Annotated in this window: 57 protein-coding genes and 3 tRNA genes (1 of these 60 only partly in view); 36 read left to right on the forward strand and 24 right to left on the reverse strand. The window is 67.1% G+C overall.

The genetic code is table 11. From position 1 onward, the window contains the following. Nucleotides 1–206: 206 nt before the first annotated feature. Entirely contained in the window at nt 207–731 is a 525-nt protein-coding gene (locus AB0N75_RS17310) for a hypothetical protein (RefSeq protein WP_364652186.1), read from the reverse strand. Between the two features lie 276 nt (nt 732–1,007). Between AB0N75_RS17310 and AB0N75_RS17315 the strand changes: the two genes are divergently transcribed. Together AB0N75_RS17315 and AB0N75_RS17320 are read left to right on the forward strand one after the other, a co-directional pair. Beyond that, entirely contained in the window at nt 1,008–1,238 is a 231-nt protein-coding gene (locus AB0N75_RS17315) for a hypothetical protein (protein ID WP_364652187.1), read from the forward strand. A gap of 116 nt (nt 1,239–1,354) precedes the next feature. Then, a complete protein-coding gene (locus tag AB0N75_RS17320; RefSeq protein WP_364652188.1) occupies nt 1,355–1,753 on the forward strand; it encodes a hypothetical protein in 399 nt (132 codons plus the stop codon). A gap of 77 nt (nt 1,754–1,830) precedes the next feature. Here AB0N75_RS17320 and AB0N75_RS17325 read toward each other — a convergent pair whose 3' ends face one another. Continuing rightward, nucleotides 1,831–2,082 carry a DUF6458 family protein gene (locus tag AB0N75_RS17325; protein ID WP_364652189.1) on the reverse strand — a complete coding sequence of 84 codons (252 nt, stop codon included), beginning with the start codon at nt 2,080–2,082 and terminating at the stop codon, nt 1,831–1,833. Nucleotides 2,083–2,259: 177 nt separating this feature from the next. On the opposite strand from AB0N75_RS17325, the gene AB0N75_RS17330 reads away from it, so the two are divergent. Genes AB0N75_RS17330 through AB0N75_RS17345 form a run of 4 tightly spaced genes read left to right on the forward strand, consistent with a single transcriptional unit; the run spans nt 2,260 to nt 5,374 of the window. Beyond that, nucleotides 2,260–3,150 (forward strand): hypothetical protein, encoded by an 891-nt coding sequence (locus AB0N75_RS17330; RefSeq protein WP_364652190.1) that lies wholly within the window; start codon nt 2,260–2,262, stop codon nt 3,148–3,150. Further along, entirely contained in the window at nt 3,137–3,898 is a 762-nt protein-coding gene (locus AB0N75_RS17335) for a 5-oxoprolinase subunit PxpA (RefSeq protein ID WP_364652191.1), read from the forward strand. The genes AB0N75_RS17330 and AB0N75_RS17335 overlap by 14 nt, the downstream gene beginning before the upstream one ends. A 1-nt stretch (nt 3,899) precedes the next feature. Beyond that, nucleotides 3,900–4,517: an allophanate hydrolase subunit 1 gene (locus AB0N75_RS17340; protein ID WP_364652192.1), complete on the forward strand. Its 618-nt coding sequence runs from the start codon at nt 3,900–3,902 to the stop codon at nt 4,515–4,517. Nucleotides 4,518–4,519: 2 nt separating this feature from the next. Beyond that, nucleotides 4,520–5,374 carry a biotin-dependent carboxyltransferase family protein gene (locus AB0N75_RS17345; protein ID WP_364652193.1) on the forward strand — a complete coding sequence of 285 codons (855 nt, stop codon included), beginning with the start codon at nt 4,520–4,522 and terminating at the stop codon, nt 5,372–5,374. Nucleotides 5,375–5,542: 168 nt separating this feature from the next. Here the strand turns inward: AB0N75_RS17345 and AB0N75_RS17350 are convergent, their stop codons facing one another. After that, nucleotides 5,543–6,748 (reverse strand): DUF445 family protein, encoded by a 1,206-nt coding sequence (locus tag AB0N75_RS17350; RefSeq protein WP_364652246.1) that lies wholly within the window; start codon nt 6,746–6,748, stop codon nt 5,543–5,545. Between the two features lie 276 nt (nt 6,749–7,024). On the opposite strand from AB0N75_RS17350, the gene AB0N75_RS17355 reads away from it, so the two are divergent. The 4 genes from AB0N75_RS17355 to AB0N75_RS17370 all read left to right on the forward strand — a co-directional run bounded on the left by AB0N75_RS17355 (nt 7,025) and on the right by AB0N75_RS17370 (nt 11,449). Next, entirely contained in the window at nt 7,025–7,891 is an 867-nt protein-coding gene (locus tag AB0N75_RS17355; RefSeq protein WP_364652194.1) for a glycerophosphodiester phosphodiesterase family protein, read from the forward strand. A 55-nt stretch (nt 7,892–7,946) separates the two neighbouring features. Next, nucleotides 7,947–10,235: a glycoside hydrolase family 15 protein gene (locus AB0N75_RS17360; RefSeq protein WP_364652195.1), complete on the forward strand. Its 2,289-nt coding sequence runs from the start codon at nt 7,947–7,949 to the stop codon at nt 10,233–10,235. Nucleotides 10,236–10,328: 93 nt separating this feature from the next. Further along, nucleotides 10,329–11,141 carry an AzlC family ABC transporter permease gene (locus AB0N75_RS17365; protein WP_364652196.1) on the forward strand — a complete coding sequence of 271 codons (813 nt, stop codon included), beginning with the start codon at nt 10,329–10,331 and terminating at the stop codon, nt 11,139–11,141. After that, nucleotides 11,138–11,449: an AzlD domain-containing protein gene (locus AB0N75_RS17370; protein ID WP_364652197.1), complete on the forward strand. Its 312-nt coding sequence runs from the start codon at nt 11,138–11,140 to the stop codon at nt 11,447–11,449. The genes AB0N75_RS17365 and AB0N75_RS17370 overlap by 4 nt, the downstream gene beginning before the upstream one ends. Before the next feature lie 115 nt (nt 11,450–11,564). Here the strand turns inward: AB0N75_RS17370 and AB0N75_RS17375 are convergent, their stop codons facing one another. Beyond that, nucleotides 11,565–12,473, reverse strand: a complete 909-nt coding sequence (locus AB0N75_RS17375; RefSeq protein ID WP_364652247.1) for a zinc-binding dehydrogenase — start codon at nt 12,471–12,473, stop codon at nt 11,565–11,567. 167 nt (nt 12,474–12,640) lie between these two features. Between AB0N75_RS17375 and AB0N75_RS17380 the strand changes: the two genes are divergently transcribed. Genes AB0N75_RS17380 through AB0N75_RS17390 form a run of 3 tightly spaced genes read left to right on the forward strand, consistent with a single transcriptional unit; the run spans nt 12,641 to nt 14,535 of the window. Continuing rightward, nucleotides 12,641–12,970 carry a thiamine-binding protein gene (locus AB0N75_RS17380; RefSeq protein WP_364652198.1) on the forward strand — a complete coding sequence of 110 codons (330 nt, stop codon included), beginning with the start codon at nt 12,641–12,643 and terminating at the stop codon, nt 12,968–12,970. Next, nucleotides 12,967–13,674 (forward strand): O-methyltransferase, encoded by a 708-nt coding sequence (locus tag AB0N75_RS17385; protein WP_364652199.1) that lies wholly within the window; start codon nt 12,967–12,969, stop codon nt 13,672–13,674. Before AB0N75_RS17380 ends, AB0N75_RS17385 begins: the two co-directional genes overlap by 4 nt. Before the next feature lie 3 nt (nt 13,675–13,677). Continuing rightward, on the forward strand, nt 13,678–14,535 hold the full coding sequence (locus AB0N75_RS17390; protein ID WP_364652200.1) for a fused MFS/spermidine synthase: 858 nt from the start codon (nt 13,678–13,680) through the stop codon (nt 14,533–14,535). 284 nt (nt 14,536–14,819) lie between these two features. Here the strand turns inward: AB0N75_RS17390 and AB0N75_RS17395 are convergent, their stop codons facing one another. Then, the gene (locus AB0N75_RS17395; protein WP_364652201.1) at nt 14,820–15,752 is read right to left on the reverse strand and encodes a LysR family transcriptional regulator; all 933 of its coding nucleotides are present in this window, start codon (nt 15,750–15,752) and stop codon (nt 14,820–14,822) included. Nucleotides 15,753–15,911: 159 nt separating this feature from the next. Between AB0N75_RS17395 and AB0N75_RS17400 the strand changes: the two genes are divergently transcribed. Continuing rightward, complete coding sequence (locus AB0N75_RS17400; RefSeq protein ID WP_364652202.1) at nt 15,912–17,303, forward strand: MFS transporter; 1,392 nt, start codon at nt 15,912–15,914, stop codon at nt 17,301–17,303. A gap of 111 nt (nt 17,304–17,414) precedes the next feature. Here AB0N75_RS17400 and AB0N75_RS17405 read toward each other — a convergent pair whose 3' ends face one another. Further along, nucleotides 17,415–18,884 carry an NCS2 family permease gene (locus tag AB0N75_RS17405; protein WP_364652203.1) on the reverse strand — a complete coding sequence of 490 codons (1,470 nt, stop codon included), beginning with the start codon at nt 18,882–18,884 and terminating at the stop codon, nt 17,415–17,417. A 105-nt stretch (nt 18,885–18,989) separates the two neighbouring features. Next, on the reverse strand, nt 18,990–19,640 hold the full coding sequence (locus AB0N75_RS17410) for an FAD-binding protein (protein WP_364652204.1): 651 nt from the start codon (nt 19,638–19,640) through the stop codon (nt 18,990–18,992). 196 nt (nt 19,641–19,836) lie between these two features. Here AB0N75_RS17410 and AB0N75_RS17415 point away from each other — a divergent pair, with 196 nt between their 5' ends. Further along, nucleotides 19,837–20,859: a universal stress protein gene (locus tag AB0N75_RS17415; protein WP_364652205.1), complete on the forward strand. Its 1,023-nt coding sequence runs from the start codon at nt 19,837–19,839 to the stop codon at nt 20,857–20,859. Between the two features lie 73 nt (nt 20,860–20,932). Here AB0N75_RS17415 and AB0N75_RS17420 read toward each other — a convergent pair whose 3' ends face one another. Next, on the reverse strand, nt 20,933–22,510 hold the full coding sequence (locus AB0N75_RS17420) for an NlpC/P60 family protein (protein WP_364652206.1): 1,578 nt from the start codon (nt 22,508–22,510) through the stop codon (nt 20,933–20,935). Nucleotides 22,511–22,956: 446 nt separating this feature from the next. Next, nucleotides 22,957–23,328, reverse strand: coding sequence for a metallopeptidase family protein (locus AB0N75_RS17425; protein WP_364652207.1), 372 nt, complete (start codon nt 23,326–23,328; stop codon nt 22,957–22,959). A 144-nt stretch (nt 23,329–23,472) separates the two neighbouring features. Between AB0N75_RS17425 and AB0N75_RS17430 the strand changes: the two genes are divergently transcribed. The 3 genes from AB0N75_RS17430 to AB0N75_RS17440 all read left to right on the forward strand — a co-directional run bounded on the left by AB0N75_RS17430 (nt 23,473) and on the right by AB0N75_RS17440 (nt 23,836). Then, a tRNA-Glu gene (locus tag AB0N75_RS17430) sits at nt 23,473–23,545 on the forward strand. 84 nt (nt 23,546–23,629) lie between these two features. After that, nucleotides 23,630–23,703 (forward strand) — tRNA-Asp (locus AB0N75_RS17435). 57 nt (nt 23,704–23,760) lie between these two features. Further along, nucleotides 23,761–23,836: transfer RNA gene (locus tag AB0N75_RS17440), tRNA-Phe, on the forward strand. A 153-nt stretch (nt 23,837–23,989) separates the two neighbouring features. On the opposite strand, the gene AB0N75_RS17445 is transcribed toward AB0N75_RS17440, so the two are convergent. Beyond that, the gene (locus tag AB0N75_RS17445) at nt 23,990–24,199 is read right to left on the reverse strand and encodes a hypothetical protein (protein ID WP_364652208.1); all 210 of its coding nucleotides are present in this window, start codon (nt 24,197–24,199) and stop codon (nt 23,990–23,992) included. Nucleotides 24,200–24,330: 131 nt separating this feature from the next. On the opposite strand from AB0N75_RS17445, the gene AB0N75_RS17450 reads away from it, so the two are divergent. The 8 genes from AB0N75_RS17450 to AB0N75_RS17485 all read left to right on the forward strand — a co-directional run bounded on the left by AB0N75_RS17450 (nt 24,331) and on the right by AB0N75_RS17485 (nt 29,230). Continuing rightward, nucleotides 24,331–25,101 carry an MBL fold metallo-hydrolase gene (locus AB0N75_RS17450; protein ID WP_364652209.1) on the forward strand — a complete coding sequence of 257 codons (771 nt, stop codon included), beginning with the start codon at nt 24,331–24,333 and terminating at the stop codon, nt 25,099–25,101. 105 nt (nt 25,102–25,206) lie between these two features. Further along, a complete protein-coding gene (locus AB0N75_RS17455) occupies nt 25,207–25,980 on the forward strand; it encodes an alpha/beta hydrolase (RefSeq protein ID WP_364652210.1) in 774 nt (257 codons plus the stop codon). Between the two features lie 437 nt (nt 25,981–26,417). Beyond that, entirely contained in the window at nt 26,418–26,714 is a 297-nt protein-coding gene (locus AB0N75_RS17460) for a hypothetical protein (protein ID WP_364652211.1), read from the forward strand. Nucleotides 26,715–26,922: 208 nt separating this feature from the next. After that, complete coding sequence (locus tag AB0N75_RS17465) at nt 26,923–27,327, forward strand: Asp23/Gls24 family envelope stress response protein (RefSeq protein ID WP_364652248.1); 405 nt, start codon at nt 26,923–26,925, stop codon at nt 27,325–27,327. Nucleotides 27,328–27,358: 31 nt separating this feature from the next. Then, a complete protein-coding gene (locus AB0N75_RS17470) occupies nt 27,359–27,550 on the forward strand; it encodes a DUF2273 domain-containing protein (protein ID WP_136785653.1) in 192 nt (63 codons plus the stop codon). Next, nucleotides 27,547–28,011, forward strand: a complete 465-nt coding sequence (locus tag AB0N75_RS17475; protein ID WP_364652212.1) for a hypothetical protein — start codon at nt 27,547–27,549, stop codon at nt 28,009–28,011. Before AB0N75_RS17470 ends, AB0N75_RS17475 begins: the two co-directional genes overlap by 4 nt. Beyond that, a complete protein-coding gene (locus tag AB0N75_RS17480) occupies nt 28,008–28,622 on the forward strand; it encodes a hypothetical protein (RefSeq protein WP_364652213.1) in 615 nt (204 codons plus the stop codon). The genes AB0N75_RS17475 and AB0N75_RS17480 overlap by 4 nt, the downstream gene beginning before the upstream one ends. After that, complete coding sequence (locus tag AB0N75_RS17485; protein ID WP_364652214.1) at nt 28,619–29,230, forward strand: hypothetical protein; 612 nt, start codon at nt 28,619–28,621, stop codon at nt 29,228–29,230. The genes AB0N75_RS17480 and AB0N75_RS17485 overlap by 4 nt, the downstream gene beginning before the upstream one ends. A gap of 30 nt (nt 29,231–29,260) precedes the next feature. Here the strand turns inward: AB0N75_RS17485 and AB0N75_RS17490 are convergent, their stop codons facing one another. Then, a complete protein-coding gene (locus tag AB0N75_RS17490; protein ID WP_364652215.1) occupies nt 29,261–31,096 on the reverse strand; it encodes a glycoside hydrolase family 13 protein in 1,836 nt (611 codons plus the stop codon). A 253-nt stretch (nt 31,097–31,349) separates the two neighbouring features. On the opposite strand from AB0N75_RS17490, the gene AB0N75_RS17495 reads away from it, so the two are divergent. The 4 genes from AB0N75_RS17495 to AB0N75_RS17510 all read left to right on the forward strand — a co-directional run bounded on the left by AB0N75_RS17495 (nt 31,350) and on the right by AB0N75_RS17510 (nt 35,729). Beyond that, entirely contained in the window at nt 31,350–32,699 is a 1,350-nt protein-coding gene (locus AB0N75_RS17495) for an ABC transporter substrate-binding protein (protein WP_364652216.1), read from the forward strand. 93 nt (nt 32,700–32,792) lie between these two features. Then, nucleotides 32,793–33,758, forward strand: coding sequence for a sugar ABC transporter permease (locus AB0N75_RS17500; RefSeq protein ID WP_364652217.1), 966 nt, complete (start codon nt 32,793–32,795; stop codon nt 33,756–33,758). Next, a complete protein-coding gene (locus AB0N75_RS17505; RefSeq protein WP_364652218.1) occupies nt 33,755–34,711 on the forward strand; it encodes a carbohydrate ABC transporter permease in 957 nt (318 codons plus the stop codon). Before AB0N75_RS17500 ends, AB0N75_RS17505 begins: the two co-directional genes overlap by 4 nt. 7 nt (nt 34,712–34,718) lie before the next feature. Beyond that, on the forward strand, nt 34,719–35,729 hold the full coding sequence (locus tag AB0N75_RS17510) for a LacI family DNA-binding transcriptional regulator (RefSeq protein ID WP_364652219.1): 1,011 nt from the start codon (nt 34,719–34,721) through the stop codon (nt 35,727–35,729). Nucleotides 35,730–35,813: 84 nt separating this feature from the next. Here AB0N75_RS17510 and AB0N75_RS17515 read toward each other — a convergent pair whose 3' ends face one another. Both AB0N75_RS17515 and AB0N75_RS17520 read right to left on the reverse strand, forming a co-directional pair. Next, a complete protein-coding gene (locus AB0N75_RS17515; RefSeq protein WP_364652220.1) occupies nt 35,814–36,638 on the reverse strand; it encodes a hypothetical protein in 825 nt (274 codons plus the stop codon). A 1-nt stretch (nt 36,639) separates the two neighbouring features. Further along, nucleotides 36,640–37,443 carry an exodeoxyribonuclease III gene (locus tag AB0N75_RS17520; RefSeq protein ID WP_364652221.1) on the reverse strand — a complete coding sequence of 268 codons (804 nt, stop codon included), beginning with the start codon at nt 37,441–37,443 and terminating at the stop codon, nt 36,640–36,642. Between the two features lie 180 nt (nt 37,444–37,623). On the opposite strand from AB0N75_RS17520, the gene AB0N75_RS17525 reads away from it, so the two are divergent. Then, nucleotides 37,624–38,226 (forward strand): uracil-DNA glycosylase, encoded by a 603-nt coding sequence (locus AB0N75_RS17525; protein WP_364652222.1) that lies wholly within the window; start codon nt 37,624–37,626, stop codon nt 38,224–38,226. A 3-nt stretch (nt 38,227–38,229) separates the two neighbouring features. Here AB0N75_RS17525 and nadE read toward each other — a convergent pair whose 3' ends face one another. The 8 genes from nadE to AB0N75_RS17565 form a co-directional block, all read right to left on the reverse strand. After that, nucleotides 38,230–39,054, reverse strand: coding sequence for an ammonia-dependent NAD(+) synthetase (gene nadE, locus AB0N75_RS17530; RefSeq protein WP_364652223.1), 825 nt, complete (start codon nt 39,052–39,054; stop codon nt 38,230–38,232). Between the two features lie 332 nt (nt 39,055–39,386). Beyond that, complete coding sequence (locus tag AB0N75_RS17535; RefSeq protein ID WP_364652224.1) at nt 39,387–40,382, reverse strand: sugar phosphate isomerase/epimerase family protein; 996 nt, start codon at nt 40,380–40,382, stop codon at nt 39,387–39,389. Continuing rightward, on the reverse strand, nt 40,372–41,571 hold the full coding sequence (locus AB0N75_RS17540; RefSeq protein ID WP_364652225.1) for a Gfo/Idh/MocA family oxidoreductase: 1,200 nt from the start codon (nt 41,569–41,571) through the stop codon (nt 40,372–40,374). Before AB0N75_RS17540 ends, AB0N75_RS17535 begins: the two co-directional genes overlap by 11 nt. 86 nt (nt 41,572–41,657) lie before the next feature. After that, nucleotides 41,658–42,506, reverse strand: a complete 849-nt coding sequence (locus AB0N75_RS17545; RefSeq protein WP_364652226.1) for a sugar phosphate isomerase/epimerase family protein — start codon at nt 42,504–42,506, stop codon at nt 41,658–41,660. A 120-nt stretch (nt 42,507–42,626) separates the two neighbouring features. Next, nucleotides 42,627–43,853, reverse strand: coding sequence for a substrate-binding domain-containing protein (locus AB0N75_RS17550; protein ID WP_364652227.1), 1,227 nt, complete (start codon nt 43,851–43,853; stop codon nt 42,627–42,629). Nucleotide 43,854: 1 nt separating this feature from the next. Continuing rightward, nucleotides 43,855–44,964, reverse strand: coding sequence for an ABC transporter permease (locus AB0N75_RS17555; protein WP_364652228.1), 1,110 nt, complete (start codon nt 44,962–44,964; stop codon nt 43,855–43,857). Next, nucleotides 44,961–46,010: an ABC transporter permease gene (locus AB0N75_RS17560; RefSeq protein ID WP_364652229.1), complete on the reverse strand. Its 1,050-nt coding sequence runs from the start codon at nt 46,008–46,010 to the stop codon at nt 44,961–44,963. Before AB0N75_RS17560 ends, AB0N75_RS17555 begins: the two co-directional genes overlap by 4 nt. After that, nucleotides 46,007–47,632, reverse strand: coding sequence for a sugar ABC transporter ATP-binding protein (locus tag AB0N75_RS17565; protein ID WP_364652230.1), 1,626 nt, complete (start codon nt 47,630–47,632; stop codon nt 46,007–46,009). Before AB0N75_RS17565 ends, AB0N75_RS17560 begins: the two co-directional genes overlap by 4 nt. Before the next feature lie 120 nt (nt 47,633–47,752). On the opposite strand from AB0N75_RS17565, the gene AB0N75_RS17570 reads away from it, so the two are divergent. After that, on the forward strand, nt 47,753–48,949 hold the full coding sequence (locus AB0N75_RS17570) for an ROK family transcriptional regulator (RefSeq protein WP_364652249.1): 1,197 nt from the start codon (nt 47,753–47,755) through the stop codon (nt 48,947–48,949). Nucleotides 48,950–49,067: 118 nt separating this feature from the next. Next, the gene (locus AB0N75_RS17575) at nt 49,068–49,514 is read left to right on the forward strand and encodes a hypothetical protein (protein WP_364652231.1); all 447 of its coding nucleotides are present in this window, start codon (nt 49,068–49,070) and stop codon (nt 49,512–49,514) included. Here the strand turns inward: AB0N75_RS17575 and AB0N75_RS17580 are convergent. Further along, nucleotides 49,511–50,200: an alpha/beta hydrolase gene (locus AB0N75_RS17580; protein ID WP_364652232.1), complete on the reverse strand. Its 690-nt coding sequence runs from the start codon at nt 50,198–50,200 to the stop codon at nt 49,511–49,513. The two genes, AB0N75_RS17575 and AB0N75_RS17580, sit on opposite strands and share 4 nt — an antisense overlap. Before the next feature lie 166 nt (nt 50,201–50,366). On the opposite strand from AB0N75_RS17580, the gene pyrE reads away from it, so the two are divergent. Both pyrE and AB0N75_RS17590 read left to right on the forward strand, forming a co-directional pair. After that, a complete protein-coding gene (gene pyrE, locus AB0N75_RS17585) occupies nt 50,367–50,945 on the forward strand; it encodes an orotate phosphoribosyltransferase (RefSeq protein WP_364652233.1) in 579 nt (192 codons plus the stop codon). 25 nt (nt 50,946–50,970) lie between these two features. Next, a complete protein-coding gene (locus tag AB0N75_RS17590) occupies nt 50,971–51,981 on the forward strand; it encodes a thioesterase domain-containing protein (RefSeq protein ID WP_364652234.1) in 1,011 nt (336 codons plus the stop codon). A 35-nt stretch (nt 51,982–52,016) separates the two neighbouring features. Here the strand turns inward: AB0N75_RS17590 and AB0N75_RS17595 are convergent, their stop codons facing one another. Continuing rightward, nucleotides 52,017–52,823, reverse strand: coding sequence for an HAD-IIA family hydrolase (locus tag AB0N75_RS17595; RefSeq protein WP_364652235.1), 807 nt, complete (start codon nt 52,821–52,823; stop codon nt 52,017–52,019). A 283-nt stretch (nt 52,824–53,106) separates the two neighbouring features. Here AB0N75_RS17595 and AB0N75_RS17600 point away from each other — a divergent pair, with 283 nt between their 5' ends. Continuing rightward, nucleotides 53,107–53,775: a TrmH family RNA methyltransferase gene (locus AB0N75_RS17600; RefSeq protein ID WP_364652250.1), complete on the forward strand. Its 669-nt coding sequence runs from the start codon at nt 53,107–53,109 to the stop codon at nt 53,773–53,775. Nucleotides 53,776–54,078: 303 nt separating this feature from the next. On the opposite strand, the gene AB0N75_RS17605 is transcribed toward AB0N75_RS17600, so the two are convergent. Beyond that, nucleotides 54,079–54,957, reverse strand: the 3' portion of a protein-coding gene (locus AB0N75_RS17605; protein ID WP_364652236.1) for an NUDIX hydrolase. The gene runs 126 nt beyond the window's last position; 879 of the gene's 1,005 nt are visible here — the last part of the coding sequence; its start codon lies off the right edge, out of view — the gene reads right to left on this strand; it ends in the stop codon at nt 54,079–54,081.

The following is a 54,957-nucleotide window of genomic DNA, read 5'->3' on the forward strand; positions in this document are numbered from 1 at the left end:
CTGCGACGTCATCTTCGCCATGCTCCGAGACGGAACCATCTACGAAGCGAAAACACCCGCCGCCGCTTGACGAAAACCATAGGGGCACCCCCCCCGGGCCGTCGCCCTCCCGGGCCGACTATTCAGCAGGCGCCCTTCTCAAGCGTGAGGAGGGCGCCTGCTGAATAGTGGATGCTAGGAGCTGTCCAGGGCCGGGCGGCGTCTGCTCAGCCGCGCCGCCGCGTCCAGCCGACCGCGTGCAGGGTGAGAACACCGGCGATAGTCGCCAGCCCGGCGAGCAGCACATTGGGGGCCACGGTTGACAACAGGAAATACCACGGCGGCCCGAAGGGGCTGCTCGGCACAGCCTCAGCTTCCATCTCGATCAGATACGGCGCGACCGACGCCCACGTGCCAAAGGCGGTGAGCCCGAGGCCAAGCACCCAAAGCGCCACCAGGAAGGGGTTGATCGTTCGGTGCGCGGGAGTGCCTTCCGGCCGGACCTGTGGTGCCGCGTCCGGCGGAATGACCTCGGCGATGCCGGTCGACTGCGCGACGCTGTCGCCGACAAGCTCCGTTGCCGGCGCACGGAAGGCAGGTTGGGTTTGTTCGGCGACGCGGGCCGCAGGCGTGGCACCCGCTGCCGGGCCGGGGGCGGTCAGGCCGACGCTTCGCGCAGCCTCAGGGGCGTCACCGCCGCGCTGGTAGATCGTGTCGTACCGCTGGTCGAACTGTGATGGTGATGCGGACATGGTCCCCCTTGTCGCCGTCCTTTCTGTGAATCTACCGGATGCCGGGCAACGCTGTTAGGCTGTGCGCCATGGGAATTCTGATTTTCGAGTAACTAGGTCCTGGACCGGTCAAAACCGACAACCGAAACAAGGCTTGCTGAGGCTCTACCTCGCGAGTGGTTCCCTGAATCCACCCCGCTTTCCGGATCCGATCCGGCTCTTTTGGCGTCTTCGCCGTGAGCACTGATCCGGCGGAAAAGTCTCCAGCAGGCTCGACGAGATTACCGAAGGAGAGCCATGACTGATATCGATCCGCGGGCACCGAAGCCCGCAGAACTTAGTGCACCGAACATCCACCTATCCCCGGCTGCCGCAGCCAAGCTGACCGCCGAGCAGCAGGCCAGGTTGGCGTCCCCGCGGGGAGCGAAAGCCGGCGATTTGCCTGGCTGGCACAGCATCGGCAATAGCCACAAGCCGAAGCATGCCAGCGGCCGGCAAGGTCCGCCGGAGAAGAAAGTGCGCTGGTAGGAACTGCACAGTGCCCACGCAGTGCCCCGGCGGACAGGTTCCGCCGGGGCACTGCACTTGATGAGGCGTCAGCACGCAGACTGCCCTACGGCCGAAGCTTGCAAGGAGGAGGCAGCGTGAGACCCGATGTGCGCCGCATGCTGGTCATCCAGGCAGGCAACGTCCTGCTGCTGGCCATTGCGGGCGTGACCATAGTGATGGCCGTGGACGCGCTGACCGCGCAGCCCACCGGGCCGCCGGACGAGCCGGACGCTGGCGGCGCGCTTGCCACGATCTCCCTGGGCGGCGCGCTCGCCGTCGTGGTGCTGGCGATTTTTGCGTACCGGTGGACTGCTCGGGGCGAACGCTATGCGCCGTTGTTCGGCGTGCTCGGCTGGGCCGTGCTCTGGCTACCGCTCAGCCTGAGCCTGGGCGCGGCGAGCGGCACGCCGGCCTTGGCTTACCTCGCCACGCTGGTTTGCGGGGCGGGCATTGTGCTGTCGCTGGTGGCGTTGGGGAGCAAGAAGCCGCGCTGAAACTTCACGGAGCCGAACCGTCAACCCGGAGTGAACCCCATCCGGCGGCAGCAACGGCTTGGCGCTAGAGGCCGGGCCTACAGGCTGCCGCGGGTTTCGTCGCGACGGATGGTTTCGCCGGTGTTGGGGTCCTGCACCTGGCGGGTCTCACTCACGCGGTGGTCGTTGCGCGGGATGGCCATGACGATCGAGATGATCAGGCCCAGTGCGCCGACCCCCATCAGGATCCATCCGATCAGGGTCAGGTCGACGAAATCCACAACGTCAGCAACAGCGAAAGCAAGGATCGCGCCGATGGCGATCAACGCAATTGAAGATCCAATTCTCATAGCCAGTAACTCCTTGAACATTGGGCGGCCGGCGAGCAATTGCTGCTGCCGACCGTCGGTGAGGAAGTACGTGGTGCAATTGTCAGCATACTTGTTGTTTCCGTAATCGTCCCGGAAGCTGTGATTTAGGCTTAAGGCCGGAACACCATAGCGGTGCTGAGAGTTCCAGGAGGTTTTGTGGCCAAAGGACGGAAGATCAATCCAGCCATGCGGGTGGCTACAGATGCGGCGTTCGATAAGCAGGGCAATCTGAAGCCCGGCACAACAACAGCCTTCATGAAGGCTTTGGACGTCCAGCGGCCGCTGGTGCTGGCAAATTTGGATCGGCTGCGGCGCAAGTATCCGGACGCCACGCCGGCAGACCTGGCGGCGACGCTGGAAAAGCACTATCTGGCAACCGTGAGCTCCGGCGGAGCAGCGGTGGGGGCCACCGCCGTCGTTCCCGGTATCACCGCGGTCGCCTCGCTGGGCCTTTCCGCGGTGGCAACTGTCGGCTTTCTGGAATCCACGGCGCTCTTTGCCCAATCCATCGCAGAACTGCACGGCATTGACACTGAAAACCCGGAGCGCTCGCAGGCGATGGTGATGGCCATCCTGATGGGCGAAGAGGGCCGCTCGCTGATCAAGGAGTTTGCCGGCCAGGCCGGCGGCCGCGGCGGGAATCCAGCCCGCGCCTGGGGAAGCGCCGTGGGCAGCACCATGTCCACCGGCATGGTCAGTTCCCTGGTGGACAGCCTGAAGAAGCGTTTCTTGGCCAAAGTGGTGGCCAAGCAGGGTGCGGCCATGCTGGGCCGGGTCATTCCCTTCGGCATTGGTGCGGCGGTGGGCGGCGTCGGCAACCATGTGATGGGCCGGCGTGTTGTTGCCGCAACCCGCACGGCCTTCGGCGAGCCGCCACTGGTCCTGCCGATGTCCCTGGTGGAGGACCTGGTGGAGAACCGGTACCGGCTGGGGACGCTGCCGGCCGCGCCCGGACGGTTGACCGCCAAGATGCTGGAGAAGCTGCCCGTGATCAAGCGCAAGGGCCAGAAAGCCATCACGGAGTCCGCGGACCATGACGACGAGTGACCGGCCCGCCATCGACCTGAACAGCGACCTCGGCGAATCGGTCGACGGTCGGCTGATGGGCGACGACACTGCGATGTTTCCGCTGATCACCAGCGCCAACATCGCCTGCGGCTACCATGCCGGCGACGAGGAGACCATGCTGGCCAGCTGCCGCCGCGCCGCCGAGAACAGGGTGGCGGTGGGCGCGCATGTTTCGTATCAGGACCGGGCCGGGTTTGGCCGGCGGCCCATGGACGTTCCGCCGGCCGGCTTGATGGCCGACGTGACGACCCAACTGGCTGCCCTCGACCGGATTGCCCGGAGCGCCGGAACGCCCATTGCCTACGTGAAGCCGCACGGCGCGCTCTACAACCGGATAGTCCACGACCGCACCCAGGCGGCGGCGGTGGTGGAGGCCGTCGGCGCTTTCGATCCGCAGCTTCCCATTCTGGGCCTGCCCGGATCCGCGGTGCTCGAGCTGGCCGCCGGCGCCGGGCTGCCGGTATTCCGGGAGGCGTTTGTGGACCGCGGCTACCGCGGCGACGGCACGTTGATTCCTCGCGGCGAGCCGGGTGACCTGCTGGAGGACCTGGAGCAGATAGCCGACCGCGCGGTGGAATTCGCGCGGCGGGGTGCGGCCGATTCGCTCTGCGTGCACGGCGATACCCCCGGAGCAGTGGCGATGGCACGGCTGGTCCGGCAGCGGCTGGCCGCGGCGGGAATCAGCCTCCGTCCGTTCACCGATGCCGCCCGGGCCTCTGGGCGGTAGCGTGCGGGTCCTGCCTTTCGGCGACGCTGCACTGCTGGCCGAATTCACCACCCTCGACGACGTCATGGCGCACTACAGCGCGCTCTCGGCCTCTCTGCCGCCTGGGGTCACTGAACTGGTTCCTGCTGCCCGCACCATTCTGGTGACGTTCGACGCCCCGGCGAGCAGCGCCGTTGTCCGCCAATGGCTGGAAGACACGGCACCGCACGACGCCGAAGCAGGCACCGCGGAGCACCCCGGGGATCTCGTCACGCTCGAGGTGGACTACTCCGGCCAGGACCTGCCGGAGGTAGCGCGGCTGCTGGGTGTGAGCGAGACCGAGGTGGTCCGGCAGCATCAGCACTGCGAATGGACTGCCGCGTTCACCGGCTTCGCACCCGGCTTCGCCTACCTGGTGGCGCCGGAGAATCCGCTGCAGGTGCCACGACTGGCCGAACCGCGGACCAGGGTGCCCGCCGGATCCGTGGGCCTGGCCGGGGAGTTCAGCGGCGTCTACCCGTCGGAGTCGCCGGGCGGCTGGCAGCTGATCGGCAGGACCGATGCACGGCTCTGGGACCCTGCGCGGGAGCAGCCGGCACTGATCACGCCGGGAGCACGCGTCCGCTTCAGGGCGGTGTAGTCATGCTGACGGTGCTCAAGACGGGGCCGGAACTGCTGGTGCAGGACCTCGGCCGGCCCGGCAATGCCTCCGTCGGGCTCGGCCCGTCCGGGGCGCTGGACGTCCGGGCTCTGCGCGCTGCCAACCGGTTGGTGGGCAATCCGGAGTCCGCAGCGGGCCTGGAGCTGCTGTTGGGCGGGGCGGCTCTGCAGTTCAACGACGACGCGGTGGTTGCGCTGACCGGCGCCTTCGGCGAGGTGTCGGCCGCGGGAAGCGGGAGCATGGACCGCTACCGCCCGTTCCGGATCACGGCGGGCCAGCGGCTGGAGATCGGCGTGGCCACGTCCGGACTGCGCTATTACCTGGCAGTGGCCGGCGGCATCGTGGCCGAGCAGCTGATGGGGTCGGCGGCCACCGATCTGCTGTCCGGGATGGGCCCGGCGCGGTTGCAGGACGGGGACGTGCTGCGGGTCGGTGCCGGCACCCCGGCGCCCGAGTCGCCATGGATGCCGGTACCGCTTCCGCCCGCCGGCACCGTGGCGGTGCGGTTGCAGCCCGGACCGCGGCTGGACTGGTTCGCCGCGGACACCCGGCAACGATTGGCGCTGGGCGACTGGTCGGTGAGTGCTGACAGCAACCGGGTGGGGTTGCGGCTGCTGGGGCGGCCCTTGCAGCGGGTGGTCGAATGCGAACTGCCCAGCGAGGGCATGGTCACCGGCGCGGTGCAGGTTCCGCCGTCGGGGTTGCCCACCGTGTTCCTGGCCGACCATCCGGTGACCGGCGGCTATCCGGTGCCGGCCGTGGTGGCGCCGGCGGACCTGCCGCTGCTTGCCCAAGCCCGGCCCGGCCAGCGCATCCGTTTCCACTGGGCCGGCTGAGCAGCAAGGGCAGCCCTTTGCGAGGCGCTCCCGTTTGGACCGTTCGCTCCCGTTGGATCGTCTGCTCCCGTTCGAGAGGGAGCAGACCGCTCAAATGGGAGCGCTCCCCGTTGTGCGGCGGGCCCGGCCACCGGGCCCGGCCCGCCGTGCACTTGCAGCGGGCAGCGGCTAGCCGAAGACGGCGGTGGCCACGGAGAAGATGGTCAGCCCGGCCAGCGAACCGACCACGGTGCCGTTGATCCGGATGAACTGCAGGTCCCGGCCCACTTGGAGTTCGATCTTGCGCGACGTCTCCTGGGCGTCCCAGCGCTCGACCGTCTCGGTAATGACGCTGGCGATCTGTGAACGGTAGGTCCGGACCAGGTACCCGGCCGCTTCCTCGATCCAGCCGTCGATTTTGGCCGCCAGTTCGGCGTCGGTCGCCAACCGGTGGCCGAAGTCCGCCACCGCCCGCTTGAACGCCAGGCTCAACTCGCTCTGCGGATCGTCCACTGCCTCCAGCAACGAGGTTTTCAGCGTCTCCCAGGTGCGGGTAGCCAGTGCCCGCAGTTCGGGATCGCCCAGCGCATTGTGCTTGATCGCCTCGACCCGCGCCATCATTTCCGGGTCGTGCTGCAGGTCCTGCGCCAGGGAGTTGAGGTAGGTGTCCAACTGCCGGCGCATCGGATGCTCCGGGTCGGCCTGCACGGCGAGGATGAACTTGTACAGCTCCAGGTGGACCTTGTCGCCGACCAACGAATCTACGAACTGCGGCACCCAGGTCGGCGAGCGGTCGGAGACCAGCCGTGCCACGGTCTCCTGGTTGTCCAGCACCCAGTCGGCGGCGCGGTCCAGCAGCAGATCCACCAGCTTCAGGTGGTGGCCGTCGCGCAGCACATGCTCGGCCAGCCGACCCAGCGGCGGACCCCATGGCGGGTCCAGCAGGTGCCGGCGGGCCAGCGACTCGATGAGTTCCTGGACGTCCTCGTCGTTGAGCACCTGCAGGGCCCCGCGGATGGCCGTGGCTCCCTCGCGGGCAACCCGTTCGGTGTTCTCCGGCCGTTCCAACCAGAGGCCGGCCTTGGCGGTGATGCCAAGCGAGCCGATCTTGGCCTTCACCACGTCCTCGGCCAGGAAGTTCTCCTCCACGAACTGGCCCAGGCTCGCTCCGATCTGGTCCTTGCGGCGCGGAATGATGGCCGTGTGGGGGATCTTCAGCCCCATCGGATGCTTGAACAGAGCGGTCACCGCGAACCAGTCGGCCAGCGCGCCCACCATGCCGCCTTCGGCCGCGGCCCGGACGTAGCCCAGCCACGGATAGCTTTCCTGCAGGGCGAAGGAGACCATGAAGACCAGGGCCAGGACCACCAGCAGGCCGGTGGCCAGCAGCTTCATCCGGCGCAGTGCGGCGGCGCGGTCGCTGTCCGTCAACGCAGAGCTGCGGCTGCCGCCGTCTGGTCCGGCTCCGCGCGTGCTTCCCGCCGCGCGTCCGCTCAACGGCTCGTCCCTCGGCCCGTCCGTCCGCCCGTCCGCCGTGTCGGGTGCGACGCCGCCGCCCGTCTGAGTGCCCATGTTGCCTCCGAACCGAATCGCCGAACGATCATCGATCGTTCACCCTTCAGTCAACCCTACGGCGGTCCCGGTTGTCCGGTCATCGCGTACGGTGAATTCATGGCCCAGAGGATCTACGCTCACCGCGGTTCCAGCGAGCACTATGCGGAGAACACCCGCGCCGCCTATCTGCAGGCAATTGCCGACGGCGCCGACGGGATCGAGTGCGACGTCCACCTGACCAAGGACCGCCGGCTGGTCTGCTTCCACGACTTCACGCTGGACCGCACCTCCAACGGCACCGGCAACGTTTCCGACCACACGCTGGATGAGCTGCTGCAGCTGGATGTCAGTTCCTGGAAGGGCGTTCCGATCCCGCCCGAATACGGCGGCACAGCGGACCAACTGGTCACGCTCGACGACCTGGTGGACCTGATGCGGGCCGCCGGACGGCCGCTGGGCCTGGCGGTGGAGCTCAAGCACCCCAGTCCGTACGGGCAGGAGTTGGAGGACGAACTGCTCAAGTACTTGATGGCAGAGGGCTGGGACCCGGACACCTCGCGGCTGGACAACATCCAGATGAGCTTCATGAGCTTCCACCCGGACGCGGTGAAGTACCTGGCCGACAACATGCCAGGCGAGTATCTCTGCCAACTGCTGGATGACATCGACGCTGAGGAACTCAAAGCCAGCCTGATGATGGGCGAGTTGACGGTTGGCGCGGTGGCGGGACTGCTGCGGCGCGCACTGTCCGAAGGCGAAGGCCTGATCGAAGAACACCGCGTGGGTCTGGCCGGCCCCGGCGTGGACTACGTGCGCTCGCATCTGCCGCTGATCCGCCGCTGGCTGGAGGCCGGCATGCAATTCCGCGTTTGGACGGTGGACGATCCGCAGGACGTGACGCTGTGCCGCGACCTGGGCTTCGGCGAGATCACCACCAACCGTCCCGCCGAGGTCCGCCGGCAACTCGAGACAGCCCGCGTCTAGGACACCGCCCCGCGGGCAAAGAGCCGGTCGAAGGCCTCTGCCGCAACCATGGCCTTTGTGGTTTATTTGGTGCATGGCATCTCCCATTGAGGAATATGCACTGATATCGGATCTGCACACCGGAGTATTGGTGTCGCGGTCCGGGAGCATGGACTGGCTCTGCCTGCCCCGCTTCGACTCGCCCTCCGTCTTCTCTGCGCTGTTGGGCGGCCCCGGACACGGCCGCTGGCTGCTGGCCCCGGACGGCGCGCGGCCCCAAACCGGCGAACCAACGGGCACGGGCCCGGAGGGGGCACAGAGCAACGACCTGCTGGACGCCCAGCAGCGCCAGCAGACGGTTTCCACGCAGGAACAAAACCAAGCCGTCTCCTCGGATCCGGAGACCCAGTCATCCTCGGCCACCGAGCAGGCCGAAAAGGCTGCCGGGACGGGCGGGGCAGCCGGGGCGGGCGGGGCAGCCCGTGAAGCCGGGCAGCCCGGCGCTGCCGGTGAATCCGGGCAATATGGGGATGCCGCCGGAGCATCCGAGGACGCAGCCGGCACCGCCGAGGCTTCCGGAGGCGCCACCAGTTCCACGGCCGAGACACCGTCCGGTTCGGGTTCCGGGCAGTCCGCCACGGCGGACGCCATGCACCGCAACGCGGCAACCTCGACGTCGGTCCACCCGCGGCCCGCACGGCATCACCGCCAGCCAAGCGGCACCGCGGCAGAAGGCGAGTCGCACGCCGTCGTCGTTAAGCGGACCTATATTGTGTCCACATTCGTGCTCCAGACCCGCTGGAAGAGCAGCACGGGCGAGGCGCTGATCACCGAGTTCATGCCGGTGGGCGACCGCAGGGCATCGCTGGTGCGCCGGATCGAGGGCATGTCCGGCGAGATGAAGATCCGGCAAGAGCTGATCATGCGGTTCCACTACGGGGACGTTGTTCCCTGGGTGAACCGGGTCAAGGACGAGGAGAGTGGGAAGGAATCGATCGTCGCGATCGCCGGGCCGGACGCGCTGGTGCTGCACGGGGACGACCTGCCGCGCGCCGCAGAACGCCGACACCAGGGTGAATTCACCATCAAAGCCGGCGAGAAGATCGACTACGAGCTGTGCTGGTTTCCCTCCCACCAGGCCGTCCCGCCGATGATCGACGTCGATGCCGCACTGGATGAGACGGTGAATTTCTGGCAGAACTGGTGCTCGCAGTTCCCGCCACAGGGGGACTACCACGGCATGGTCAAGCGTTCGCTGTTGGTGCTGCGCGCCATGACGCACGAGACCACTGGCGGAATCGTTGCCGCGCCGACCACCTCGCTGCCAGAGTCCTTCGGCGGGGAACGGAACTGGGACTACCGGTACGTCTGGCTGCGCGACGCGGCGCTGACGCTGGAGTCGATGATGACGCACGGCTATGAAAACGAGGCACTGCAATGGCGCAACTGGCTGCTGCGCGCGGTGGCCGGCGACCCGGAGGACCTGCAGATCATGTACGGTGTGGCCGGTGAACGCGATCTCCCGGAGCGCATCATCGAGCACCTGCCGGGCTACGAAGGCTCCGTGCCGGTCCGAGTGGGCAACGGGGCGGTGTGCCAGTACCAGGCGGACGTGATCGGCGAGGTCATGGTGGCGCTGGAAAAACTGCGCAACCTGGGCGGCACCGAGGACCACTTCTCCTGGCCGCTGCAGAAGGCCATGCTGCACTACATCGAGAAACACTTCGACGAGAAGGACCAGGGCATCTGGGAGATGCGCGGACCCCGGCGGTACTTCACGCACTCCCGGGTGATGATGTGGGCCGCCTTTGACCGCGGCGTTCGGGCCGTCCGGGAGCACGGGCTGGACGGCAAGGCCGTGCGGTGGACGGAGCTGCGGGACCGGCTGCGCGAGGAGGTCATGGAGCACGGCTTCAACCGGGAGATCAACTCCTTCACGCAGAGCTACGACAGCACCGAGGTGGATGCGTCGCTGCTGGTGCTGCCGCAGGTGGGCTTTGTGAAGTACGACGACGACCTGATGCTCGGTACCGTGGCCCGGCTGGAGCAGGAGCTGGTGGATGCGGACGGACTGATCCTGCGCTACCGGACCGCCTCCGGAATGGACGGGCTGGCGCCGGGCGAACACCCGTTCCTGGCCTGCTGCTTCTGGCTGGTGGAGCAGTACGCCCGCTCCGGCCGGATCGGCGATGCGCGCGACCTAATGGACCGGCTGGTGGGTTACGCGAACGACCTGGGGCTGATGGCCGAAGAGTACGACACGGTGAACAAGCGGATGACCGGCAACTTCCCGCAGGCATTCTCGCACCTGGCCCTGATCCGGGCCGCTGACGCAATCAACGGCCACGCGCAGGACGCGGTGTAGGCCTCCCGCGCCGCTCGTTCCTTCCTGCACGACGACGGCGGTGCCCGTTCCGTGCGCCCGCGCGGCACCCCGGGGCCCGGCTACTGTAGATGGGTGAAGTTTTTTCAGTCCCCGGCCGTGAAGGTGGGGCTGTCCATCTCCATCGCCACCGGACTGTACGGGGTCTCCTTCGGCGCGCTGTCAGTGACGTCCGGACTGGACCTCTGGCAGACCATGGCGCTGAGCCTGCTGCTGTTCAGCGGCGGCTCCCAGTTCGCCTTCATTGGGGTGATCGGCGGCGGCGGGACCGGCGTGGCGGCGATGACTGCTTCCGCCTTGCTGGGCATCCGCAACGGCATCTACGGCATGCAGATGAATGCGCTCGTCTCCCCGCGCGGCTGGCGCCGACCGCTGGCCGCCCAGGTGACCATTGACGAGTCCACCGCTACGGCGTCCGGCCAGGAGAATCCCGGCGAGCAGCGGCGCGGCTTTTGGACAGCCGGCGTGGGTATATTCCTGCTCTGGAATCTTTTCACCTTGGTGGGAGCGCTGGCCGGTAACGCGCTCGGAGACCCGAAGCAGTGGGGCCTTGACGGGGCAGCGGTCGCGGCTTTCCTGGCCTTGCTCTGGCCGAGGCTGAGAGGCAAAGAGCCGGCCGCCATCGCCGTGGTGTGTGCCTTGGCCACGCTGCTGGCCGTGCCGTTCGTCCCCAGCGGCGTGCCCATCCTGGTGGCGGCAGCCGTCGCGGCGGCCATCGGCTGGTTCACGCACAAGCCGGTTCCGGCCGGGATGGCCCCGGACATCGAGCCCTACGATGAACCGTACGCCGAGCACGACTGCAGCCACACGTTGGCCGAATCCGAGCGGCGCGCCGCGGGGCTGGACGGCGGCCCGGCCGACGGCGCCGACGGAAAGGATGCCCCGTGAGTCTCTGGATCTGGATCCTGATCGCCTGCGCCGTCTCCTACCTGACCAAGCTGGCGGGCTACCTGGTGCCGGCCCAGTGGATGAAGAACCAGCGGATGTCCCGCATAGCCGCCACCATGACCATTGGCCTGCTCGCCTCGCTGACCATGGTCAACACCTTCTCCAGCGGCCAGCAGTTGGTGTTCGACGCCCGGATCGGAGCCCTGCTGGCCGCCGCCGTCGCGCTGCTGCTGCGTGCGCCGTTCCTGGTGGTGGTCATCGCTGGAGCCGCCGCGGCCGCTCTGCTCCGCCTGGCCGGCTGGGGATAGCCGCGCGGCTGCCCCGCATCAGCTGGCTGTGGTTCGACCTCAATGGGGGAATGACTCTTAAGGCGCGATTGACGACGGCGGTGCGCACCGCCGTCGTCATTTGAGCAGTCGGGAGTCAGTCAGCGATCTTGGCGACCAGCCGGCCGACGACCTCGCCCCTCTTCAGCTTTTCCAGGCCTTCCGGGATCTCCTCGAAGCTGATCTCGGTGACGGTCGGGTTGAGCTTGCCGGTGGCGAAGTAGTCGTAGACCCCTTGCACGTCCTCCTTGGTTCCGCCCTGCGAGCCGACCAGGGTGACTTCGGACAGAATCAGCGTCTTGGTGCTGATGGTGGCTTCCAGCCTGCCCATACCGACCTGGACCACGCGGCCGCCGCGGCGGACCGTCTCGACGGCCTCGGCGGTGGTGGTGCCGAACCCGGCGAAGTCCACGATGACGTCCAGGCCAATCTCCTTCAAGTCAGCGATGGACTTGGCCACATCCTTGGCTCCGACCTCGCGGACCTGGTCCCAGACCTTCTCGTTGACTTCGGCCACGTAGACCTCCGCGCCGGCCAGGACCGCTACGCGGGCGCCGATGGAGCCGAGGCCGCCGAAGCCGATGATGCCGACCTTGTCGCCGGCCTTGACCTGTCCGTTCGCGATCACGGCGTGGTGGCTGGTCATGCCGGCATCGGTGCCGGCCGCGCCCTGCGAGAAGCTGACGTTGTCCGGAATGCGGACCAGCGCCTCCTGGTCGATCGCAGCCTTGAAGGAGAAGCCGCCGTCGAACGCGTAGCCGGGAGCGCCCGCGGACGTGGTGGGGCAGAAGCCAACGCGGTCTCCGACCTTCCAGTCGGTCACGCCGTCGCCCACCTCGGTGACGACGCCGGCGACTTCGTGGCCCAGAGTGATGGGGCGCTTGGCCAGCGTGGAGAGCCAGCCCTCGTCATCGAGCATGCCGACGTCGGAGTGGCACAAGCCGGCCCTCTTGATGTCGACGACCACACCGCCGGGGGCGGCCGTTGGCTCCTCGACGTCGGTCAGTACAAGGGGCTCGTGGCCCTCCTGTCACCGTAGCCCGGCGGCTCCAAAAGTTCCATGTATATGCATGTACCGTCCATCACCCTCCCGTGTGACCCAGCGGGCACCGCCGATTGCGGCAGGTGACGGTGGACCTGTCGTTGGCTGTGGCCCTGTGGAAGACTGAAGCCATGCTTGTAGCCTTCTCTGTTGCACCCTCCGGGGTTCCCACCGCCGGACCGGCACCGCACGACGCCTCGGTGCACGACGCCGTCGCCGAGGCCGTCCGGATCGTTCGCGAATCGGGCCTGCCGAATAAGACCGATGCCATGTTCACCACCATCGAGGGTGAATGGGACGAGGTCATGGACGTCGTCAAGCGCGCCACTGAAGCCGTGGGCAAGTACGGATCACGGGTTTCGCTGGTGCTGAAAGCTGATATTCGTCCGGGCTACTACGGAGAGCTCACCGGAAAGGTGGACCGGCTGGAGGCCGCGATCACAGAACGGGATCAGAAGTGAGCCACGAGCGCGGCAGGCAGGACGCCGACCGGGCCGAAACGTGGACCGCGGTCGAGGACTACCTGACCGTCACTTTGGTGGGCGAAGATGCGGCCCAGGTGTCGGCACGGGAGAGCGCGGACCGGGAGGGCCTGCCGGCCATTGAGGTCAGCGCCCCGCAGGGGAAGCTGCTGATGCTGCTGGCCAAGCTGACCGGTGCGCGCAAGGTGTTGGAGATCGGCACGCTCGGCGGCTACAGCACCATCTGGCTGGCCCGCGGAGTGTCGGACGGCGGCGAAGTGGTCAGCTGCGAGTACGAGCCGCACCACGCAGAGGTCGCCCAGCGGAACCTGGAGGCCGCCGGCGTGGCGGACAAGGTCAGCATCCGGGTGGGTGCCGCGCTGGAAACGCTGCCGAGCCTGGCCGCCAGGGACGACGGGCCTTTCGATCTGGTGTTCATTGACGCGGACAAGGAAAACAACCGGAACTACGTTGAGTGGGCGCTGCGGCTGACGCGTCCGGGCAGCCTGATTGTGGTGGACAACGTGGTCCGCTCCGGGCAGGTGCTGGCCGAGGGCGGCGGTGGAAGCACGGAGGACCGCGACATCCGCGGAACCCGCGACGCGCTGGCGCTGCTGGGCTCCGACGAGCGCCTCGATGCCACCGCGATCCAGACCGTGGGCGGCAAGGGCTGGGACGGTTTCGCGCTGGCTCTGGTCAAGTAGCCGATGGGGCGGCGAAGCGCCCGTGCCGACGCGGCAGGGGAGCCGGAGGCGTCCAGCGGGCCGGCCGAAGGACGCTACGAAATCTCCTCCGGGATGGCCGAGCTGATCCGGGAACCGGAATCTGCGGACAGTTGGCTGCTCAAGATCAACGGCGTCCAGTCCTCCCACGTGGTGGTTGGCGATCCGCTGCGCCTGGACTTTGAATACATGCGCTGGATGGCGGCTTTGATCGGATCCCGCTGGGAGTCCGGGGACAAGCTGCGCGTACTGCATCTGGGCGGCGGAGCCTGCTCGATGGCCCGCTATCTGGCGGCTGCCTATCCGCAGGCGAGGCAGGTCGTCGTCGAGATTGACGCGAAGTTGGCCGAGTTGGTGCGGCGGTGGTTCGACATCCCGCGCGCACCTCTGGTGCGGATCAGGGTAGGCGAAGCGCGGTCGGTGACCGAATCGCTGAGCGAAGACAGCAGGGACCTGCTGATTCGCGACGTCTTCTCCGGCAGCACGACCCCGGAGGGGCTGACCACGCTGGAATTCACCCGGGCGGTGCGGCGTGTGCTCTCGCCCGGCGGCGTCTACCTGGTGAACTGCGGAGATACGCCCCAGCTGGCCGGGGCGCGCGAGGAAGCGGCCACCATCGGCGAGGTCTTCGAACACCTGGTGATGGTCGCCGACCCGCCGATGCTCAAGGGCCGACGGCACGGAAACGTGGTGATCGCCGCCAGCGACGAGCCGCTGGAAACCGGCCCGGCGTTGATCCGCGAGCTGCTGCACGGCGCGGTGCCCGCCCAGCTGTGGAACGGGGCAAAAATAGCGCAGTTTTGCAGAGGATCGGCGATCCGGCAAGACCCTCCGGTCAATTAGCTGCTGTTCCTTGAACGTTATGACTTCGGCCCGAATTTGTTTGTAAGATGGAAGCGAACGGCCGATCCTCGGTCGTATAAGGCCCGGGAGCGAGCCGCTTGCGGCGGGCTCTCCGGAGGCAGGCATAGAAAAAACGGCTTCGACACTATGGATGGTGGCTGGAGCGCTATGTCTGCTCAGCCGGACTTGGTCCGGCGCCGGATGCCGGGTGCTGACAACCTAATCCCCCCAAGTTAGGTACAGTGCCCGGCATCTCGGTCAATTGAATCCTTTCACCGCACTGTTCACCGATCACCTTCACCCTTAGCTGCCCTTCCCAACAATTCTGCCTCCCTGTTGCGGGCCTCCCGCCTCAACACCTCGACGACGGCGGCCACTGCCGGTTGCCGCAGCGATTCCGGGCGGGCCACCAGCCAGTAACCGAGACGCTCCTCCAACGCCTCCGGCAGGATGCGGACCAGATCCGGATGCCGGTTGGCCATGAAGCACGGCAGCAGGCCCAGGCCGGCGCCGGCGCGGGTAGCCTCCACATGGACAAACACATTGGTGGAACCGAGGGCGGTCACCATCGCCGGCAGCAACCGGCGCGGGGCGTCCAAATCGTCCACCTGCAGCATCGAGTCGATGAAATACACCAGCGGGTGGTTCATGGCCGCGCGGACGCTGCCCGGCGTGCCGTGCTTGGCCAGATAGTCGCGGGAGCCGTACAGGCCCAGGACGTAGCTGCCCAGCCGGATGGATCGGGCGCGGTTGACTTGCGGCCGCCCGACGACGACTTCGAAATCCAGGCCAGGGCGATGCTGCGAAGCCCGCCGGGCGGCAGTCACGATCTCCACGCTGAGCTTGGGGTGGTGCTGCTGCAGGCGGGCAATCGCCGGCGCGGCGACGAAGGCGCTGAAGCCGTCGGTGGCGGACATTCTCACCACGCCCGCCAGCTGGTCCGCTTCATCCGGCGTGCGGTTGAGCCCCGCCAGCGATTCCTCGATCCGTTCGGCCACCGTCGCCGCCTTGCGGCCCAGATCGGTCAGTTCCCAGCCGCCTGGCGCGCGGGAGAGCACGCGCCCGCCCAAGCCCTTCTCCAGTGCGGCGATCCGACGGGAGACAGTGGTGTGGTTCAGGCCCAGGTTGTCGGCCGCGGAGGTGTACCGGCCGGTGCGGGCCACAGCGAGCAGGATGATCAGGTCGTCCGGGTTGGTGGGCTGGGGCGCGGAAGTCATGTCTGCATTTTTGCAGACTAGGCCTGCAAAGTTTGCCATTGATGCACACGCGGGAAGAGGGAATACTCAGGGTGGTCGAATTGTGACCTCACTCACAGGCCGCCGGAACACTCCCGGCGGCCACGCACCGCAGTATCCGCACGCCACGCAAGGAGAAAGATGAGCGCCCACGCTACCCCCACCGGACCCGGATCCGGTGCCTCGCACGAGTCACCACCGTCGGTCCTGCGCAAGGTTGTTATTGCTTCCATGGCCGGCACCGTTGTGGAATGGTACGAGTTCTTCCTCTACGCCACGGCCGCCACGCTGGTTTTCGGCGCCCTCTTCTTCCCGGATGCCGGCACCGAACTGGACGCGATCATCGCCGCTTTCGTCACCTTCGCCGTCGGCTTTATCGCCCGGCCCCTAGGCGGCATCGTATTTGGGCACTTCGGTGACAAGGTCGGCCGGAAGAAACTGCTGCAGCTGAGTATCATCCTGATCGGCACAGCCACCTTCCTGATGGGCTGCCTGCCCGGGTTCGACCAGATCGGTTACTGGGCGCCGGCCCTGCTCGTGGCCTTGCGGTTTATCCAGGGCTTCGCCATCGGCGGCGAATGGGGCGGCGCAGTGCTGCTGGTCGCCGAGCACAGCCCGGCTGCCAAGCGAGGCTTCTGGGCGTCCTGGCCGCAGGCCGGCGTGCCGATGGGTAACATGCTGGCCACTGTGGTGCTGTGGGTCATGTCCGGCATCCTCTCCGACGCCGAATTCCAGGCATGGGGCTGGCGCGTTGCCTTCTGGCTCTCCGCAGTCATCGTGATCGTGGGCTACTACATCCGCACCAAGGTCACCGAGGCGCCGATCTTCCTGGAGGCCCAGGCAGAGTCCGCCAAGGTCAAGTCCACCTCCTACGGTGTGGTGGAAGTGATGAAGCGCTACCCCCGCGGCGTTTTCACTGCCATGGGCCTGCGCGTGGCAGAGAACATCATCTACTACATCGTCGTGGCCTTCTCCATCACCTACCTGAAGACCGTGCACGACTTCGACGTCACCACCGTGTTGGGCCTGCTGATCCTGGCGCACGCCTTCCACTTTGTGGTGATCCCGTTCTACGGACGGCTGTCGGACACCATCGGCCGCCGGCCGGTCTACATGGTCGGAGCCGTACTGTCGGGGGTCTGGGCCTTCGTCGCCTTCCCGATGTTCGACACGCAGAACCCGATCATCATCCTGGCCGCGATCTTCCTGGGCCTTGCCGTGCACGGCCTGATGTATGCGGGTCAGCCGGCCATCATGGCGGAGATGTTCCCCACCCGGATGCGCTATTCCGGCGTCTCGCTGGGCTACCAGGTGACGTCGATCTTCGCCGGCTCGCTGGCCCCGATCATCGCTTCCACCCTGCTGAAGGACTTCGGGCACTGGCTGCCGGTGGCCCTGTACCTGGTGGTCGCTTCGGTCATCACCATCGTGGCCGTGTACTTCGCACGTGAAACCAAGGGCGCGTCGCTGCGCGATCTGGATCGGGCCGACATCGCCGCCCAGACCGGAGCCGAGGTACGGACCCAGGCCTGACAAAGCCCAAGCCTGCCCGTGGCCCTGACCTGGCCACGGGCAAGCAAAAGGGACCGGCGCCATCCGTTGGGGGAGGCGCCGGTCCCTTCGCTGTCCAGGGGCGGCAGCGGGTCAGCGGAAGCCGATGAGCTGCTCGACCGGCCCGATGCCGAAGAAGAGCACGAAGGCAGCGGCCACAATCCACATCAGCGGGTGGATCTCCCGGGCCCGGCCCTGGAACGTGCGCACCAGCACGTACGCGATGAAGCCCGCGCCCAGGCCGTTGGCAATGGAGTACGTGAACGGCATCAGGGTGAAGGTCAGGAAGGCCGGGATGGCCACGCCCCAATCGGCCCAATCGATCTTGCCCACCTGGGACACCATCATGAAACCGACGACGACGAGCGCCGGCGCCACTGCCTCGAACGGCACCAGCGAAATCAGCGGGGTGAAGAACATGGCCAGCAGGAAAAGCAGCCCGGTGACGACGTTGGCCAGGCCGGTGCGCGCACCTTCGCCAATGCCTGCGCCGGATTCCACGTAGATCTGGTTGGAAGAGACCGATGCGGCGCCGCCGGCAACCGCGCCCACTGCGTCGACGATCAGCACCCGGTCCACGTGCGGAATGTTGCCCTGTTTGTCGGTCAGCCCTGCCTCATTGGCCAGGCCCACCATGGTGCCCATGGCGTCGAAGAAGATGCTCAGCAGGATGGCGAAGGCCAGCAGGGAAGCGGCCGTGAAGCCCAGCGTGCCGAAGGAGCCGAAAATGCTGACCTGGCCGACCAGACTCAGATCGGGCAGTCCCACCCAGCTACCGGTCGGCAGCTCGGGCACCACCAGGGACCAGCCCTGCGGGTTGAAGCCGTCCGGGCCCACCGAAGGCCCGACGTTGGCCACGGCTTCGATGATCACCGCGAGCACGGTAGCGGACAGCACGCCGATCAGGATGCCGCCCTTGACCTTGCGCACCACCAGGGCGATGGTCAGGATCAGACCGAAAATGAAGACCAGGGTCGGCCAGCCCAGCAGCACGCCGTCGAACCCCAGGCCCACCGGAACAGTGGTGCCCGCGGCGTCCGGGATGCGGCGGATGAAGCCAGCGTTGACCAGGCCGATCAGAGCGATGAACATGCCGATGCCCACTACAATGGCGGTCTTCAGGCTTTGCGGCACGGCGTTGAACACCGCGGTCCGGAACCCGGTGAGCACCAGGATCAGCATGGTGATACCGGAGAGCACCACCAGGCCCATGACGTCCGGCCAAGTCAGGCCAGGATTGGTAGCGACCGTGATGGCGACGAAGGCGTTGACACCCAGGCCGGTCGCCAGAGCGAACGGGTACTTGGCCCACGCGCCCATCGCAATCGTCAGCACGCCGGCCACCAGGGCCGTCACCGCCGCGACGCGTTCTGCGCCAAGCATCGCTCCGGTTGAATCGGCGCCGCCCAGGATCAGCGGGTTCAGCACCACGATGTAGCTCATCGCGAAGAACGTGGCCAGGCCGCCGCGGATTTCACGTGAATAGTTGGAGCCGCGCTTGGTGATCTCGAAGTATCGGTCGAGCACCGAAGTCTTGTCGGCTACTGCTGCCTTTGCGGGCATGGGGAATGTCCTCCACGGGTGAGTGGCATAGTTGGAAGTTTCCCCAGAATTCTACGCTCCTGCTGTGCGCAGAGGCGTACGACGGCGGTGCTTGGCTCCCGATCTTCAGGCGACGGCCGTGCGGCCGGAGGAAGCGATGGCGTTTCCGGCCACCTTCGCCTGCCGGATAATCTCCCGAGTACTCGGGGCCAGCAGGTCCGCCACGCCCACCAGATACAGGCCGATGGCGTTCAGGACGGCAACCGCGTTTTCCCCGGCCGCGATGCCCAGGCTGCGGAGCAGGCGCCGCATCTGGTTCTGCGCGCAGCCCGTCAGGACCACCGAATCGGCCACCAGCAGCCCGCGCTCGGTGCGGATGACCCACCGCTGCTGACTGTCCCGGCTGATCGAAGGGACACGCCCCGCGTTGTCCTCGGATGCAACTGGATGAGTGCCCGGTTGCTTTGACGGCGCAGCTTTTCCGGAGGTCCGGCTGACGCCGCAGGCAAAGGTGCTACGCCGGATGTCCAGGGCATGGCTGGCGGCGTAGGCCTGCAGCAGCCGCAGCAGGTCGTTGCGTTCGCCGCGGGCCGATGAGTCTGGCAACGCGGAGCGGCGGCTGGGGTCGGACGGCTGCGCAAGCAGCCCCTCCACGACGATCGAGGACACACCTCGGCGGCTCAGTTCACTGGCCACCGCCAGTCCGGGCAGCCCGGAGCCGATGACCACAGTGGTGGTGTACTCGGTCGGCACCTCTGGGATGGAAACGCCACTCACGGCACGGACTCCTTGGACGGTAGGGAGAACCTCGGACGGCGAACGGACCGCCCGTAATGCATTGTGAAACAGTTGTTCAACAAGTAATTTCCTCGAAGCCTACATAACTTTTCGGCCACTGAGAAGGCCTTTGCCGCGGAGTAAGCTGAGGGTAGCTGGCGAGGGAGCCAGTGCTACGTTGAGGGAGGCGGAACGAATGACAGAAGCCACAGCCGGAAGCGCCGGCCAGGGTGCCGCGCCACGCGGTATCGTCGTCGGAGTTGATGGTTCCGACCAGAGCATCTGTGCGTTGGTTTGGGCTGCTGAGGAGGCGCAGCGGCGCCGGACCCCACTGCATGTCGTGACTGCCTACACCGTTCCGGTTTTTGCTGCATCCAGCATGGATGCCGGCTATGCCACGCTGGACGATTCCGTGATCCGCGAAGGCGCCGAAGCCGTGCTGGAGCAGGCCGTGGCCAAAATCGGCGGCTACAACCTGGACGTGGACTCCAGAGTCGAAACCGGCGATGCTGCCGGCGTCCTGCTGGAGCTCTCCGAACAGGCCGAACTGATAGTTGTCGGCACGCGCGGGCGCGGCGGCTTCATGGGCAGGTTGCTCGGCTCGGTCAGCAGTGCCGTCCCGGCCCATGCGGAGTGCCCCACAGTGACCATTCCGCTGGCCTGCGCGCCCCGACTCGGCGACCTGGACATCGAAGTCCCACGGTCCAAGGAACAAGCCGTGCGGCCGGAGGACATCGAGAAGGTCGTCGTCGTCGGCGTCGACGGGTCGGAGCAGGCACGCAATGCCACCCTGGTGGCAGCAGAGCAGGCGGAACGGCTTGGCTATCCGCTCAAGATGGTGTGCGCGCTGCCGCCGTTCACCGGCTCGCTGGCGTGGGTGCCCGCGCCGCTGGACCGCGAAGCGCTCTACGCGGATATCCGCGAGCAGCTCGACGCCGGCGTGGCCTGGATCAAGAGCCACTTCCCGAACCTGCACGTCATCGGCGAGGTGCAGGACGGCTCGCCGGTGGAACTTCTGATCGATGCTTCCCGCACGGCAGAACTGCTGGTGGTCGGCACACGCGGCCGCGGCGGCTTCGCCGGCATGCTGCTCGGTTCCACCAGCCAGGGCGTGCTGCACCACGCCAGGGGGCCAGTCATGGTGGTTCCCGACCGGCAGGATCCACGGCTGGACGACCGCCGCAACTTCGGTCCCCTCCCTGACGCCGACGAGCGGTAACCACCGCAGTACCCATGGGCCGGGCCCGGAACCAACGAGGTTCCGGGCCCGGCCCATTGATGCTGTTGTCGACCTAGACGGCCCAGCGCGCCCCGGAGGTGTGCAGCTTGCCGTACATGTGACTGATGTTCGTCACCGTCAGGCCGGCATCGCGGTTCAGCGCATGCACAACCTGCCAGTTGCCGATGTAGACCGCCACGTGCCAGATGGCATTGGGTTCTCCCCAGAACACCAAGTCGCCGGGCTGCAACTGCGAGAGCGGAACCTTGTAGGGTGCCTGGTCGAGCTGGGCCTGTGCGGTCCGCGGGAGCCACCGGCCCGCGCTGCCGAACGCCGCCTGCGTCAGTCCCGAGCAGTCATAGCCCAACGGGCCGACGCCGCCCCAATCGTAGAAGGTCTTCTTGTTGGATTCCTTCGCCCTTGCGAAGCTGATGGCCGCGTTGGCGATGCCGCCGTTTACCGAAGGAGCACCAACAACCGGCGGAGGCGTCACGACCTCGGGTTCCGGTTCCGGCTTCGGCTTGGGCTTTTCCGGCGGCGGCGTTGGCCTCGCCGGCGGGGTGGCGGGCTTGGTGGGAGCAGGCGTCGACGGCGGCGTGCTGGGCTTGGGAGCGGGCGCCGAAGGCCTGGACGGTTCCGGCGTCGAGGGGGTTGCCGGTCTCGACGTCGTCGGGGGTGAGGGGCGCGACGGCGTGACGTCGTCACTGGCCGGCGCCACGGTGGAACCTTGTGCGGTCGACTTGCTGCTGGAAGGCCGCTGCGCCGCGGCGGCCTCTTGCGCTGACTGCTCAACCAGGGCCTGAAGCTGGCGGTCCTGCTCGGCCTTCTCCAAGGCGGCGATGCGGGAGTCCTCTTCGCTGGTGCTGGTCCCTCTGAGCTCGGCGAGATGGACCAAGAGCGTCTGGCGCTGTTCCTCGTAGCGGATCACTTGCTGTTCCTGGGCGGCGCTGGCGGCCTTGGCATCCGTCTCGGCGGCTTCCGCTGCGACCGCGGCGTCCTTGGCAGCCTCATCCGCCTGCGTGACATAAAGCTCCCAGGCGGCCCACAGCTGCGCGGCCTGCTGGGATTCGGTGAGCGTCTGCGAGCGGTTGGCGGTCAGCGCATCCAGAGTCGAAGCCTTGTACAGCACATCGCTGGTGTCCTTGCTGTCCAGCAGTGCGCTCAACGCGGGGTTGACGCCGCCGTTCCGGTACAGCTCGCCGGCCAGCTGGCCCACTTGGTTCTTGACCGACTCGAAGTATTCGGCGGCCTCCGAGGCCTTGGCCTTGGCGTCATCGAGCTCTGCGGTCCGCTCTTGCTGCTTCAGCAGCGACTCGCTGTAGGTGTTCTGCAAACGCATCGAATCGAACTCGGAGTTGGCCAGGTTCCCCGAGGCTTCCTGCAGTTGTTCTTCGATCCGGTCTACCAGCGCCTGGGTGGCGGCTGCATCGCCCTTGGCGTCGTCGATCTCGTCGTTGGAGGGGAGGCTCGGCGCGACCGGCAGCGTGATCCGCACTGACGTCACCTGCGGCAATTGTCCGGCTGGGGCGGCGACGGCCGGCGCCAGGGCCGGAACGCAGACGAGCAGGGCGGTAGCCGAGAAGAGCGCGACGGCGCGTATCGGCGTCGTCGATCGATGCGGGGCAGGACGCCCCGAGGGAAGCAGCCTCATCCGAACGGGTCCTTAATATGAGCGCAGTGAATGTACGCGCCCTTTCGGGACGGCCGGCCTTGGGGCCGAGAGCGGTCAATGTGCGAACGGGTGGCACCCCAACTAGACCGAACTGCATTCACACAGCACGTTGAGAATATGCACCTTCGGTCACCTAAGCAACATTCGCCTCAGGAGTAACATAAACAACATCAGTGTCATTTCTGTGGTTTTGAGGTGGAGCGGCGTGTCGCCGGTTAGCCCGGCCCCCGCAGCCCGCGCCACATTGACGGCGTAGTCCGCGGAACTTTCCGCATCTGCGTCGCCGAGCTCGCCAGCGCGTCGCGCCTGCGTCACTTGTCCGGCTGCATTTGCGTCGACGTGGCGCCGGCGGACGGCCGTGGTCTTGGGGCTGCTCGGGCCAGCAGGGCGCAGGCTGAGCTGGGGGAGACGGAAAAGCTGGGCGGTTAGCCCCAGCCCAGCTCGTGCAGGCGGTCGTCGTCGATGCCGAAATGATGGGCGACCTCGTGGATCACCGTCACCAGGATTTCGTGGACTATTTCTTCCCGGGAGGAGCACATCCGCAGGGTCGGCCCGCGGAAAACCACAATCCGGTCGGGCATGGACCCCGCACCCCACCAGTGGTCCCTCTCGGTGAGCGGCGTGCCTTCGTAGATGCCCAGCAGCTCCGTGGCCGGATCCTCCCACGGCTTGGGCACGTATTCCTCTTCGACGAAGATGCCGACGTTGCTCATTTCGCGCACGATGTCTTCCGGAATCTGATCGATCGCGTCGTTGACCGCGTCCTCGAATTCCGGCAGGGACATCTCCATCGGCATGCAATCGACTTTACCCGCGGGGCGCCACGGCAGGGCCGGCTGGGCCGCCCCGCGCGGGGCAGGAAGGCCGGTTTTGGTTTTTCCCGAAGCAGGCCCTATAGTTTTATAGGTCCACAGCGGGGAAACGAATCCCAAGTGGTCCTGGCCCCCATCGTCTAGCGGCCTAGGACACCGCCCTTTCACGGCGGCGGCACGGGTTCGAATCCCGTTGGGGGTACGCGAGGCTTCATGAATGGCAGCCGCTGAAGTGGTCAGAACCGCTTCAAAAGGCTGGTAGGATTGAGTCTCGTAAAAAATGCAAGGCCCTGTAGCGCAGTTGGTTAGCGCGCCGCCCTGTCACGGCGGAGGTCGCGGGTTCAAGTCCCGTCAGGGTCGCTTTGGTTTCCGGAGCGATTTCGGAACGCCATCGGTGATCATCGAGAGATGTTGCCAGGCTCTGTAGCTCAGTTGGTAGAGCGTTCGACTGAAAATCGAAAGGTCACCGGATCGACGCCGGTCGGAGCCACCAGCAAAACTAAATGAAAAACCCCGGAACTCGCCGAGTGCCGGGGTTTTTCATTGCCGTCTATCCGCGGAAATACAGGCAGAGTGTGTCACATTGCCTCGTGGTGGGCCGCAGCAAGTGAGCGGCGGAGACCTGCAGTGTATCCGCGTGGACTCCTTAGCCCTTGAGGAGCCGGTTTACCGCGTCGATGTTCGCCCGGGTGTACCTGAGCCGCTTTTCTCGCTTCGGTCGTTTTGCCAGTGCCTTGCCGATGAAGAAAACCAACAGGGACGTGAACGCCCACTGCCAGCGAAACTCGGCGATCCAGATCGCTGCCAGCGCACAGCCGGCGGCGAGGGCCAGGATCAACTGCCCGAACGTTCTCATGACTTGCCTCGCGATATTCCGTGAGGGCGGGATAGTCGCCGTCCTTGGCTCCGATTGTGCCTGCTGGGTCTGTCAGGAACCATCCACGGCCACCACTGTCCACAACAGGCTCAGTGCGGGAACATAGGCACATGAGCGAAACGGCATTCACCCTTGTGGGGGGCCCGACGGCCTTGCTTGAGTACGGCGGCTGGACCTTCCTGACCGACCCAACCTTCGATGATCCCGGGCAGTACCAGGGGGCGGCCGGAACCCTGGTCAAGACGACCGGGCCGGCCATCCGGGTCGACGACCTGCCGGCAGTGGACGTGATCCTGCTCTCGCATGACCAGCACGCCGACAACCTTGACACATCCGGCCGGCGGTTGGTGGAAGGCGGCGGCACCAAGGTCCTCGGCACGCTGGAGACCGCGGACCGTATTGCAACGGTCACCGGCGTGGCTCCGTGGGAGCGGTCGGTGCTCGAGGCTCCGGACAAGGCCACCGTCACCGTCACCGCCGTCCCGGCGCAGCACGGACCGGAAGGATGTGAGCCGGTGACCGGTACGGTAACGGGCTTCGTCCTCACAGGATCCGACCTCCCGACCGTCTATGTGAGCGGAGACAACGCGTCGCTGGAGGTGGTCGGCGCCGTTGCCAAACGGTTCGCACCGATCGGTCTTGCGGTTCTCTTCGCCGGCGCTGCGCGGGTGGGCCTCTTCGACAACGCCGCGTTGACTCTGACTGCCCAAGACGCGGCTGAAGCGGCCCGCGTCTTGGAAGCGGCCGCCGTCATGCCGGTCCATGCGGAAGGCTGGCAGCATTTCAGCGAGGGGCACGGCGAACTTCGCACCGAGTTTGCTGCCGCCGGTCTCGACGGCCTGCTCCGGATCCCCACCCCGGGAGAAAAGCTGTCCCTCTAGACAAGGGCGGGGCGCCGGCCGCGCCCCGCCGGGATTCAGTTCGCAGTTCATCATGCATTCGCCCGGTCTTCCCCGCGGCGATTCCGCCGCCGCTACAGTGGGCTGATGCCGAACCTTGCCTTCGAGGCCTCCGGGCCCGAGTCCGCCGAAACCATCATCTTCCTGCACGGGGCGGGCTGGCCGGGCATCACCTGGCACCAGCAAATGAAGCACTTCTCCACGTCCTACCGCTGCCTAGCCGCGGACCTGCCGGGCCATGGCGCCAGCAGCGGCGTGGGCTGGGAGAATCTAGACACGACAGCCAAGCTGGTCGCCGAACTGATTGAATCCGTCTCGGACCAGCCGGTCCACTTGGTCGGCCTCTCGATGGGCGGGGACGTTGGGCTGCGGCTGCTGGCACAACGTCCGGAACTGGTGCGGACCGCCCTGCTGACCGGGGTGCTGGTGCTCCCGGTGCCGCGGTGGATGCTGAAGGCGCAGCTTGCCCTCGCGGGCCTGACCAAGAACCGCTTCCTGTGGCGGGCCTCGGCCAAGTACCTGCGGCTCGGGCCGGAGCAGATAGCTGAGTACCTGGCGCGGAACCAGCCGCTGGACCCGCAGCAATACCGCGCGATCATCTCGGAGATCTTCGTCGGCACCAACGTCGAGGGCCTCGACCACGCCGACTGCCCAGTGCTCGTCACCGCCGGAGAAAAAGAACCGCGGCAGGCCCGCGAGTCAGTCTCCGTGCTGGCCGGGTTGATGCCGGACGCCCGCGGCGGGCTGGCGCCGAAGTCCCCGCACGAGTGGCCGATGAACCGTCCCGAACTCTTCAACCGGACGCTGGAGGATTGGCTGGCGGATCAGGCCGTGCTGCCCCGGACGCTGCTTCCGGTCTGACCTGCCCGAAGCCCCGGCACAGGCTGGCGGCCGGGGCTTCGCATCGGCTTTGCGCCCGGCACAGCCCGTTCCCAGCCTCCATTCAGGATTACCGGCATACCATGGATGGGTATTACGAGTGCCGCCTGCACCTGATGAGGCACTGACCGGGGACGATGGGAGCGAGGAGCGTAGTGCAGGCCCTTCTGAAGATTGCAGCCAGCGGCATGGTAACGGCCGTCATGCTGACATCGTGCAGCGGCGCTGACTCTGCAAGGGAAACAACGACGCCGGTGCCCGCCCCCTCTGCGCCGACCGCGGTACCGACTGCCCCTGCCGAACCACTCACTTCACCTGGGCCGGCCGACAGTCAACCTGCCCCGGCGTCGCCCAGCCCAACACCGTCGTCGGGCTCCACTGACGCCAAGGGCGACGCCGGAGCAGACAAAGGCGCCCACGTGTGGGGCCGTTACGGAGACCGAGCCGACGCCTGCGCAGCGGTGGCCGCCAACGTGGCCTCGCTCCTGCTGGTCCCGCTGGGCTTCATGACCGGAGTGAAGGACTCCGACCTGAAGTCCTTACAGGTTGAACTGGACGAATTCAGCCGCAAGGTGCCGCCCGAGCTCACCGATGATCTGGACCGCGTCGAGCGGCTGCTGAAGAAGTCAGCACCCGACCGCGACTTCGACGTCGCCGCGTTCGCTGAAGCGCTGCAGCCGGTGCAGGACTGGCTGGCCGAACACTGCGGGGAATGAGGCGTTAGGCTTGCCCTGAGAGTCAGCACAGCGCCAGGGAGAACAGATGCACAGCGAGGATCGGCCGCCCGCCCCATCCGTCGGAGATGCTCCGGGGCAAGTCCCCGTCTCCGCACCTGCCGTCACCCCTGCGGGCGGTACGGAACTGCCGGACCTGCAGGTGCCGGAACAGGCCGAGCTTGACCCGGCTCTGCTCCCCGACTCGGCTATGGTGGTCCCGGCTGCTCCGGGCCGCACTACCATTTCCGAAGCCGCGGTGGCCAAGGTGGCGGCGGTTGCCGCCCGCTCCGTTCCCGGGGTCTATGCACTGGGCAGCGGCACCGCGCGCGCCCTGAGCGCGCTGCGCGACGTGGTGGGTGGCAGCGACGCCGGCCAGGGCGTGAACGTGGAGGTCGGTCAGACCCAGGTAGCCGTGGACATCAATCTGGTGGCCGTCTACGGTAAGCCGCTGCACGAGCTGGCGAGCAGCGTGCGCGCGGCGGTGTACACCGCCGTCGAGCAATTGGTGGGGCTGGACGTGGTCGAAGTGAACGTGGAAATCAACGACGTGCACGTGCCTGGGCTGGACCCCAAGGCGCCGGCGGAGAAGCCGGTCCGCCAGGTGGCCCAGTAACAGGATGCGCGGATCGGTAGGAGGGGCAAGGATGAGCTACACGGTGGTCGGCATGGCCGTCGGCGCGGTTCTGGCGTGGGCCGCGCTGGTGTTCCACTTCTGGGGATTCCTGCTGATGGCGGTGTTCCTCTTGGTGGGAGCGCTGCTGGGCCGCGCCGCGGAAGGAAAACTCGACTGGCGCAGCATCCGCGATGCATTGACCGGACGACGCTCGTCTTCATGACGGACCGCGCCGTGCCCGCCGAGAAACTGCCTCCCCGCCCGGCCAGACCGGCGCCGTTTGACCGCCCGAACGGAGAACCTTCGGCGTCAGAACCTGCAGGGCCGCCCGCGGAGGGCTACGCCGGACACACCCGGGTCAGCACGCAGGCCCTGACCAGCACCGCCCAGGGCGCCGCGGCGCGGGTGCTGGGAATCTCGCCGGGGCTGGTCCGCGCCACCTGGAGTGATGACGCCGGTTCGCTCGCCCTGTCCCTGGCGCTTCCCGTCGGCATCCCCTCGCTGAACCGGGTGTTGCTCGACCCCCAGTTGGTGGCCGGTTTCGGCGGTTCGGTCTGGGACCGGGCACACGCCGCCAAGGGGGCAATTTTGGCGGAGGTCTCGCGGATCAGCGGTACGCAGCTGAGCCGGGTGGACATTCGAGTCACCGGCATCCGCGTGCAGGAAGGGGGGCGGGTCCGGTGAGCCACGCCGAAGTTGAACGCGACCGTCCGGCCAGCGAGCATCTGGCCGATGAGCGCCTGGCCAACCGGGAACTGCGCAGTTCCCGGGCCACGGCGTCGGTGATTGCCGCCGTCCTCATTGCTCTGGCCGGGCTGTACCTGCTGCTCGAAGCCGCCTTGAAGGCGATAGGGCAGCCGTCCTGGCTGGCTGATCCGGAAGAGATGGCAGGCTGGCTGAACCAACTGCCGGGCAATGTGGCACCAGCCGTCCTGGCTGCGTCCGGGGCGCTGATCCTGCTGCTGGGGCTTTTCTTTTTCCTGCAGGGGGTGCTGCCGGGGCATCTGCACCGCCATCGCATCCCCGGACGCCGGGGCGTTGTGGTGGTGGACGATGAAGTGCTCGCTTCCTCGCTGGCGCGCCGGGCGCGCACCGAGGCGCAGGTGACGCGCGAGCAGGTGCTGGTGGTGGTCTCGCGTAGCTTGGTGGACGTCCGGCTGCGGCCCACGTCCGGCATTCCGGTGAACGCCGATGCCATCCAGTTGGCGGTGGAGGACGAAGTCCGCCGGGCGCGGATCAGTCCGGTCCCGCAGGTGCGCGTCTTCGTCTCCAGTTCCGGGGTGGTGGGGCAGTGAACCAGACCCCCCGGACCCTGAACCGGGTCCTGATCACCCTCCTCGGCCTGCTCCTGATGCTGGCCGGTGGCACCGCTTTGGCGCTGGCACTGGTTCCGGCGCTCGCGGGATGGTGGCATGCCGTGACGGCACAGGCCGGCGCCAACCTGCAGACGGTGCTGGACGCCACTACTTTGCCCGGCCAGCGGGATAGCTGGCTCTGGATCGTCGCATCCCTGGTGCTGCTCCTGCTGGTGCTGCTGATGATCGCCTGGGTCGCGCAGCAGGGCAAGGGCCGCACCGGCACCATTGCTGCCGATTTCGACGGCGACGGCGCGCCCGGCGCTGTCCAGCTCAGTTCCGGCGTGGCCGAGCAGGCGCTGCGGGCCGCCCTGCTGGAACGCGACAGCATCCTGCACGCAACAGTTACCGCCTACGACTACGACGGCGGCGGAGCCCTGCGCATCCGGGTGGTGCCCCGACTGGGTGTATCCCCGCAGGCGGTGGCGGACGACGTCTCCGATCTGGTGGAAGCGCTGGACCTCGCCCTTGGCATGAGCTTCCCGGTGGTGATCCACCTGGTGGCCGGCGCCCGCTCGCGGCTGGTCCGCGCGGACCGCGTCCGCTGACCACTCTCAGGTGAATCGGCGGGGACGGGGCTAGTGTCCGGTGGCCAGCCAGGCGGCGGCGTTTGGTGCCAGCGAGCCGCTGTCGGCGGTTCGGTCCGTCGACGCAACGAGCACCGAAGCGCCCGCGGGCAACCGGATCGCTGAGCTGCCCAGATTGGCCAGCACCTGAACCGTGCCGTTCCGGTAGCTCAAGACGCCGGATGCCGGATCGTGCTCCACCGCCCACTCGAAGCCGCCTTGGCCCAGCTTCCGCTCGGCCCGCAGGCCCAGCGCCGCCCGGTACAGCTCGTAGCTGGAACCGGGCACACCCAGCTGCCGGTCCACCGCGTAGCGGGCGAACCCCTCCGGCTGCGGCAGCCACGGTTCATGCTGCGTGGAGCCCCAGCCGAACCCATGCGCTTCCGCCCGCCAGGGAAGCGGAACGCGGCAGCCGTCGCGGCCGCGTTCTTCGCCGCCGGTGCGGAAGAACGCCGGATCCTGGCGCACCCCGGCCGGCAGGGTGGTGTGCTCCGGCAGGCCCAGCTCATCGCCTTGGTAAACGTAGGCGGACCCGGGCAGCGCCAGCATGACCAGCGCGGCGGCACGGCCGCGGGCGTAACCGAGTTCCTCGTCGGGCTGTTCGTCCTCCGGACCGATGCCCTTGGGGAACGTGGTGGGGTCGGTCAGTCCGTAGCGTGAACTGTGCCGGACCGTGTCGTGGTTGGACAGCACCCAGGTGCTCGGCGCGCCCACCGCAGCCGCCGCCGCCAGCGAGTCATCAATGCTGCGGGCCATCCGCTGGGCATCCCAGCCGGCCAGCAGGAAGTCGAAGTTGAAGGCCTGCTGCATTTCGTCCGACCGGACGTAGGCAAAGAGCCGCTCGGCCGGCTCCACCCAGGCTTCCGCCACCAGCATGCGGTCGCCGTCGTACTCCGCCAAGACCTTGTGCCATTCCCGGTAGATCTCGTGCACGCCTTCCTGATCGAAGTAGGGTGGCGTGTCCGGGTAAACGGTCGCTTCCTCCGGGTCGGCTGCCTGCTGCAGCGCCGCGTCCTGGATGCTCTCGGCCGGTTCCAGCACCTGCTCCCGGGCGGGGCGGGCATCGGGGGCCGGCGATGCGCCGGCCGGCTGGCCGACGGCAACCCCGTCGTCGTCGATCAGTGCGTCTTCGCCGGGCAGCCGCTCGTTGCCGGCCACCATCGAGGTCTTCGCAGCCCAGTCCGGAAGGCCGTCGGCCTTGACCAGCCCGTGGGCCACGTCAATCCGGAAGCCGTCCACGCCGCGGTCCAGCCAGAATCTCAGGACGGAGACCATCTCCGCCTGGACTTCCGGGTTCTCCCAGTTCAGGTCCGGCTGCGTGGAGTCGAACAGATGCAGGTACCACTGGCCCGGCGCGCCGTCGGGGCCGGTGGTCCGGGTCCAAGCGTTGCCGCCGAACACGGACTGCCAGTTGTTCGGCGGCTCGGCTCCGTCCGGGCCTTTACCGTCGCGGAACATGTAGCGGGCGCGCTCGGGCGAACCCGGGGCGGACGCCAGGGCGCTGACGAACCACTCGTGCCGGTCGGAGGTGTGGTTGGGAACCAGGTCGACGATCACCCGCATGCCGAGTTCGTGTGTGCGTGCCAGCAGGGAGTCGAAGTCGTCCAGCGTGCCGAAGAGCGGATCGACGTCGCGGTAGTCGGCCACGTCGTAGCCCGCGTCGTTCTGCGGGGAGACGTAAAAGGGCGAGAGCCAGATGGCGTCCACGCCCAGGTTTTTCAGGTAGGGGACCTTGGCGCTGATGCCCGCCAAGTCGCCCATGCCGTCGCCGTTGTTGTCCGCAAACGAGCGCGGATAGATCTGGTAGATGACGGCGTCGCGCCACCACGGTACGGATGCTGCAGCCATTAACACTCCTCGGCTCGCGGGTCAGGACCACTTCCAGCCTAATGATCTTCGCGACCGCGTAGGCAGCCGCGGTCGCCCGGCGACCGACAAGGCGGTCTAGATCACGATTCGATATCGAAGCGGCCAGCTTGCAAAAATGTGTCTTGCCGCACACTTAGTAAGCGTTTACGTTACCAGTTACCAGATTGGTACTTAGGTGGCTTCCTTCTGACCTATCAGCGTCTGTGCGGCCACCGGACAAAGGAGTCACATCATGCACATTGCACGCTCCAGAAAGGCCATCCTGCCGTTGGCCGCGCTCAGCGCCATGGCACTGACACTCTCCGCCTGCGGGGGAAGCACGGAAGAGTCCAGCGGGTCCGAAGCGGCCGCCGACTGTGCCGCCTACGAGTCCTACGGCACCTTTGACGGTGCCGAGGTCAGCGTCTACTCGACCATCACGGATACCGAGCAGGACAAGCTGGAGCAGTCCTGGGTGGACTTTGAGCAGTGCACCGGGATCGACGTGGTGTACGAGGGATCCAATGAATTTGAGACGCAACTCCAAGTCCGCGCCCAGGCCGGCAACCCGCCGGATGTGGCCATCATCCCGCAGCCCGGCCTGCTGGCCGCGCAGGCACGCGCCGGAAACCTCAAGCCTGCACCGCAGGAAGTCTCGGACCTGGTGGACGAGAACTGGTCCGCGGACTGGAAGGCCTACGGCACGATCGACGGCACTTTCTACGCCGCTCCGATGCTGGCCAGCGTCAAGGGCTACATCTGGTACCAGCCGTCCACCTTCAAGGACAAGGGCTGGGAGGTCCCGCAAACGTGGGACGAGATGATGACGCTGACCAAGACCATCGCGGACGAGGGCAGCATGAAGCCCTGGTGCGCCGGCTTTGAATCTGGCGACGCGACCGGCTGGGCCGGCACTGACTGGATCGAGGACGCCTTGCTCCGCCAGGCCGGTCCGGAGGTCTACGACCAGTGGGTCAACCACGACATCCCGTTCAACGATCCGAAGGTGGCCGACGCGTTTGACGCGGTGGGCGACATCCTGAAGACCGAGGACTACGTCAACGGCGGCATCGGGGATGTCCGCTCCATCATCTCCACCTCGGTGGACGACGGCGGCATGCCGGTGATCGACGGCAGTTGTGCCATGCACCACCAGGCCACCTTCCAGGCGGCCAACTGGCCCGAGGGCACCAACGTGGCCGAGGACGGCGACGTCTGGGCCTTCATCACCCCGGGCCAGGAAGCCGGCGCCAGCGCCATCACCGGCGGCGGCGAATTCGTGGCGGCCTACACCGAAAGCGAAGAGGTTTCGGCCTACCTGCAGTTCATGGCCTCACCTGAGTTCGCCAACAACCGGGTGGAGCAGGGCGCCGCAATCAGCGCCAACAAGGGCCTTGACCCGGCGCTGGCCACCAGCGACCTGGACCGCCAATCCATCGAACTGCTGCAGTCGGAGGACACCACTTTCCGCTTCGACGGTTCGGACCTGATGCCCGGTGCGGTGGGCGCCAACTCCTTCTGGAGCGGCGTTGTGGAATGGATCAACGGCAAGTCCACCAAGGAAGTGGTCGACTCGATCGAAGCCAGCTGGCCTTCGGACTAAGCCGCTCCGTAGCCCGGCCGTGCCGTCTGTGACCACTGCAGGCGGCACGGCCGGCGCGACTTTTCCCTTCCACGCACCAAGGAGGTAAGTGCCATGGAAGACGTTGGCGAAAAGCTTGTGCAGGTAGTGATCGCGCTGGCAATCTTTGCCGCGATCATCGCCCTGATCATGCTGTTGGTGGACCGGGCCCCGAAGACGTTCCGCGATAAGGCGACGGTCATCGGATTCCTGGCCCCCGCCGTCGTGCTGCTGGCCATCGGGCTGATATGGCCGGCCATCCAGACCACCTACCTGGCGTTCACGGACCGCAACGGAACGCCCAACGGCTTGGACAACTTCGTCTGGATGTTTACCCAGCCCGAAGCCTTGGTCACGCTGAGGAACACGCTGCTGTGGGTTGTGCTGGTGCCGCTGATGTCCACCGGTATTGGGCTGGCCTATGCCGTATTCATCGACCGCGCCCGCGGCGAGAAGGCACTCAAGGCCCTGGTCTTCATGCCGATGGCCATTTCCTTTGTCGGCGCCGGCGTGATCTGGAAGTTCATGTACACCTATCGCGGGGCCGAACGCGAGCAGATCGGTCTGATGAACCAGATCCTGGTGTGGTTCGGCGGCGAACCTAAGCAGTTCCTGCTGGACGCGCCGGAAAACACCTTCTTCCTGATCGCCGTGATGGTCTGGATCCAGACCGGTTTCGCCATGGTCATTCTCTCCGCGGCGATCAAGGGCATTCCCACCGAAATTGTGGAGGCGGCCCGGCTGGACGGGGCCAGCGCCAGGCAACAGTTCTTTTCCATCACCATCCCGTCCATCCGCGGGGCACTGATCGTGGTGGTCACGACGATCACCATCGGCACGCTGAAGGTCTTCGACATTGTCCGGACCATGACCGGGGGCAACTTTGAGACCTCGGTGGTGGCCAACGAGATGTATACCCAGGCGTTCCGCGCCAGCGAACCGGGACGTGGCGCCGCACTGGCGCTGATCCTGTTCCTGATGGTGCTCCCGATCGTGCTGTACAACGCCCGGCAGCTGAAGAAGCAGAGGGAAATCCGATGAGCGCAACGCCCGCCATCCCGGCCGCTCCCGAGGCGGCCGTGGCCAAAGCTGCTGAACCGCAGGTCCCGATCGCCCGGCGGGTCAAAAAGCGCCTCACCTCGCGCGGCGCCACCGCGGCTGCCATCATCATTGCCGTCATCTGGACGGTGCCGACCTTCGGCCTGTTCGTCTCCTCGCTTCGGCCCGAAGGCAACATCCAGGCCAACGGCTGGTGGAACGTGCTGGGCGATCTGGAGTTCACCACCGAGAACTACACCGAGGTCCTGGCGTCCGGGGGTGGCTCCGCGTCCAACCTGGGCCAGTACTTCATCAACTCGCTGGCGATCGTCATCCCTGCCACCATCATTCCGCTGGTGATCGCCTCCATGGCGGCCTATGTTTTCGCCTGGGGCCGCTTCCGCGGCAAGGACACGCTCTTCATCTTCATCTTCGCGCTGCAGATTGTGCCGCTGCAGATGGCGCTGATCCCGCTGCTCTCGCTGTTCATCAACCTCAAGATCGGCGAGTTCCAGCTGCTGCCGTCCGGCACCTACGCCCAGCTGTGGATAGCGCACAGCATCTTCGCGCTGCCGCTGGCCATCTTCCTGCTGCACAACTTCATCTCCGAAATCCCCGGCGAAGTCATTGAGGCGGCACGGGTGGACGGTGCGGGACACGCAACCATTTTCTGGCGGATCGTCCTGCCACTGTCCGTGCCGGCGATCGCCGCTTTCGGCATCTTCCAGTTCCTCTGGGTCTGGAACGACCTACTGGTGGCGCTGGTGTTCTCCGGCGGAACCACTGACGTCGCGCCGATCACGCAGCGGCTGGCGGAGCTGACCGGTACCCGCGGCGACGAGTGGCACCGCCTGACGGCAGGGGCGTTTGTCTCCATCATCGTGCCGCTGGCGGTGTTCTTCGGCCTGCAGCGCTACTTTGTCCGCGGCCTGCTGGCGGGTGGCCTCAAGGGGTGAGCGCGCCGTGACCGGGATCGACGACGTCGCCCGGGCCGCCGGAGTCTCGACGGCTACGGTGTCGCGTGCCCTCCGCGGGCTGGCCGGGGTTTCCGCGGTCACCCGCGAGCGGGTGCTGCAGACGGCCGAGTCGCTGGGCTACGAGCCGTCGTCGTCGGCAGCCCACTTGGCGTCCGGCCGCACCATGGCTATGGGCGTGCTGCTGCCGATGATCGAGCGCTGGTACTTTGCGTCCGCACTGGAAGGCGTGGACCGGGCGCTGCGGGCTGCGGGCTACGACCTGATCGTGTTCAGCCTGGGCGGCACCGGCACCAACCGCGAACGCGTGTTCCACCGTTCCATGTTGCGCAAGCGGATCGATGCGCTGTTGGTGATGTGCATGCAGCTGACGCCGGACGAGCTGGCCGACCTGCAGGCGCTGGAGTATCCCAATGTGATTGTGGGCGGCCACGTGGACGGGCTGCGCAGCGTCAGCGTGGACGACGCCGCCGCGGCCACCGACGCGGTGGAATACCTCATCTCGCTCGGTCACACCAGGATTGCCCACCTGCAGGGTGGTGGCGCCTACGGCATCGACTTTGACGTGCCGCGCCGGCGCGAGCAGGCCTTCCGGGACACGATGGCCCGGCACGGGCTTCCGGTCCGGCCGGAATGGCAGGCCATGGGGGACTTCCGGTTCGCGGGCGGCAAGACTGCCGCTGGCCAACTGCTGGATGCTCCGGGGGAGCGGCCGACGGCGATCTTCGCCTCCGCGGACGAGATGGCCTTCGGAGCGCTGCTGGCCGCGCACGAACGAGGGCTTCGGGTGCCCCAGGACCTCTCCGTAGTGGGGATTGACGACCACGAGTTCGCCGAACCGATGGGCCTGACCACCGTCCGGCAGCGGCCGGACGAGCAGGGGGCCTACGCTGCAGAGCTGCTGCTGGCTGAACTGCAGGGCAAGGCACGCGTGGACGTGCCACGGATCCAGCCGCACGAGCTGGTGGTCAGGGCGTCAACCGGCCCACCGCCGTCGTAAATTTGGCCCGTAGGGCGCGGTGCGGGAGGAACGCGCGGCGGTGGGCTGCAGCCGTCAGGGCCTACGTTGGTTGTGGGCTGACGGTCAGGAGGCGCGAGCCAGCTGGCGGATCTTGATCCAGCGGCCGGCCAGGCGGCGGTAGGCGGCAGCGGCGCCGGTCATGTCCCCGTCGGCGAGGGATTCGATGCCGGCGTGTACGTCCGACGGCGATTCGTCCGGGTAGACCAGCTCGGCCACGCGGCCGTAGTCCAGCTCCACGATGGCATCGGCGGTGAAGGTCTCCAGCCATTCGATCAGCTCGGTCAGTTCTTCCAGCAGATCCAGCCCCGGGGCTGCCACGGCCAGTGATGCCGCCGCGTAACGGGCACGGTCAATGCACTGAGGAACCGGGGCGGCCAGGCGGACGGTCTGCAGCGTGTGGTCGGTCTCCACCCTTTCGGTGTGGTCGTCCTCTCGGAACAGCACGAACCAGCCGAACGGAATCCCCCAGGTAGAGCTGCGTGTGTGCAGCTTGGCCAGCGATTCCACAAAGTTGTCCGGATCCAGCCGCGACTGCTGGGCGTCGCGGGCGGCCTCCGGCACCAGCAGCCCCAGCAGCGGGTCCCGCAGGCTGCTGGAGAGCGATTCGGCGGCCAAGGTACTGCGGACGGCCAGCTGGTTGGGACAGTAGCGGGGGGCGGTGATGCCGTCCGTCGTCGGGTAATGCAATACCCGGATCAGGTCCTCGCTGGTGTGCGGGAACGGGTCGGACACCGTGCGCGTGATCCGGCGCAGCGAGTCACCGCGGTCCAGGTTTTCCGTCACGTCCCGGCCGCGGCCGCGCTGGCTCATGATGAGCAGCTGCTGGTCGTCGTCGAACACGTCAAGTGGTTCGAAGACCCGCAGGTAGGAGACGTACGGAAACTTCATCTCAATCCAGCTCCGCGATGACCGGTGCGTGGTCCGAGGCGCCCTTGCCCTTGCGCTCCTCGCGGTCGATCATCGCACCGCTGACCCGGGCGGCCAGCGCCGGGGACGCCAGAATAAAGTCGATGCGCATGCCTTCCTTCTTCGGGAAGCGCAGCTGGGTGTAGTCCCAGTAGGTGTAGACGCCGGGACCGGGCGTGTGCGGCCGGACCACGTCCACGAATCCGGCCTCTTCGAAGGCACGGAACGCGGAGCGCTCCGGCTCGGTGATGTGCGTGGCGTTTTGGGCGCGGAACCATTCGATGTCCCAGACGTCGTCGTCCGTGGGCGCGATGTTCCAGTCACCCATCAGGGCGAGGTTCAGCGCGGGGTCGGCCTGGACCCAGCTGGCGGCTTCTTCTTTCAGGACCTTCAGCCAGTTCAGCTTGTAGGGCATGTGGGGATCGTCGACTGCCCGGCCGTTGGGAACGTACAGGCTCCAGACCCGCACGCCGCCACAGGTGGCCCCGATGGCGCGGGCCTCGGCCGCGGTGATCTCCTCGGTCTTGCCGAAGTGCGGCTGGCCGGGAAAGGTGCGTTCCACGTCATCGAGGCCAACGCGGGAGGCGATCGCCACGCCGTTCCACTGGTTCAGGCCGAAGTGCGCCACTTCGTAGCCGTTCTTCTCGAACAGGTCCCAGGGAAAGTTCTCATCCTTGGCCTTGGTCTCCTGGATGGCCAGGACATCCACGTCGGAGCGCTGCAGCCAGGCCTCAACGCGGTCGGCGCGGGCACGGATCGAGTTCACATTCCAGGTAGCAATCTTCACAACAGCTACGTTACCCAAACGGCGCATGCTGCGCTTCTCGTCCGGGCGAGACGGGGAGGGTTGAGCTGAAACCGGCGGCACGGACCTGAAGCGGCCGGCCGGTGGCGAAACGGGGAGCCAGGGTGGTGGAACTACGCAGAGGACACTGTGGCATTCGTGGGCCGGGGGTATGTTGGAGGTATGTTCGCCGATAAGCCGCAGACTCTCGCAGATCCGAACGAACAGCAGCAGAGGAAAGCCATGCTGCAAACCGAGCCGGCCATCCAGGAACTTGAAGAATGGCGGGAAGAATTCGCTAAGACGCGGACAGAGCCCGTACCGCATTTTGACCCGGCGGATGCCGGTTCGGCGGCACGGGTACTCTTCTTGCTCGACAGCCCCGGAAGCAACACCGTTACCGCCGAGGGGCTGGGATTCGTCTCAGTGGACAACCCGGACCAGGCCGCCGAGCGGTGCTGGAACGAACGGAACGACGCGGAGCTTCACGACGGAATCCTGCAATGGAACACCGTGCCATTCTTCCTGGACGGCGCCGAGCCGACACCGGTTCAGACCATCGCAGGGGTCAAGGCGCTCAAGTCGGTCCTGAGGCTGCTGCCCCGCCTCGAAGTAGTCGTGCTCTGCGGGACATTCACCAAGACTCAGTGGACCAAGCACATGGGTGCGTTCACCCGGCCGACGGTCATCAAGGCACCCAGTCCCGGCGGCAAGGCCCTGATCAGCAAGAAAAACCAGGAAGACTTCCGTAAGGCAGTGAGGCGGGCGAAAGGCTTGGTCGGCTGAACGTCAGCTCTGCCACCACTTGTCCAGGATGGACACCGGGGTGGTGCGCTTGTGCCTGGTCATCAGGTAGCGCTGCTCGATCTTCTCGGCGACCTCATCCGGAATCGTGCCGCCCTCGAGGTATTCGTCGATGTGGTCGTAGCTGATGCCCAGCTCGTCTTCGTCCGTGCGGCCCGGCTTGTCATCCAGCAGATCGGCCGTCGGCACCTTGTGCGCCACTTGGTCGCTGGCGCCGAGGTGTTCCAGAAGTTGGCGGTTCTGCCGCTTGTTCAGCCCAAAGAGCGGAAGAACGTCGGCCGCGCCGTCGCCGAACTTGGTGAAGAAGCCCGTCACAGACTCTGCGCCGTGATCCGTGCCCAGCACCAGGTAATTGTGCTGCCCGGCCAGCGCGTACTGGGCCATCATTCGGGCGCGGGCCTTGATGTTGCCCTTATTGAAGTCGGTGATCTCTTCGCCGGTGGTCGCCGTGAACTCGGACTGGAAACCGTCCACCGCCGACTTGATGTTGAACGTCCATGACGCCGTCGGCTTGATGAAGTCCATCGCGGCCTGGGCGTCGTCCTCGTCATGCTGGACGCCGTAAGGCAGGCGCACGGCCACGAACGTGGCGTCCACGCCCTCGGCCTTGAGCTCATCCACGGCCAGCTGGGCGAGCTTGCCGGCAAGGCTGGAGTCGACCCCGCCGCTGATGCCCAGCACAAAGCCCTTGGTGCCGGTGGCCTTGAGGTAGTCCTTGAGGAAACCGACGCGCCGTGCGACTTCCTGCGCCGGCTCGATGGAGGGCTGGACGCCCATTTCGTCAATGATCGTGGCTTGGAGTTCACGCATGACCACAGCCTACTGGAGGACCTCCGACTGGTGTCCACGTTTGGGCGGCCGCCTGAACAGCGTCGCAGGTCGGGGGCCCACAACGTGTCGAAACGTGGACAGTTTGGGCTGAACGTGGACAGCTGCGGCGGGCGGACCGGAGCAACAGTTTCGCTCCCACGTTTTGGCGCCTCCCTTGGCATCGCCGCAGGTCAGGGGCCCGCGAACGCCCAAAACATGGGAAGTTAGGCCTATACATGGGATCGAGTAGGAAAAACCGCTCATCGCCCGCCTGAGTGAACCAGCCCGCGCCAATCCGAAGCTCCGCGCTCCGCGCCCCGCCGCCCCGCCCTCTACTGCTGGAACGCGGCGTCGAACGACACCGACGGCGGCTCGAAGTCGAACCGCTTCAGGAACTCCAGCGCTTCCGGCGCCCCCTGCAGCCGGTCCATTCCGGCGTCCTCCCACTCCACCGAGATCGGGCCGTCGTACCCGACCGCCGCCAACGCGCGGAAGCTGGCCTCCCACGGCACATCTCCGCGCCCGGTGGAGACGAAGTCCCAGCCGCGCCGCGGGTCGCCCCACGGCAGGTGCGAGCCCAGCCGGGTATTGCGCCCGGTGATCCGCAGCTTCGTATCCTTGCAGTCCACGTGGTAGATCCGGTCCTTGAAATCCCAGATCAGCGACACCGGATCAATGTCCTGCCACATCATGTGGCTCGGATCCCAGTTGATCCCGAACGCCTCGCGGTGCCCCACGGCTTCCAGCGCCCGCACCGTGGACCAGTAGTCGTACGCGATCTCGGACGGGTGGATCTCGTGCGCGAACCTCACGCCGCATTCGTCGAACACGTCCAGGATGGGGTTCCACCGGTCGGCGAAGTCCCGGTAGCCCGCGTCGATCACCTGCGCCGGCACCGGCGGGAACATCGCCACGTACTGCCAGATCGAGGACCCGGTGAACCCCACCACCGTCTTCACCCCGAGTCGCTGCGCCAGCCGCGCGGTATGCATCATCTCCTCGGCCGCCCGCGTCCGCACGCCCTCCGGATCGCCGTCGCCCCAGACGCGCTCGCCGACGATCGCCTGGTGCCGGAAGTCGATCGGGTCGTCGCAGACCGCCTGGCCCTTCAGATGGTTGGAGATGGCCCAAACCTTCAGTCCATGGCGCTTCAAAATGCCCAGCCGGTCAGCGATGTAGTCGTCGTCGTCCCAGCGCCAGGCGTCCAGATGGTCGCCGGACACCGCGATCTCCAGGCCGTCGTAGCCCCAGCCTGCGGCGAGTTCCGCCACCTTCTCGAAGGGCAGGTCAGCCCACTGGCCGGTGAACAGGGTGAAGTTACGAGGCATCGGTTGCTCCTGTCGCTGAAAGGTCGTGGCGGCTGCCGGGTTCGGCCAGAACGACGGCGGCGCCCTCCTGAGCGGCGCTGCGCACCATCGCGTCCAGCACCTTTTGCACCGCCAGGCCGTCCTCGAATCCGGGACTGGGTGCCGAGCCGGCGGCCACCGCGGCCAGAAAATCAGCGGCTTGGCTGGTGAACGTGTGGTCCCAGCCGAGCACGTGCCCGGGCGGCCACCAGGCCTGCAGGTAAGGGTGCGACTGCTCCGTGACCAGGATCCTGGCCGCACCTGCCAGCCCTGGCGGCGCACCGGCGTCGTAGTAGTGGAGCTCATTGAGCCGCTCCAGGTCGAAACTGAGGTGCCCGCCCGAGCCGTAGACCTCGATCCGCAGCGCGTTCTTGCGGCCGGTGGCCATCCGCGTGACTTCCAGGCTGGCCACCGCGCCGGAATCCAGCCGCAGCGTGGCCCACGCGGCGTCGTCCACCGTCACCGGTTCCGGCCCGTCCGGGCCCTGCCGGGTGTCCACGAAGGTGTTGAGCGTGGCGGACACGGAAGTGACCCGCGCGCCGAGCAGGAAGTGGAGCTGGTCCACCGCGTGCGAGGCCAGGTCGCCGAGCGCACCGGAGCCGGCCGTCTCCCGGCGCAGCCGCCAGGTCATCGGTGCGGCAGCGTCGGCCAGCCAGTCCTGCAGGTAGGCGATCCGCACCTGCCGCACGGTGCCGATCCTGCCCTCGGCGATGAGCTGCCGGGCCAGGGCCAGCGCCGGAACCCGCCGGTAGTTGAAGCCGACCATCGCGTGCACGCCGGCGGCCCGGGCGGTGCGGGCGGCGGCCGCCATCAGCTCCGCCTCTGCCACCGAGTTGGCCAGCGGCTTCTCCACGATCACGTGCTTGCCGGCCTCCAGCGCGGCCACGGCCAGCTCGGCATGCAAGTGTCCCGGGGTGCAAATATCCACGATCTGCACGTCGTCGCGGGCCAGCACGGCTCGCCAATCGGTGGATCCCTCGGCCCAGCCATACCGGGCGGCGTCAGCGGCCACGCTGTGCGGGTCGCGGCCGGCCAGAACCCGCTGCGCCACCGCGGGTCCACCGGGATAAAAGGCGGAGACATTGCGCCAGGCATTGGAGTGCGCCTTGCCCATAAAGGCGTGCCCCAATACCGCCACGCCCAGCGGCGGCCCGTCCGGATTGGCGGTCATCGTCTTCTCCTTGGTGCTCGTGTCTGTGCTGTCGCTCGGCCTGTGGTGCGCCCGATCCATAGGCGGCTGAAAGCCAGCGGCCCGGGTCAGAGGCTCCGCAGGAACGCCAGCCCGTCCTGGGCCAGCCGGTCTTGGCTCGGTGCCAGTGGCCGCCAGATGGAGGCGGCCGTGGCGATTGCGGCGTTGTCCGCCGTGAAGCTCTCAATGTTCAGCGGGCCGGTATAGCCCACGTCGTCCAGCGCCTTCAGCAGCGCCGGCCAGTCGGTCTGGTCGCCGCCCGGTGCCCCGCGATCATTGCCGCAGACCTGCAGGTGGACCAGGTGTTCGCCCGCGGCGCGGATGGCCGCCGAACTGGAACGTTCTTCGATGTTCAGGTGGTAGCTGTCCAACGCCAGCCCCACACCGTGGCCGAGCAGCGGTTCCAGCGCTTCAAGCGCCTGCTCCACGGTGTTAATCAGCGAAGTCTCGTACCGGTTGAGTGGTTCAATGCCCAGGACGACGCCGGCCGCTTCGGCTCGGGCGGCCAGCGGCGCCAAATTGGCGCGCAGCTGGCGATACGCCTCATTCCGGTCCTCGGCGTCGATCCGCCAGACCCGGCCGGTGCTCGCGTAAAACGGCCCGCACACGGCCGGGGCGCCGAGGTCGTGCGCCAGATCGATGCAGGCCGCCAGATAGTCCTGGGTGGCCTGCACCGACCCGGCGTCGGCCAGGACCAATTCGCGGCCCGGTGCCATGGCGCCCACCAGATAGGGCTTCAGACCGGTAGCCGCGAGGACGTCCCAGGCAGTGCCGGCGGTAAAGTCGCCGGGGTTTTCCAGCGGCAGTTCCACCGCGTCGAACCCCATCCCGGCGATTTTCGCCAGCAGCTGCGGCAGCACGGCGTCGGTCAGTGGGGACTGCCACACCCAGGTGTTGATACCGATCGGCCGCTCCATGGTGTACCTCCCTCAACTGCTGCTGCCGTGCACGGTGCCGTGCGTGATCCGTCCGAACACTCGTCCGGACGGGAAGAGCGTGTCCGGCCGGGCCCCCACACCCGGCCGGACACGCCTGCTTTACGGAATCTGGCGCTGCTGCCAGACCTCCGGGTAGCCCGGCAGGTCCTCGCCGCCGAACTTCGCGTAGTGGCCGTCCGGCATGCCTTCATTGCGCTTCAGCCAGTCGTCCAGCTCCTCGGCCGGGATCGGCTTCTGCGGCAGCACCCACTCGGCGGGAACTTCTTCACCGGCGAAGATCTTCTGCACCGCCAGCAGCGGGGTGCGCCACTGGAAGTTGGAGTAGACCGGGGCCAGCGCATCGATGCCGGTGTCCTTCCACTTGCGCAGGAAGCTCAGCTCGTCCTCACCGGTCATCACCGGGAGGTCCTTGCCGGCGTCTTCGAACGCCTCGATCGCTGCGACGGCGCCGTCGCCGGCATCCATCCAGACACCCTGTACGTCGCCGGTGGCCAGCTCGTCGGAGATGATCTTCTTGATCTCGGTCGGGTCGGCGCCGGTGAAGTAGTCGGTGGCTTCGATGCCCTTTTCCTCGAAGATCTTCTCTGCCGCCGCCCAACGCTGCTCCAGCACGTCCACGCCGGGCAGGATGCGCAGCGCAACTACCTTGTCGCCCTGCTGCAGCCTTTCGGAGAGGAAGTTGGCCGTGTCGATGCCCCAGGCGAATCCGCCGATCGGGTGGATGAAGGTGGTGGCGCAGTCGGTTTCCACGCCGCGGTCGAAGACCACCACCGGCTTGCCGGTCTCGCAGGCACGCTCCACAGCCGGCGTCAGCGCCGCCGTCGCGTTCGGCGAGATCACAAAGGCATCGCAGTTTCCTTCGCTGATGAAGTAGTCGATGTCGGCAATCTGGGTGTTGGAATCGTCCTGCGCGTCGCGGGTCTCCATCTCGGAGATCACGCCTTCGTCCTGCAGCACCTTGAGCTGCTGGTTCATGGTGATCCAGCCGGTCTGGCGCCACGGGTTGGAGATGGACGCGTTGGCGAAGCAGACCTTCTTGGCGCCTTCGGCGGCGAAGTCAGCGGTGTCGGTCATGTCGCCGGCAATGTACTGCAGCCACGGCTGTTCCGGATCGCCCTCGAAGTCGGCGGTGCGCTGTTCGAACTGTTCGTCATAGAGCGCCTGGTCGAACCACTCCGTGGTGGCCTCCTCGGTCTGCGCCGGAGCCGACGCGGCCGGGCTGCCGCCGTCCTCCGAAATCGACTGATCGGTGGTGCATGCCGTCATGGCCAGTAACGAGCCGGCCGCTGTGAGCGCGACCGCGGTACTTAGACGTTTCCTCGTCATGTCAGTTCCCTCCCTTGTCGGTGCCCTCAGTGGGCTCTGGTGCCGCAGTGATGCGTTGTTGTTCGGATTGCGCGGCCGCAGAGCCTCCGCGGCGCTTGCGTTGCCAGGACTGCGCGGCGGCAGCCACGGCGACGATGATGATGACGCCCTGCACAGTGGGGCGCCAAGTGGATGCCACGCCCATGAAGTTCAGCAGCGTGAACAGCGCTTCCAGGGCGAAGGCCCCGGCGGCGGCGGAAAGCACCCAGCCTCGTCCGCCGCCCAGCACCACGCCTCCGAGCACGACGGCGGTGATCGCCGTGAATTCGTAGCCTCGACCTACCGAGGGGTGGACTCCGGCGTAGCCGACCAGCAGAATCCCCGCGACCGTAGCGGCGAGCGAGGAGAGGATGAAGGCGCGGGTGCGTACCCACCAGACGCGGGCGCCGGTCAGTGCGGCGGCGACGTCGTTGTCGCCCACAGCCATCAGCGTGCGTCCATACGGGCGGCGCATCAGCCAGAAGGCCAGCACAGCTACCGCGGTCAGGATGATCACCGGGTAGGGGATGATCCCGAGCACCGGTACGTCCTCGATGCCGCCGCGGCCGATCTGCCGGAAGCTGTCCGCCGGGTTGCCTTGGGCGGCGCCTCCGGTCCAGAAGAGCACCAGGCCCAGCAGCGCCAGCATCATACCCAGCGTGACGATGAAGCTGGGGACCTTCAGCAAAGTGGTGATCAGGCCGTTGATCAGACCGATCACGGCGCCGAGGACGAACATCAGTGCCAGCACCGGAATGACCTTGGAGTCGTCATCGCCGATCAGGTTGCCGGCCACGATCACTTGCATGGTGACGACCGACCCCATGGACAGATCGAATTCGCCGGAGACAATCACGAAGTACTGACCGATGGCGGCGATGGCGATCGGGGCGGTGCGGCCGATGAAGCGGATGAAGGATTCGGGCTCGCCGAACGACGGGTTAATGACGATGATGGCAACCAGCAGGGCGAGCAGCAGGATGAAGACGCCGCCGCCCGGAGTCCGCAGGCCGCGCAGGAAGCGTTCGCCGCGGCCGGCACGGTTGTGCTGCAGGACCTCGCGGCCGGCTGCTGGGTCCAGGATGGTGCTCATGGCTGTAGCTCCTGCTGGTGTCCGCCGTGCCCGAAGCGCGGTGGGCGGGTGATGACGGTGCGGCGGGCATAGACGGCCACGGCGACCACGATCACCACGCCGCGGACCACGTCCTTCAGGAACGGGTTGATCTGCAGCACGGACATGATGTTGTCCAGCATCGCGAAGATCAGCACGCCGCCGAGCGTGCCGACCACCGAGCCCTTGCCGCCCGCCAGCAGCGTTCCACCCAGCACGACGGCGGCGATCGAGAGCAGGTCGTAGCCGCCCTGCGAGCCGACCGTTGGGCTGCCGACGCCCAGCCGGCTGGCCAGCAGCAGGCCCGCCATGCCGGCGAGAACCGAGCAGATCACATGTGCGGTGATCACGGCCCCTGGCACGCGGACGCCGGACATGCGGGCCACGTCCCGGTCGCCGCCCACGGCATAGATGTGGTGGCCGATCCGGGTCCGGTGCAGCATCAGGATCACCAGTGTGGCGCAGCCGAGCATGATCAAGGTGGAGATCGGCACCGGCCCCAGCCCGGTGGCTCCGATCAGCCGGAAGGAAAACGGTGTCTGGCCGAAACTGCCCTTGTAGTTGGTGGCCAGGTAGCCGCTGATGATCAATCCCATGCCCAGGGTGGCGATGAAGCCGTGCACCTTGAGGCCTGCGACAATCAGCCCGTTGGCCAGGCCGATCACCGCCGAGATCCCCAGCGCCAAGGCCACGGCGGACAGCACGTTCTCGCTCCGGTTGGCCATCACGCCGGCGCCGATCAGGCTGGCCAGGCTGGTCACATAGGAGACCGAGAGGTCGAGGCTGCCGACCAGGATCACCAGGGTCTGGCCAATGGCGATGAAGCCCAGGACGCTGGTGCCGGTCAGGATGGCGGAGATGTTGCCGGGGCTGAAAAAGTTGCGGCCGGTGGTGGCCACCAGGATACTGCCGGCGATCAGGACCAGCAGAGCCACCAGATAGACGATCTGGGTGGAGCTCAGCCTGGCAAAAAACCCGCCGGCCTGTGCCGTTGGCGTGGCCCGGGCTGCCGAGCGCGTCGTCGTCATGCCGTTCCTCCGGTCGTGCTGCCGTCCTCCGGCGCCGTGCCGGGCACCCTGGCTCCGGTGGCCAGTCGAAGGATTTCTTCTTCGGTGGATCCCGCGGGGAGTTCCCCGGCGAGCCGCCCGTCGCGCATCACCAAGATCCGGTCGGACATGCCGATCACCTCCGGCAGTTCGCTCGAAACCATCAGGACGCCCTTCCCCTCGGCGGCAAGCTGGCGCATCAACCGGTACACCGCCACCTTGGCGCCGACGTCGATGCCCCGGGTTGGTTCGTCCAGCAGCACCACGCGCGGGGAGACTGCCAGCCATTTGGCCAGCACGATCTTCTGTTGGTTGCCGCCGGAGAGGTACTGCACCTCTTGGTCCAGGTCCCGGGCGACGACCTCCAAGCTGCTGAACGAACCGGCGACCTCGCGCCGGACGGATGAGGTGCGGCCGGGGAACACGGCGCGGACCACGCCCAGCGCGTTGTCCAGCAGCGACTGGTTCAGGCTCAGGCCTTCGGCCTTGCGGTCTTCGGTGATCAGCGCGATCCCGTGCCGCACCGCCTGGCGCGGAGAGTGCGGACGGACCGGCCGGCCGTCCAACTGCATGGTGCCGCGGTTGAACGGTGCGGCGCCGAAGACGGCGTGCAGCAATTCCGTGCGGCCGGATCCCTGGAGTCCGGCGACACCGACGATCTCGCCTGGCATCAGCTTCAGGCCGATGCTGTCCAGTTGGTCATTGCCTGCGCCGTCCAGTTCCAGTAACGGCGTGGAGGCGGTGGCCTCGCGAGGAGTGGTCGCCTGGCTTTCGGTCGGCTGCATTCCCGCCGCCGGCTCGGCCGGGAGTTTGTCCGGGAAGTAGGCGGAGATGGGCCGGCCCACCATCATCCGCACCAGCGAAGCGTCGTCGAGCTCGGCGGCGGGTTTGGTGTCCACGATCCGCCCGTCCTTGAGCACGGTGATGGTCTGGCAGAGGTCGAAGATTTCTCGCAGACGGTGCGAGACGTAGAGGATTCCGGTCCCGCGTTCGGCCAGCCGCTGCACAATGCCGTAGAGCAGGGAGACTTCCGGACCGGACAAGGCGGCGGTCGGTTCATCCATGGAGATGATCCGCGCGTCGTAGCTGACCGCCTTGGCAATCTCCACAATTTGTTGCTCGGCCACGGACAGCGACCGCGCCAGCGAGGTGGGACGGATGAACCCGATACCGAGGGACTCCAACAGGTCTGCGGTGGCGGCGTTCATCTTCGCCCGGCTGACCAGCAGGCCCTTGCGGGGTTCGCGGCCCAGATAGATGTTCTCGGCCACTGTGCGGTCGGGCAGCAGGTTGAATTCCTGAAACACGGTGGACAGACCGGCTTCGTGTGCCTGGGTGGGATGGCTGAACTGCACGCTCTGGCCGCGCAGCAGCACCGTTCCGGAGTCCCGCTGGTAAACCCCGGCCAAGATCTTCATCAGGGTGGACTTTCCGGCGCCGTTTTCCCCCACGACGCCGTGAACCTCGCCCGGGTGCAGCGTCAGCGACGCATCCTGCAGCACCGGGTTGCCAAAGAAACTCTTCGTCAGCCCGCGCACTTCAAGCACAGGCTGATCCCGCTTTTGACCGTTTTCGGCCGCATCGCTGCTGACAATACCCTCCACGCCCCCTACTGTGGCACGGCTCACATACTTTTGTCGATAGTCAAACAAAAGTTGTTAAAAGTTCTTTAGATAGTCGCTGTAGAGACAAACAGAAGCTCCGCATGCTGTACTGAAAGTGTGTTGAACTCCGACGTCGCCCCGCAGCGCCTGGCAGCGCAGCCGGCTGCAGGAGCCAGCGAGGTATTCCAGCTGCTCCGCGATGGCCAGCCACGCACCCGCGCCGAACTGGCGCAGCTGACCGGCCTGGCCCGTTCCACGGTGACCGCCCGGGTGGATGCGCTGATGCGGGTAGGGCTGATCGCGCCCGTCGGCGGAGCGACTTCAACCGGCGGCAGGCCGCCGTCGTTGTTTGCGCTCAATCCGGCCGCACGGCTGGTGGTCGGAGCGGACCTCGGTGCCACGCACGCGCTGGTGGTCGTAGCCGACCTCTCCGGCGCGGTGCTGGCCGAAGAACGCGCCGAACTGAGCATCGCCAGCGGCCCGGACAGCGTGCTGGGCTGGCTCTGCGATGCGGTGGCGCGGCTGCTCAAGGAGGCTGGCCGGAGCGCGGTGGACCTGGGCGCGATTGGCATCGGATTGCCCGGGCCGGTCGAGCATGACACGGGCCGGCCGATCAATCCGCCGATCATGCCCGGCTGGGACCGCGTGGACGTCCCCGCGCTGGTGCAGCAACACTTCAAGGTGCCGGTACTCGTGGACAACGACGTGAACATCATGGCGCTGGGCGAGCAGGCCCTGGCCTGGCCGGACACCGCTGACCTGATGCTGATCAAGGTGGCCACCGGGATTGGCGCCGGCATCATCTCCTCGGGCCAGCTGCAGCGCGGCGCGCAGGGCACCGCCGGGGACCTGGGGCATGTGCGGGTGCCCCGCGGCGACGGCGTGGCCTGCCGCTGCGGGAACACCGGCTGTTTGGAGGCGCTGGCCGGCGGACCGGCGCTGGCCGCAGCGTTGACAGCGGAGGGGAAGAAGGCCCACAGCAGCCAGGACGTGATCGACCTGGTGCGCTCCGGCGACCTGCAGGCAATCCAGGCCGTGCGCCAGGCCGGCCGGGACATCGGCGACGTGCTGGCCACCTGCGTGAACCTGGTCAATCCCTCCGTGATCGTGATCGGCGGCCGGCTGGCGCAGGCAGGCGAGCACCTGCTGGCGGGGATCCGGGAAGTGGTCTACCAGCGCTCGCTGCCGCTGGCCACCGAGCACCTGCGGATTGCCCCGTCCGTGGCCGGACAGCGTGCGGGTGTGCTGGGGGCCGTCTCGCTGGCGATCGGCCATGTGCTTTCGCCCGAGGCGATCGAGGCCGCGGCGTCGGCGTGACTGCCGGCTTTAGCCCCCATGGTCTGAAGTTATCGTTTCGCAACCTGCTGGAGCTCCCGCGCCTGCAGATAGGTGGCTAGCGTGAGACAAACGCTCATCCATTGACGGCAGGGGAGTCATGCGCACATTGGTCAACGTGGCGGCCGGTGCCGTTGCACTGCTGGCGCTGGCCGGCTGCGGCGGCGCCAAGCCAGTGGTGTCCGCAATGGCTCAGGGGCCTATCGCGGAGGACAAACTTCCTACGCACGTCAACCTGGGCCCTGAAGCGGATCCGGACAGCGCCCGGCTGCTGGCCGAGCAGGACGACTATGCCTTCTATGCGACCCGGGCGGACCCTGACGGCTTTTGCGTTGTTATCGTCAACCGTCAGGTGGACTCAGACTGGGTGACCGGCTGTGCGACTTCATTGCCACCTCACTTCAATCCCAGGGGCCAGAGCCCGATCAAGGTCGCTGGTCCCGCCGGTGTCATAGCCAAGCTTGCCTTGGACGGCTACGACGCGACCGACGACCTGGCCGACGGATGGGAGCAGCTGCACCCGAACCTGCTGGTCCGCGGACTCTAGCCCAGTTCCTCGCCCAGATAGCTCTGCAGCTGGTCGGCCAACTCTTTGGGGTGGCTGAGCGCCACGCAGTGGCAGCCGGGGATTTCGTCCGGGACAATGCCCAGCCGCTCGGGCACGATCCGGCGGAACAAGTCGGCGGGAAAGAAGCGGTCGTCCTTGCACAGGATGAACTTCGTCGGCACGTCCGGGTGGGCCTCGAGCGGCCAGGCTTTGTCCTGGGAGGCTTCCGACTGGCCGCGTTCATAGCTCAGCGCCTCCTCGGCCAGCTCGCGCGGGACGCCGTTGTAGAAGCAGATAAACGGGTCATCGTTGCCGGTCAGTCCGCCATCCTTGGCGGCCTGCTGCTTGGCAGCTTCGCCGTATCCGGTATTGCTCCACCAGTCCGCCGGCCGCTCACCGGGGGCCGGGACCATCGCCGCAAGGTAGACCAGCAGCTTGACCGGCAGCCGGGCGGCGATCAGCGGCGCGGTAAAACCGCCAAACGACTGGCCGACCACCACCAGGTCCCGCCGGTCGCCGATCTCCGCGACCACCGCGTCTGCGGTTTCGTCCAGCCCTTTGGTTTCGTCCTCGCTGGGCAAATCGGGGGCGACCACGTCGTGTCCCCGGGCACGCAGCTGGGCCTCCACCAAATGCCAATACCAGCCGACGTCCCCGGCCCCGTGAATGAACACAAAGGTGGCCATCTGTGCAAACCTCCCCTAGCTCGCGTGGCCCCGATTATGACAGGAAGGGCACCGACGGTCACTGGAGCGGGTACATAGGGCGCCCGGAAGCAACGAAACTCTGCGCCGGGCGTCCCAGCGTCACTGATTCGGAACGACGCAGTGGCAACCCCATAGACTGGGAATCATGACCCAGACTTCTGCGGCCGATCCAGCGGCCGACCGCGCCCGCCTGCTCGAACTGATCAAGGAACTGGCCGTGGTGCGCGGCAAAGTCACGCTGTCCAGCGGCGCCGAGGCCGATTACTACATCGACCTGCGCCGGGTCACCCTGCACCACGAAGCCTCCCGCCTGGTCGGCAGGGTCATGTTGGCCATGCTGGATGAGGCCGGCATCGAGTTTCAGTCAGCCGGTGGCCTCACGATGGGTGCCGACCCGGTGGGCACCGCGCTGATGCACGCCGCGGCAGACGCCGGCCGCACCGTGGATGCTTTTGTGGTGCGCAAGGCGCAGAAGTCCTACGGAATGGGTCGCCAAGTTGAGGGTCCCGACGTGAGGGATCGCTCCGTCGTCGTACTGGAAGACACCTCCACTACCGGCGGTTCCGCCCTGACCGCGGTGGAAGGCGTGCGCAGCGCCGGCGGGCAGATCACTGCGGTGGCCGTCATCGTGGACCGCGACACCGGCGCCAAGGAACGCATCGAGGCCGAAGCTGGCGTGCCGTATCTGTTCGCCTTCGGCAAGGACGAGCTGGGTCTGGACTAGCAGCGGCAGGCAGCCCAGCAAACTCATGGATGTACGCAGGAACAAGGCCGCCCGCCAACTGCGCCTGGCCAGCGACCTGCACCGGGTCTCGCGGCGCTCGTTCCTGATCGGCGCGGCGTTCGGCCTGGGCACCGCCGCGGACCTGGCAGCCACCCGCGCCATCCAGGGCATGCGCAATGAAGCGCAGATCCTCACGCTGGCGGATGAGCGCGCGGACCGCCGCTTCCCGCGCTCCAGCTGGGTAGTGTTCCCCGGGTACAAGACCAGCTGGGAGGAGGGGCTGTGGATCCTGAACTCGCTGCGCACCGGCTTGACGGAGCGCGGCCGCCTGGCGGTGGCAGGCTACTCGAACCGCGGACTGGACCTGGCCGAACTGACCGAGGTGCTGCAAAAACACATCCAGGACAACAAGCTACAGAAGCTCTACTTCTACGGGCACAGCTTCGGCGGCATGGTGGCGGTGGAGATGACCGCCCGGTTGCGGGCCAAGGGCTACCCGGTGGAGCTGATCCTGATGGATTCGTCCCCGTACAGCCGCTTCGACGTGCTGGACAAGACCATGTTCGAAGGCGTGGTGTTCCTGTACGAGGCCGGCTACCGCGTCCCAAGTTATCTGCGCGGGGGATACGAGCTGGGCGAGCGGATTGTGCACAAGAACGAACGCAGCTGGCGGCAGATCGTGGAGCAGACCATGGAGCAGTTGTCCCCGCTGGCAGTCTCCAGCACGCTGATCCAGTCGCAGTCTTCGTACATCTACCACTTCGACGCGCACCGCTTCAGCCACAGTATCGGCGAGACCAAGATGGCGTGGATGGGGAACCCGGGCGATCAGACGATCAACTACACCACTGCCCGGCGCAGCTGGCTGGTGAACTACGAGGCCAACTTCCTGACCAACAACCTGGTGACTGAAGGTGCACGGCCCGCCCACGCCAGTCCGCAGTGGAACTCGGCGATCTACGTGCCGATCATCCAGCAGGTGGAAAACGACTACTTCCCGCTGCCGGTGGCTGGAATGAAGGCGCAGTTCTTCTAGTTCCGGGCCGCCGGCGCCCTGGGTCGGGCCGCTCGCTATACGAGCGGAATCAGGTCTGCCACCGAGTCGAAGGATTGGTTCGGCCGGAACGGGAAGCGGGACACGTCGTCGGGCTGGGTGATGCCGGTGTAGACCAGCACGGTGTGCAGCCCGGCCTCCATGCCGGCGACGATGTCCGTGTCCATCCGGTCGCCGATCATTGCCGTGGTCTCGGAGTGGGCATCGATCTGGTTCATGGCCGAGCGGAACATCATCGGATTGGGTTTGCCCACGATGTACGGCATGCGGTTGGTGGCCTTGCTGATCAGCGCCGCGATGGCTCCGGTTGCCGGCAGCACGCCTTCCGTGGACGGGCCGGTGGCATCCGGGTTGGTGGCGATGAAGCGCGAGCCGGCCAGGATCAACCGGATGGCCTTGGTGATGGCTTCGAAGGAGTAGGTTCTCGTTTCGCCCAACACCACATACTGCGGGTCCCGGTCGGTCAGGATGAAGCCGGCCTCGTGCAGAGCCGTGGTCAGTCCGGCCTCGCCGATCACGTAAGCGCGGCCGTGCCCCTCCGACGAGGGGGTCTGGTTGCGCAGGAACTGGGCGGTGGCTAGCGCCGATGTCCAGATGTTCTCCTCGGGCACCTCCAGCCCGGCTTGATGCAGCCGTGCGGCCATATCCCGGGGAGTGTAGATGGAGTTGTTGGTCAGCACCAAGAATCGCTTGGACGTGTCAACCCAGCGTTGGATCAGTTCCGCTGCGCCCGGGATAGCGGTGCTCTCATGCACCAGCACGCCGTCCATGTCGGTGAGCCAGCACTCGATATCGGCGGGCGTGCGGGTCTTTTGCTGGTGCATGGTTCCCTTTCGTGCGCGGGTGCGGTTGGGTGAGCGGGGGTCGGCACTGGCCCAGGTGCAGTGCTGGCCGGGGGCGCGTGGGCCCAGGAGTGCCCGGCGAGTGCCGGCGGGACGGCGCTTCCGGCCTCAGTCTGTCACCTAGGCTTGTGGGGTGGAAAAAAACGCAGGCGAAGACGAGGCCGGACAGCCGTTGACCGACGGCCGGACACCGGGATTGGACATTCCCGTAGCCGCCCCGAACGCCCCAGGGCTGGAACCCGACGCTGCCGGGACCGACTCGAACGTGGCGGTAGCCGCCCCGGGCGCGGCCGGAACCGGCGCCGCGGGGGTGAGCATCGGCGTCGGGCCCTGGGAGGGGACGCTGCCGGAGGGCGACCACTGGGACCCGCAACTGCTGGCGGACGGCGACCGCCGCAACGTGACGGACCAGTACCGCTACTGGAAGCACGACGCGATTGTCGCGGACCTGGACTCGCGCCGGCACAATTTCCACGTGGCCATCGAGAACTGGCAGCACGACCTGAACATCGGCTCCGTGGTGCGCTGCGCCAATGCCTTCCTAGCCAAAGAAGTGCACATCATCGGACGACGGCGGTGGAACCGGCGCGGGGCGATGGTCACCGACCGCTACCAGCACGTCCGGCACCACCCCACCGTGGAGGACTTCGTGGCCTGGGCGCAGGGCGAAGGTTTGCGGATCATCGGGATCGATAACTTCCCCGACTCCGTTCCGCTGGAAACCTACGACCTGCCTGAGAACGCCGTGCTGGTGTTCGGGCAGGAAGGGCCCGGGCTGACGCCGGAGGTCCACGCCGCCGCCGACGCCACGTTGTCGATCGCACAGTTCGGCTCCACCCGCTCGATCAACGCCTCCGCCGCCGCGGCCATCGCGATGCACGCGTGGATTCGCCGCCACGTCTTCGCCCAGCCGGTGGGAACGCCCGCTCCGTAGGTTTGCGGGGGCGGGCGCGGGCCGGCCGGTTTTGGTCTTGCGTCGCCGCCTGCGGCCCGGGCTCGAAGCAACTTCCCACGTATAGCAGTAACTTCCCATGTTTCAGGCTGTCCACAGGCCTCTGACATGCGGAAACGCTCCAGGCGGGTTTGAAACGTGGGAGCGAAGGAAGCGGGCGTCTCCGGCGCAGCGCACTTCCGGGGCGGCCCTGGCTGGGACGCCGGGGCGGAGCGCGTCCGGGGCTGGCACGGCTCGCGCGGACCGCCCCGCTGGGGCGGAGCGTGCGGCGGGGCGCGGCCGCGGTCAGCCGAGCAGGTCCAGCAGCGTTCCCGCGCCGACTGCCCGGGCGCCAACACCCTCGACCCGTTCGCGCAGTCCGCGGTCCGACGTCACTACGGTCACCGACGCCTCGGGGTCGGCGCCGAACGCCTTCTCCACCTGGGCCACGACCTCGTCGTCACCCGACCCGGCCGCATGCGCCACCTCCAGCTGCACACCGCGGCGGTGCGCCGCCGACGCCTGCCCGGCCCCGCCGTCGTCCTCTGGGGAAGCCGCATGTAGGGTGCCGCTGTCTCGGTCAGGCTCCGCCCCGCCGTCGTACTCATAGCGCCCTTCCGCGGCGGCATCCTTCGCGGCGCCTTCCAGCACGAGGACGGTGCGCGGCCACACCGTGCCGGCGGGCACCGCCAGCAGGTCGGCCGGAAGCCCCGGCTCCAGCGCGGCGCGCAGCGAGGCCAGCAGCCGGCGGGCTGCACCGGCGCGGTCCTTCCACCAGCCGTCCGGCCGGGACCCCACCACGTTTGCCGCGTCGATGACGAGCAGCGGCGGGTGTTCCAGCAGGGTGCGCAGCCGCGGCCAGGCTTCGCCGAAGTGCGGGTGCAGCGGCAGGTCGTCCACCTCATGCAGCGGCACCCAGGCCAGGGCAAGGCTCTCGGCGTCGGTAATAACCGGCTCGAACGGCCGCACGGTCCTGGCCGCGGCAGTGGTGTAAGTCCAGAAGCCCAGATCCAGCACCGAAGTGAACAGCGGCGCCAGGGCGTCGAGCGGGACGTCGGCCTCCTCGTTCGCCTCGCGCAGCGCGGCGTCAACGGCCAGTTCGTCCTGGTGGCGCGCCCCGCCCGGGATTCCCCACGTGCCGCCGAAGTGGCTCCACTTGGCCCGGTGCTGGAGCAGGATGCCGCG

This window comes from Arthrobacter sp. NPDC089319 (genome assembly GCF_040684925.1).
In the GTDB taxonomy this organism is placed as follows: Bacteria; Actinomycetota; Actinomycetes; order Actinomycetales; family Micrococcaceae; genus Crystallibacter.

Coding starts and splice junctions, on each gene's coding strand:
- AB0N75_RS17310 (WP_364652186.1), bottom strand. CDS start 731: ATGTCCGCATCACCATCACAGTTCGACCAGCGGTACGACACGATCTAC.
- AB0N75_RS17315 (WP_364652187.1), top strand. CDS start 1,008: ATGACTGATATCGATCCGCGGGCACCGAAGCCCGCAGAACTTAGTGCA.
- AB0N75_RS17325 (WP_364652189.1), bottom strand. CDS start 2,082: ATGAGAATTGGATCTTCAATTGCGTTGATCGCCATCGGCGCGATCCTT.
- AB0N75_RS17335 (WP_364652191.1), top strand. CDS start 3,137: ATGACGACGAGTGACCGGCCCGCCATCGACCTGAACAGCGACCTCGGC.
- AB0N75_RS17345 (WP_364652193.1), top strand. CDS start 4,520: ATGCTGACGGTGCTCAAGACGGGGCCGGAACTGCTGGTGCAGGACCTC.
- AB0N75_RS17350 (WP_364652246.1), bottom strand. CDS start 6,748: ATGAAGCTGCTGGCCACCGGCCTGCTGGTGGTCCTGGCCCTGGTCTTC.
- AB0N75_RS17355 (WP_364652194.1), top strand. CDS start 7,025: ATGGCCCAGAGGATCTACGCTCACCGCGGTTCCAGCGAGCACTATGCG.
- AB0N75_RS17380 (WP_364652198.1), top strand. CDS start 12,641: ATGCTTGTAGCCTTCTCTGTTGCACCCTCCGGGGTTCCCACCGCCGGA.
- AB0N75_RS17390 (WP_364652200.1), top strand. CDS start 13,678: ATGGGGCGGCGAAGCGCCCGTGCCGACGCGGCAGGGGAGCCGGAGGCG.
- AB0N75_RS17395 (WP_364652201.1), bottom strand. CDS start 15,752: ATGACTTCCGCGCCCCAGCCCACCAACCCGGACGACCTGATCATCCTG.
- AB0N75_RS17400 (WP_364652202.1), top strand. CDS start 15,912: ATGAGCGCCCACGCTACCCCCACCGGACCCGGATCCGGTGCCTCGCAC.
- AB0N75_RS17405 (WP_364652203.1), bottom strand. CDS start 18,884: ATGCCCGCAAAGGCAGCAGTAGCCGACAAGACTTCGGTGCTCGACCGA.
- AB0N75_RS17415 (WP_364652205.1), top strand. CDS start 19,837: ATGACAGAAGCCACAGCCGGAAGCGCCGGCCAGGGTGCCGCGCCACGC.
- AB0N75_RS17420 (WP_364652206.1), bottom strand. CDS start 22,510: ATGAGGCTGCTTCCCTCGGGGCGTCCTGCCCCGCATCGATCGACGACG.
- AB0N75_RS17425 (WP_364652207.1), bottom strand. CDS start 23,328: ATGCCGATGGAGATGTCCCTGCCGGAATTCGAGGACGCGGTCAACGAC.
- AB0N75_RS17445 (WP_364652208.1), bottom strand. CDS start 24,199: ATGAGAACGTTCGGGCAGTTGATCCTGGCCCTCGCCGCCGGCTGTGCG.
- AB0N75_RS17450 (WP_364652209.1), top strand. CDS start 24,331: ATGAGCGAAACGGCATTCACCCTTGTGGGGGGCCCGACGGCCTTGCTT.
- AB0N75_RS17455 (WP_364652210.1), top strand. CDS start 25,207: ATGCCGAACCTTGCCTTCGAGGCCTCCGGGCCCGAGTCCGCCGAAACC.
- AB0N75_RS17465 (WP_364652248.1), top strand. CDS start 26,923: ATGGTGGTCCCGGCTGCTCCGGGCCGCACTACCATTTCCGAAGCCGCG.
- AB0N75_RS17470 (WP_136785653.1), top strand. CDS start 27,359: ATGAGCTACACGGTGGTCGGCATGGCCGTCGGCGCGGTTCTGGCGTGG.
- AB0N75_RS17475 (WP_364652212.1), top strand. CDS start 27,547: ATGACGGACCGCGCCGTGCCCGCCGAGAAACTGCCTCCCCGCCCGGCC.
- AB0N75_RS17490 (WP_364652215.1), bottom strand. CDS start 31,096: ATGGCTGCAGCATCCGTACCGTGGTGGCGCGACGCCGTCATCTACCAG.
- AB0N75_RS17495 (WP_364652216.1), top strand. CDS start 31,350: ATGCACATTGCACGCTCCAGAAAGGCCATCCTGCCGTTGGCCGCGCTC.
- AB0N75_RS17500 (WP_364652217.1), top strand. CDS start 32,793: ATGGAAGACGTTGGCGAAAAGCTTGTGCAGGTAGTGATCGCGCTGGCA.
- AB0N75_RS17505 (WP_364652218.1), top strand. CDS start 33,755: ATGAGCGCAACGCCCGCCATCCCGGCCGCTCCCGAGGCGGCCGTGGCC.
- AB0N75_RS17515 (WP_364652220.1), bottom strand. CDS start 36,638: ATGAAGTTTCCGTACGTCTCCTACCTGCGGGTCTTCGAACCACTTGAC.
- AB0N75_RS17525 (WP_364652222.1), top strand. CDS start 37,624: ATGTTCGCCGATAAGCCGCAGACTCTCGCAGATCCGAACGAACAGCAG.
- nadE (WP_364652223.1), bottom strand. CDS start 39,054: ATGCGTGAACTCCAAGCCACGATCATTGACGAAATGGGCGTCCAGCCC.
- AB0N75_RS17535 (WP_364652224.1), bottom strand. CDS start 40,382: ATGCCTCGTAACTTCACCCTGTTCACCGGCCAGTGGGCTGACCTGCCC.
- AB0N75_RS17540 (WP_364652225.1), bottom strand. CDS start 41,571: ATGACCGCCAATCCGGACGGGCCGCCGCTGGGCGTGGCGGTATTGGGG.
- AB0N75_RS17545 (WP_364652226.1), bottom strand. CDS start 42,506: ATGGAGCGGCCGATCGGTATCAACACCTGGGTGTGGCAGTCCCCACTG.
- AB0N75_RS17550 (WP_364652227.1), bottom strand. CDS start 43,853: ATGACGAGGAAACGTCTAAGTACCGCGGTCGCGCTCACAGCGGCCGGC.
- AB0N75_RS17555 (WP_364652228.1), bottom strand. CDS start 44,964: ATGAGCACCATCCTGGACCCAGCAGCCGGCCGCGAGGTCCTGCAGCAC.
- AB0N75_RS17560 (WP_364652229.1), bottom strand. CDS start 46,010: ATGACGACGACGCGCTCGGCAGCCCGGGCCACGCCAACGGCACAGGCC.
- AB0N75_RS17575 (WP_364652231.1), top strand. CDS start 49,068: ATGCGCACATTGGTCAACGTGGCGGCCGGTGCCGTTGCACTGCTGGCG.
- AB0N75_RS17580 (WP_364652232.1), bottom strand. CDS start 50,200: ATGGCCACCTTTGTGTTCATTCACGGGGCCGGGGACGTCGGCTGGTAT.
- pyrE (WP_364652233.1), top strand. CDS start 50,367: ATGACCCAGACTTCTGCGGCCGATCCAGCGGCCGACCGCGCCCGCCTG.
- AB0N75_RS17590 (WP_364652234.1), top strand. CDS start 50,971: ATGGATGTACGCAGGAACAAGGCCGCCCGCCAACTGCGCCTGGCCAGC.
- AB0N75_RS17595 (WP_364652235.1), bottom strand. CDS start 52,823: ATGCACCAGCAAAAGACCCGCACGCCCGCCGATATCGAGTGCTGGCTC.